Here is a 55,063-nt window from a genome sequence, read left to right on the forward strand (position 1 = left end):
CGAACAGGCTGCCGTACTGGGCATAATGGGTGCCGCCGAACTCGCTCTTCAGCTTGCCAGCCAGCTCCGCCACCTTCGCCGGATCCGGCTGGCCGGCCGGATTCAGCGCGGTTTCGATCAGTTGCTGGTAGACGATCGAGGCGCCCTGCGCCTGGTTGGTCTGGTACTTCTGCCAGGCCTGCCAGCCGAATACCACTGCCAGCGCGAGGATGCCGCCGGTGACCAGGGGCTTGCCGTTGCGCTGCCACCAGTCCTTGATCTGCGCCAGGTCTTCGTCTTCGGTACGCGATGTCACCCCAATCACTCCTATTCTTTATGTTCTCAAGCCTGTGCCAGACAGGCTGCCAGGTGCTCGGGCAGAGCATCCCAGGCAATGCTTTGTTGCTCGCCCTCGTCACGCAGGGGCTTGAAACCTACCACGCGATTGGCCACCTCGTCCTCCCCGAGGATCAGGGCAAAGCGCGCGCCGCTCTTGTCGGCCTTCTTGAACTGGCTCTTGAAGCTACCGGCGCCGGCGTTGACCAGCAGGCGTATGCCGGGAATGGCGCTGCGCAACTGTTCGGCCAGGGTCAGGGCGGCCAGCTCGGCCGGTTCGCCGAAGGCGCAGACGTAGAGGTCGGCCGGACGGTTCAGTTCGGCGGGGATCACCCCCAAGGTTTCCAGCAGCAGCACCAGGCGTTCCACGCCCATGGCGAAACCGACACCCGGGGTCGGCTTGCCGCCGAACTGGCTGACCAGCCCGTCGTAGCGGCCACCGCCGCAAACGGTGCCCTGGGCGCCAAGCTTGTCGGTGACCCACTCGAAAGCCGTGCGGCAGTAATAGTCCAGGCCGCGCACCAGCTTCTGGTTGATTTCGTAGCGAAGTCCGACAGCATCCAGGCGGGCCTTGAGACCCTCGAAGTGGGCGATCGATTCTTCGTCGAGATAGTCGTGCAGGGTCGGCGCGCCAACCAGCAACGCCTGGGTGCTCTCCACCTTGCTGTCGAGGATTCGCAGCGGATTGGTGGTCATGCGCCGCTGGCTGTCTTCGTCGAGTTGCTCGAAGCGCTCCTGCAGATAGGCCACCAGGGCCTCGCGATAGCGTGCGCGGGCCTCGCTGGAGCCGAGGGTGTTGAGCTGCAGGGTCACCGCGTCGGCCATGCCGAGCTTCTGCCACAGGCGCCAGGTGAGGATGATCAACTCGGCGTCGATGTCCGGACCGGGCAGGTTGAAGACTTCCACGCCGATCTGGTGGAACTGCCGGTAGCGACCTTTCTGCGGTTTCTCGTAACGGAACATCGGCCCGGTGTACCAGAGCTTCTGCACTTGACCACCGCCGCTCAGGCCGTGCTCCAGCACGGCGCGCACGCAACCGGCGGTACCTTCCGGACGCATGGTCAGGGATTCGCCGTTGCGGTCGAGGAAGGTGTACATCTCCTTGTCGACCACGTCGGTGCCTTCGCCGATGCCGCGGGCGAAGAGTTCGGTGAACTCGAGGATGGGCAGGCGGATCTCGCTGTAGCCGTAGCCGTCCAGCAGGCCGGCGAAGGTGCGTTCCAGATAGCGCCAGGCCGGAGTCTGCTCCGGCAGGATGTCGTTCATGCCACGAATGGCTTGCAGGGACTTGCTCACGTAGGGTCCTTAAACGGGTCAGCCGCGGACGATCAGGCTCGCATCGGCTTCGGCCTTCTCGGCCGCCTTCTGGCGGATCAGCCGTTCCAGCTCGTCCACCAGGTTGTCGTTGGTCAGTTTCTGCGACGGCTTGCCGTCGATATACACCAGGTTCGGAGTGCCGCCGGTGAGGCCGACATGGGCCTCCTTGGCTTCGCCCGGACCGTTGACGACGCAACCGATCACGGCCACGTCCATCGGTACCAGCAGGTCCTCCAGGCGCCCTTCCAGCTCGTTCATGGTCTTCACCACGTCGAAGTTCTGCCGCGAACAGCTCGGGCAGGCGATGAAGTTGATGCCACGGGAGCGCAGGTGCAGGGACTTGAGGATGTCGAAACCGACCTTGATCTCCTCGACCGGATCGGCAGCCAGGGAAATCCGGATGGTGTCGCCGATTCCCTCGGCCAGGAGCATGCCCAGCCCCACCGCCGACTTCACCGTGCCGGAGCGCAGGCCGCCGGCCTCGGTGATGCCCAGGTGCAGGGGCTGCTCGATCTGCCTGGCCAGCAGGCGATAGGCGGCGACGGCCATGAAGACGTCGGAGGCCTTGACGCTGACCTTGAAGTTCTGGAAGTCCAGCTTGTCGAGATGATCGACGTGGCGCATGGCCGATTCGAGCAGGGCTTCCGGGGTCGGTTCGCCGTATTTCTTCTGCAGGTCCTTTTCCAGCGAACCGGCATTGACGCCGATACGGATCGGGATGTTGCGCTCGCGCGCGGCGTCGACCACGGCCTTGACCCGGTCCTCGCGACCGATGTTGCCCGGATTGATGCGCAGGCAGTCCACTCCCAGCTCGGCGACGCGCAGGGCGATGCGATAGTCGAAGTGGATGTCGGCGACCAGCGGCACGTTGACCTGCTGCTTGATCTTGCCGAACGCCTCGGCGGCGTCCATGTCGGGGACGGAAACCCGCACGATGTCCGCGCCGGCATCTTCCAGGCGGCGGATCTGCGCGACGGTGGCAGCGACGTCGCAGGTCTCGGTGTTGGTCATGCTCTGCACGGCGATCGGCGCATCGCCGCCCACCGGGACGTTGCCGACCCAGATTTTCCGAGACTTGCGGCGAATGATCGGAGAAGCGCTATGAATGCTCATTGTCCTACCTTCAGACGGGCCGTTTCGCCGCGGACGAAGGGGGTCACGTCCACCGGCTGGCCGTTGTAGCTGACCTGGGCGCCGCGAGCGAAACCGAGGCGCAGCTCCAGCGGGGCCTTGCCGGCCAATTCCAGGCTGTCGCCCTTGCGCTTCAGCGCGCTGACCAGGACCTTGCCGTTGGCGTCGGTGACCTGGGTCCAGCAATCGGCGACGAACTGTACCTTGACCACCCCCTGGCCCTCGCCGGCCACCACGGGCGCGGCGGCAGGTTCGCTCGGCGCTGGCGGGGCGGCCGGACTGGCCGTCGTTGGAACGGCTGGAGCAGTACCGGGAGCGGGAGCGGGAGCCGTGCCGGCAGGCGCGGCGGTAACGGGCTGCTGGGGTGCGGCGGGGGTGCCCTGGGCCGGAGCGGCGAGAACCTGCGCGCCCTCGCTCGCCACCGGCGGCGCTCCCTCGGCCTGGGCAGCGACTTCCGGAGAAACCTCGGCGGGCGCTTGCTCGCCTTCCTTCTGCGCTTCGATCACCGCCTGGTCTTCAGGCTCGTCCAGGGTATGGATCTCGGTGGTGCCGTCGGCGCTTTCCACTTCGACATGCTCAAGGCTCAGACCGGCGGTTTCCGGCGTGCGCGCGGAATGCTCCTGCCACCAGAAGTAGCCGAAGCCGATCAGCAGGGCGAGCAGTAACAGACTGACGATACGCAGCACGTTGCGCGACAGGCGCACCGGCTCGGCGACCCGTCCCAGGCTCTGTACGGTGCTGCCGCTGGCATTGGTGCCGGTGAAATGGTCGAAGCTGTTGACCAGCTCGGCCTGGTCGAGGCCCATGAGCTTGGCGTAGGCGCGGATGTAACCGCGCGAGAAGGTGTGTCCCGGCAGCTTGTCGAACGCGCCGTTTTCCAGCTGACGCAGCGAATTCTCGGTCAGGTTCAGTTGCCCGGCCACCTGCGACAGCGACAGGCCCTTCTGCTCGCGCGCCTGGCGCAGGGTTTCCCCGGGGTTCTGACGGGAAGCGGTGGCTACGACTTCGGGCTGCGGCGCTTTCATCATTTTTCCGCCTGGAATTCCTGATATTCGGGAGAGCCTGGGTACAGGCGTTTCAACTGCAGGCCATAGCTGGCGGCCGTGTCGCGGTCTTCGAAGACCTTCGCGAGACGAATGCCCAGCAACAGACTGCGGGCGTTCTGCCCGCCGCCCTGGGCAAAGAGATCATAGTACTGGCGAGCCGGCACGTACTCGCGCTCCTTGTAGAGCAGGTCGGCCATCTCCAGCGCGACGCTGGGCTGGTTACGGTTCAGACGCAGGGATTTCTCGAAGTACTCCTTGGCCTGGGCCGGTTTCTTCATTTGCAGCGAAACCAGGCCGAGGTTCTCGAAGACCCGCGAGCGCTCGGGATAGAGGGTGTCCTGGCTGGCCTCCAGGAGACGCTGGTAGGCCTCCTCGTAGCGCTTCTGCTCGTAGAGGAAACCGCCGTAGTTGTTCAGTACCCGGGCATTGCGGCTATCGCTGGCGAGCGCCTTGCGGTACTCCTCGTCGGCCAGCTTGGGCTCCATCTCGGTCTGGAACACCACCGCCAGCGCGGCGTGCGCGTCGGCGCTGGAAGGGTCGATCTCGAGGGCCTTGCGCAGCGGCACCTTGGCCTGCTCGGTGTTCCCCCGCTGGAGATAGCCGAGGCCAAGCTGGATATAGGCGTCGCGCGCCTCGTCACGGCCCTTGTCGGTTTTCAGGGGATTCTGATCTCCGCTCGTCACGCAGCCTGTCAGCCCAACTGCCAACAGGAACACCAGCGCGGCGCGTACAGTCATCGGAACCCTCCTCTCACTCAATTTCGATTCGCCGCCGACTCGGACTCGGCCAGTTGGCGCACGGCAATATAACGTTCGCTCCGGCGGGTACGATCCATGACCTGACCAACCAGTTGGCCACAGGCCGCGTCGATGTCGTCGCCGCGGGTGGTACGCACGGTCACGTTGAAGCCGCCCTTGTGCAACATGTCCTGGAAACGCCGGATGGCATTGTTGCTCGGGCGCTCGTAGCCGGAGTGCGGGAATGGATTAAACGGAATCAGGTTGATCTTGCAAGGCGTGTCTTTCAGCAATGCGATCATCTGCTCAGCATGCTCGGGCTGATCGTTGACATCCTTGAGCAGGGTGTATTCGACGGTCAGCACGCGCTTCTCGCCGAGCCGGGAAATATACCGGCGGCAGGCATCCAGCAGCATGCCCAGCGGATATTTCTTGTTGATCGGCACCAGCTTGTTGCGCAACTCGTCGTTCGGTGCGTGCAGCGACAGGGCCAGGGACACGTCGATCACCTCGCCGAGCTTGTCGATCATCGGCACCACGCCGGAGGTGGACAGGGTCACCTTGCGCTTGGAAATACCGTAGCCGAGGTCGTCCATCATGATGTTCATGGCGGCGACCACGTTGTCGAAGTTCAGCAGCGGCTCGCCCATGCCCATCATCACGACATTGGTGATGGCGCGGTCGATCTTGGCCGGAACGGTACCGAACGACTTGTTGGCGATCCACACCTGGCCGATCACCTCGGCGGCGGTGAGGTCGCTGTTGAAACCCTGCTTGCCGGTGGAGCAGAAACTGCAATCCAGGGCGCAGCCCGCCTGGGAGGACACGCACAGGGTGCCGCGTCCGCCCTGGGGGATGTACACGGTCTCGACGCAACTGCCGGACGCCACCCGGACCACCCACTTGCGGGTGCCGTCGGCGGAAATATCCTGGCTGACGATCTCGGGACCGCGTATCTCGGCTGAGGCCTTGAGCTTTTCGCGCAAGGCCTTGCCGACGTTGGTCATGGCGTCGAAATCGTCGACGCCAAAGTGGTGAATCCACTTCATGACCTGGCCGGCCCGGAAACGCTTCTCGCCGATGGACTCGAAGAACTGTTCCAGCTGCGGCTGGGTCAGGCCCAGCAGGTTCACCTTGCCGGCGGTGGTCGTTGTCATGGTTTCACCCTCACCCACGCTCGATCAGCGAATGCGCTCGCAGACTTCGGTAGCCGCGAAGAAGTAGGCGATCTCGCGAGCGGCGGAAGCTTCGGAATCGGAACCGTGGACGGCGTTCTCGTCGATGGAGACGGCGAAGTCGGCGCGGATGGTACCGGCGTCGGCTTTCTTCGGATCGGTGGCGCCCATCAGCTCGCGGTTCTTGGCGATGGCGTCCTCGCCTTCCAGGACCTGGACTACAACCGGACCGGAAGTCATGAAGGAAACCAGGTCCTTGAAGAACGGACGCTCTTTGTGCTCGGCATAGAAGCCACCGGCTTCACGCTCGGACAGCTGAACCATTTTAGCGGCGACGACGCGCAGGCCGGCTTTCTCGAAGCGGGTCAGGATTTCGCCGATCACGTTCTTGGAAACGGCGTCCGGCTTGATGATGGACAGGGTGCGTTGCAGTGCCATTGGTAAAACTCCGAAACAAGGTTGTCTAGCATGGGCGGCCCCGCCAGCGGGGCGGGACGCCGTGATTCGTTCAGGACGCTGACGAAAACGGCCCGAAAGGGCCGGAATCAGCGTGGCTGCGCCTGGCATCGGGCCCGGCGCGCCTAGCCTGGAATGCGCCCGCGGGCGATTTCAGGCCTTACCTAAAATAAAACCCGCGAATTATACGCGGGTTCCCGGCAAATGCGTAGGGCGGGCCTATGGCTAGTCCCGTTCCTCGATCCAGGCGGCCTGGATGGCCTCCAGGACTTTCTCCCCGCTACGCTGAGGATCGTCGGAGAACTCTGGAAGTTCCACCACCCAGCGCCGCAGATCGACGAAGTTGACGTATCGCGGATCGACCTCCGGCTTGCTTTCGTCGAGCTGGATGGCGATTTCCAGCACATCGGTCCATTTCAGGCTCATTGCACGCTCCTCTACTACCGCCGGGCTCAGTGGCCTTCCGACACCTGGTTGATGGTGTACTTGGGAATCTCGACCACCAGGTCTTCGTCGGCCACCACTGCCTGGCAGGATAGCCGCGAATCGGGCTCCAGGCCCCAGGCCTTGTCCAGCATGTCGTCTTCGAGTTCGTCGGACGGCTCCATGGAGTCGAGGCCTTCGCGGACGATTACGTGGCAGGTCGTGCAGGCGCAGGATTTCTCACAGGCATGCTCGATCTCGATGCCATTGCGCAACGCGGCATCCAGGATGGTTTCGCCGGGCTTCGCCTCGAATACCGCCCCCTCGGGGCAGTGATCGGCATGGGGCAGAATCACGATCTGCGGCATCTTCGCTTATTCCTCGATTTCGTTGAGCCGGCGGCCGGAGAGCGCGGCCTTGACGGTCGCGTCCATCCGCCGTGCGGCGAAAGCGTCGGTCACCTGGGACAGGCGCTTGATCTGGTTCTCGATGGCCGCGGTGTCGCTACCACCGGCCAGTTCACGCAAAGTGTCCATCTGCGCCGCGATGGCCAGGCGCTCCTCTTCGTCCAGGAGCCGCTCGCCGTCGACGTCCAGCGCCGACTGCACGGCCTCCAGCAGCCGCTGCGCCTCGACCTGCTGTTCGCGCAGGGCGCGGGCAGCCTTGTCGTCGCCGGCGTAGTCGAAGGAGTCCTTGAGCATCCGCGCGATCTCGCCGTCGGTCAGCCCATAGGACGGCTTGACCTGGATGCTGGCCTCGACGCCGGAACTCAGTTCGCGTGCGGACACGCCGAGCAAGCCGTCGGCGTCGACCTGGAAGGTCACCCGGATTTTCGCCGCGCCCGCCACCATCGGCGGAATGCCGCGCAGCTCGAAGCGCGCCAGCGAACGACAATCCTTCACCAGCTCGCGCTCGCCCTGCAGCACGTGGATCATCATGGCCGTCTGGCCGTCCTTGTAGGTGGTGAACTCCTGGGCGCGCGCCACCGGGATGGTGGTATTGCGCGGAATCACCTTCTCCATCAGCCCGCCCATGGTTTCCAGGCCGAGCGACAGCGGAATGACGTCCAGCAGCAGCAATTCCTCGCCGCGCTTGTTGCCGGCCAGGGCATCGGCCTGGATGGCCGCGCCGATGGCGACCACCTGGTCCGGATCGATATCGGTCAGCGGCTCGCAGCCGAACAACTCGCCAACCGCCGTGCGCACACGGGGCACGCGGGTCGAGCCACCGACCATCACCACCGAGCGGATTTCTTCCAGATCGACACCGGAGTCGCGCACCGCTCGGCGGCAGGACTTCAGGCTGCGAGCGACGAACGGCTCGATCAACTCGTCGAGCGTCGCCCGGCTCAGCTCGCCGCTCCAGTCGCCGTAGGCGACCCGGACCGACGCCTCGTCGGTAAGACGCTCCTTGGCCGCACAGGCGATTTGCAGCAACTGCCGCTGGCTGCCCGGGTCCAGATCGGCAGAAAGGCCAGCCTGCTCGATCACCCAGCCAGCGATGGCATGGTCGAAGTCGTCGCCGCCCAGGGCCGTATCGCCGCCGGTGGCCAGGACTTCGAAGACACCGCGGGTCAGGCGCAGGATGGAAATGTCGAAGGTTCCGCCACCCAGGTCATAGATGGCCACCAGGCCTTCCGCGCCCTTGTCCAGGCCGTAGGCCACGGCGGCGGCGGTCGGCTCGTTGAGCAGGCGCAGGACGTTCAGTCCGGCCAGGCGCGCGGCATCCTTGGTAGCCTGGCGCTGGGCGTCGTCGAAATAGGCCGGCACAGTGATCACCGCACCCACCAGCTCGCCACCGAGGGTGGTTTCGGCGCGCTGGCGCAGCTCACGCAGGATGTCCGCCGAGACTTCCACAGGACTCTTCAACCCCTGTACGGTCTCGATGAAGGGCATGTGCGACTCGCCCTGGCGGAAGCGGTAGGGCAATTGCTCGCCCAGTTGCTTGACGTCCTCCAGGCCGCGCCCCATCAGGCGCTTGACCGAAATGACGGTATTGAAGGGATCCTCCGCGGCGGCCGCGCGGGCGCTCTCGCCCACTTCCGCCCGCTCGGCGTGATAACGCACCGCGGAAGGCAGGATCAGGCGTCCCTGCGCATCCGGCAAGGGCTCGGCGACGCCGCTACGCACCGCGGCGACCAGCGAATTGGTGGTACCCAGGTCGATCCCAACCGCCAGGCGACGCTCATGGGGCTTGGGACTCTGACCGGGCTCGGCGATCTGCAGTAGGGCCATGCTCTGTCTTAACTATGGGGTGCGGCCCGGGGGCCGCAGGGATTAATCGTCGAGTCGCTCTTCCAGCTGGCGCACTTCCTGCGCGAGCTTGTCGAGGAACTGCATGCGACGGACCAGGCGTTCGGCCTCTTCGCGGCGCTGCGCATCGTCCCAGCACGCGGCGAACTCACGCTCCAGCTCGGCCTGGGCGGCCTTGAGCCGACGCTTGAAGGTCGCCACGCCGGCCAGGTCGGCGCTGTCCTGCAACTCCTCCAGTTCCTCGCGCAGCTGCATCTGCTGCAGGAGAAACTCCGGATCCTGCACCGTAGCCTCCAAGGGCAACTCGTGACCACTCAGGGTCAACAGGTACAGGGCCCGGCGCGGAGCGCTCTTCAGGGTCTGGTAGGCCTCGTTCAGTTGCGCCGCGCGTTCCAGGGCGAGACGCTGCTCGCGCTCGGGAGCGTCGGCGAAACGGTCGGGATGGACGCTGCGCACCAACTCGCGATAGCGCTGGCCGAGCTCGTCGAGATCGACCAGGAAAGCCGGTTGCAGGTCGAACTGGGCGAAATGACAGGGTTTACCCACGCCGGCCTCAGACGTTGAAGCTTTCGCCGCAGCCGCATTCGCCACGAACGTTGGGATTGTTGAACTTGAAGCCTTCGTTGAGCCCTTCGCGAGTGAAGTCCAGCTCGGTGCCATCGAGATAGACCAGGCTTTTCGGGTCGATGATGACCTTCACGCCATGGCTCTCGAAGACCAGGTCCTCGGCCGCCAGTTCATCGACGAATTCGAGGACATAGGCAAGCCCGGAACAGCCAGTGGTGCGCACGCCAAGACGGATACCCTCGCCCTTGCCGCGCCCCTCGAGGGAGCGCTGCACGTGTTTGGCGGCGGCTTCGGTCATGCTGATGGCCATTGCAACTCCTTACTCGTCACGAGCGGCTTAGAGCAAACCCTTCTTCTGCTTGTAGTCGCGAACGGCGGCCTTGATGGCGTCTTCGGCGAGAACGGAGCAGTGGATCTTCACCGGCGGCAGGGCCAGCTCTTCGGCGATGGTGGTGTTCTTGATGGTTTCCGCCTCGTCCAGGGTCTTGCCCTTCATCCACTCGGTGGCGAGGGAGCTGGAGGCGATCGCGGAACCGCAACCGTAGGTCTTGAACTTGGCGTCTTCGATCACGCCCTGCTCGTTGACCTTGATCTGCAGGCGCATCACGTCGCCGCAGGCCGGCGCGCCGACCATGCCGGTGCCGACGTTGGGATCGGCAGCGTCGAGCTTGCCGACGTTGCGCGGGTTTTCGTAGTGGTCGATGACCTTTTCGCTATATGCCATGGCTAATCCTCACGTTTTTCCGGGGCACGAGGCGCTCAGTGCGCCTGCCATTCGACCTGGGACAGGTCGACGCCCTCTTTGTACATATCCCACAGCGGCGACAGTTCGCGCAGCTTGGAAACGGCCTCGACCACCTTCTTCGCGGCATAGTCGATCTCTTCCTCGGTGGTGAAGCGACCGAAGGTGAAGCGGATGGAGCTATGCGCCAGTTCGTCGTTGCGGCCCAGGGCGCGCAATACGTAGGACGGTTCCAGGGACGCCGAGGTACAGGCCGAACCGGAGGAGACCGCGAGGTCCTTGAGCGCCATGATCAGCGACTCGCCCTCGACGTAGTTGAAGCTGACGTTGAGGTTGTGCGGGACGCGGGAGGTCATGCTGCCGTTGATGTAGAGCTCTTCCAGGCCGTCGATCTGCGCGAAGAAGCGGTCGCGGAGCGCCAGCACGCGGGCGTTCTCCTGGGCCATTTCTTCCTTGGCGATGCGGAACGCCTCGCCCATGCCGACGATCTGGTGGGTGGCCAGGGTGCCGGAACGCATGCCGCGCTCATGGCCGCCACCGTGCATCTGACCCTCGATGCGGACGCGCGGCTTGCGCCGGACGTAGAGCGCGCCAATGCCTTTCGGGCCGTAGGTCTTGTGCGCGGAGAAGGACATCAGGTCGACCTTGAGCTTGTCCAGGTCGATCTCGACCTTGCCGGTCGACTGTGCGGCGTCGACGTGGAACAGCACGCCGCGGGAGCGGGTCAGCTCGCCGATGGCGGCGATGTCGTTGACGGTGCCGATCTCGTTGTTCACGTGCATGACCGAGACCAGGATGGTGTCGTCACGCAGCGCCGCCTCGACCAGAGCCGGAGTGATCAGACCATCTTCTCCCGGCTCCAGGTAGGTCACTTCGAAACCTTCGCGCTCCAGCTGGCGACAGGTGTCGAGGACCGCCTTGTGCTCGATCTTCGAGGTGATGATGTGCTTGCCCTTGCCCGAGTAGAAGTGCGCGACGCCCTTGATCGCCAGGTTGTCGGACTCGGTGGCGCCGGAGGTCCAGACGATCTCGCGGGGATCGGCGTTGACCAGTTCGGCCACCTGGCGACGGGCGTTCTCCACGGCTTCTTCGGCTTTCCAGCCGAACACGTGGGAACGCGAAGCCGGGTTGCCGAAGTTACCGTCCATCAGCAGGCATTCGCTCATTTTCTGGGCGACGCGGGGATCGACGGGAGTGGTCGCGGAGTAATCGAGGTAGATCGGCAATTTCATCAGGTAACTCCTACAGGCTGGCGCCCTGCTCAGTCGATGGCGGACGCTTCAATCTTGTCGAGACGAGGCGTCTTGCCTGAGCAACGGCGTTCGTCCTGGCGCAGCGCGACCTCCTGGACCTCCTGGCGGCTGACCAGATCGGCCAGGCTGATGCCGCTGAGGAACTCATGGATCTGCAAACTGAGGTCGCACCACAGGTGGTGGGTCAGACAGGTATCGCCGGAGTGGCAATCGCCCTGCCCCTGGCAGCGGGTCGCGTCGACGGATTCGTTGACCGCGTCGATCACCTGCGCCACATGGATGCCCGACATATGGCGGGACAGCTGGTAGCCGCCGCCCGGGCCGCGCACGCTGGTCACCAGGTTGCCACGGCGCAACTTGGCGAACAGCTGTTCGAGATAGGACAGGGAAATGCCTTGGCGTTCGGAGATATCGGCCAGCGAGACCGGACCTTGCTGAGCATGCAGCGCCAGGTCGAGCATGGCGGTTACGGCGTAGCGGCCTTTGGTGGTCAGACGCATGGGCTTTTCCCATCGGGATCATTCGGGGTTGACGCGGATTATGCTCTTATCCGAGTAATTAGGTCAACTATAAGACCGATCAAATTACTCAGGATTAGGCAAATTCAGGGCGCTACATGCTAGCAGAAAGCCGCCGGCCGCGCATTACGCGGCCGGATTGCCGTCCTCGTCCTTGACTCCGGCGAAATCTTCCTCGCGCAATACCGGCAGGTCCTTCGCGCAGTAGTCGCTACCCAGGGCGGTGAGCGCCTGGCACATGCCCTCGAGCCGGCCGTCGACGGCCTGCAGGTGATCGAGCAACTGACCAATGGCACGCGCCACCGGGTCCGGCATGTCCTGGCTGACCCCATAGGCATCGAAGCCGAGCTTCTCCGCCATCGCCTGGCGCTTGGCCTGCTGCTCGGAGTCCTCGCGCATGATGATCCGCCCGGGAATGCCGACCACGGTGGCACCCGGCGGGACTTCCTTGGTCACCACGGCGTTGGAGCCGACCTTGGCGCCCTCGCCGACGGTGAACGGGCCGAGCACCTTGGCACCGGCACCGACCACCACGTTGTTGCCGAGGGTGGGGTGGCGCTTGCCCTTGTTCCAGGTGGTACCGCCCAGGGTGACGCCCTGATAGAGGGTGACGTCGTCGCCGATCTCGGCGGTTTCGCCGATGACGATGCCCATGCCGTGGTCGATGAAGAAGCGCCGGCCGATCCTGGCCCCCGGGTGGATCTCGATGCCGGTCATCCAGCGGCCGAAATTGGACACCAGGCGCGCCAGCCACTTCCAGCCGGACGTCCACAAGCCGTGGGCCAGCCGATGCAGCCAGACGGCGTGCAGGCCCGGATAACAGGTGAGGACCTCGAGTGCGTTGCGAGCCGCCGGATCACGGTGGAATACGCTTTGGATATCTTCACGCACACGTTCGAACATCAGTCGTCACTCCGCTTGTAGGACAGGCCTCGGGCCACCTTCTGGGTTTCGGTCAGGATCCCGCGCAGGATATTCATTTCCAGCTTGCTGATCGCGCTGCGCCCATACAGGCGCCGCAACCGCGACATCAGGTGGCGCGGCTTCTCCGGATCGAGGAAGCCGATATCGATCAGCGTCCTCTCCAGATGCGCGTAATAGAGTTCCAGCTCGTCGGCCGTCACCAGCTCGGTGTTGAGCATCGAGGTGGACTCGAACTTTTCCATCTTGGTCGGCTTGCCCTGGGCCGCCAGCCACGCCATGCGCACCTCGTAGGTGAGCACCTGGACCGCGGCCGCCAGGTTCAGCGAGCCGAACTCGGGATCGGAGGGGATATGCACATGGAACTGGCAGCGCTGCAATTCTTCGTTGGTCAAACCCGCATATTCGCGCCCGAATACCAGGGCCACCTCGCCATTCGCCTCCAGGTGCTCCAGGCAGGTCGTCGCGCACTCGCGCGGATCCAGCAGCGGCCAGGGAATCCGCCGGTCGCGGGCGCTGGTGCCGAGCACCACGCTGCAGCCGCTCAGGGCCTCTTCCAGGGTGTCCACCACCCTTGCGGCGTCGAGGATGTCGGTGGCGCCGGAAGCCCGCGCCACCGCGTCGCCGTGGGGAAAGCTTTCCGGCTGCACCAGCACCAGTTGCGACAGGCCCATGTTCTTCATGGCACGGGCCGCCCCGCCGATGTTGCCGGGATGACTGGTGTTGACCAACACCACACGAATACGGTCGAGCAACGCCGATGCTCTCCAACGCCAAGTTACTGAAGGGTGTGAAATCCTACAGCAGAGGTCAGCTTTATACCATGCGGCCGACAGGTCGCCCTTCAAACGCCATCGGTTTCTGCTAGAATGGCCGGCTTTCTTTAACGACCCAGGTGACCTCTCCATGCAGCCTATGCTGAATATCGCCCTGCGCGCCGCTCGCAGCGCCGGTGAACTGATTTTCCGCTCCATCGAACGCCTGGATGTCATCTCGGTCAACGAGAAGGATGCCAAGGACTACGTGACCGAAGTCGATCGCGCCGCCGAGCAGACCATCGTCGCCGCGCTGCGCAAGGCCTATCCGACTCACGCGATCATGGGCGAGGAAGGCGGCTTCATCGAAGGCAGCGGCGAGGGTGCCGACTACCTCTGGGTGATCGATCCGCTGGACGGCACCACCAACTTCATCCATGGCGTACCGCACTTCGCCGTGAGCATCGCCTGCAAGTACAAGGGCCGCCTGGAGCACGCCGTGGTCCTCGACCCGGTGCGCCAGGAAGAATTCACCGCCAGCCGCGGCCGCGGCGCCGCCCTCAACGGTCGTCGCCTGCGCGTCAGCGGCCGCAAGAGCCTGGAAGGCGCCCTGCTCGGCACCGGGTTCCCGTTCCGCGACAACCAGATCGACAATCTCGACAACTACCTGAACATGTTCCGCAGCCTGGTCGGCCAGACCGCCGGCATCCGCCGCGCCGGCGCCGCCAGCCTGGACCTGGCCTACGTCGCCGCCGGACGCTACGACGCCTTCTGGGAATTCGGCCTGTCCGAATGGGACATGGCGGCAGGCGCCCTGCTGGTACAGGAAGCCGGCGGCCTGGTGAGCGACTTCACCGGCAGCCACGAATTCCTCGAGAAGGGTCACATCGTCGCCGGCAACACCAAATGCTTCAAGGCACTGCTGACCACCATCCAGCCGCACCTGCCGCCGTCGCTGAAGCGCTGATCCGCCGCTGACGAAGAACCCGGCCTGGCGCCGGGTTTTTCATCTCCATGAAAATGCACAAGGGCGCCCGCGGGCGCCCTTGTGCATCATTGCGACAGCCAGGCTCAGCGCAGCGTTTCGCCCTGGCTGAGGATCAGCCGGCCATTCTTGTCGACCGGGATCTGGCTGCCCGGATCGCGCTCCATGCGGATCTGCCCGGCCTTGCCGTCGAGCATGTACTTCACGTCATAGCCGACGACCTTCTCGCTGCTGTCGTGCACGGTGCTGCAGCGGGTTTCGGTGGTGGTGTAGGTGTCACGCTCCTGCATGCCTTCCTGCACCTTGTTGCCGGCGTAGCCGCCGCCGACGGCGCCGGCCACGGTGGCGATCTTCTTGCCGGTACCGCCGCCGATCTGGTTGCCCAGCAAGCCGCCGACCACCGCACCGATGGCGGTACCGGCGATCTGGTGCTGGTCCTTGACCGGACGCTGGCGGGTCACGGCCACGTCCTTGCAGACCTGGCGCGGCGTCTTGATGGTTTCCTTGACCGGCTGGACAGCGACGACCTCGGCGTAGTCGGGACCGCGATCCACCAGGCTATAGGTGGCTACCGCGCCACCTGCGGTCACGCCTACGGCACCCAGAACGGCCCCGACGAGCATCGACTTGTTCACATGTACCTCCTGGCTTTCATCCAATGCGGGCTATGTTCGCCCTTTGCCTTGCCTAGGACTGGGCAAAAACCACCAAGTTCCAGGCTCCCGACAAACGTTTCGTTGGCGCAGATACGAAAACTCCCGCCAAAAGCGGGAGTCCTCGAGTGACCGGCAGGCGCCGGAGTGCCGAACCAGAGCGCCTCAGGGGCGATCGTCGACGGTATCCTTGGCCTGCGGCGGGATCAGGTCCTCGCTGGTCAGGTTCAGCCAGATCAATACCACGTTGGCGATGTAGATCGACGAGTAGGTACCCGCCATTACACCGACGAACAGGGCGATGGAGAAACCGAACAGGTTGTCGCCGCCGAAGAACAGCAGCGCGGCGATAGCCAGCAGCGTGGAAACCGAGGTGGCGATGGTACGCAACAGGGTCTGGCTGGTGGAGATGTTCAGGTTCTCGACCAGATCGGCCTTGCGCAGCACGCGGAAGTTCTCGCGCACCCGGTCGAAGATCACGATGGTGTCGTTCAGCGAGTAACCGACCACCGCCAGCACAGCGGCGAGGACGGTCAGGTCGAAGGTCACCTGGAAGAACGACAGCACGCCCATCACGATGATCGCATCGTGCACCAGCGAGAGGATCGCACCGAGGGCGAACTTCCACTGGAAGCGGAAGCCGACGTACAGCAGGATGCCGCCCAGCGCCAGGAGCATGCCGAGGCCGCCCTGGTCGCGCAGTTCTTCACCCACCTGCGGGCCGACGTACTCGACCCGCTTCAGGTTCGCCGGGTTGCCGGCATCGGCCTGCTGCAAGGCGGTAGCGACCTTCTTGCCCAGTTCCGGGTCCTCGCTGGGCATCCGCACCAGCACGTCGCGGGCGTCGCCGAAGCTCTGCACCACGGCGTCCTCGTAGCCGGCGCCGACCAGTTGACCACGCACCTTGCCGAGATCGGCCGGTTGTTCGTAGGTCAGCTCGATCAGCGTACCGCCGGTGAAGTCGAGGCCGAAGTTGATGCCCTTGGTGAACCAGCTGCCCAGGGCGATGACGGTCAGGATCAGGGTGACGGCAAACGCGACGTTGCGGATGCCCATGAAGTTGATGGTACCGATCTTGATATTCATCTCAGTCCCCTTAGATCCACAGCTTCTTGAAGTCACGCCCGCCGAAGATCAGGTTGACCATTGCGCGGGTGACCATGATGGCCGTGAACATCGAGGTGATGATGCCGAGCGACATGGTCACGGCAAATCCTTTCACCGGGCCGGTGCCCATGGCGTAGAGGATGCCGCCGACCAGCAGCGAGGTCAGGTTGGCGTCGAGGATCGCGGTGAAGGCACGGTTGAAGCCTTCGTGGATCGCCCTCTGGACCGACATGCCATTGGCCAGTTCCTCGCGTATCCGCGAGAAGATCAGCACGTTGGCGTCCACCGCCATGCCCATGGTCAGCACGATACCGGCGATGCCCGGCAGGGTCAGGGTCGCGCCGAGGATCGACATCAGCGCCACCAGCATGACCATGTTGAAAGCCAGCGCAACGGTGGCGATCACGCCGAAGAAACGGTAGATGACGATGATGAACAGCGATACGAAGAGCATGCCCCAGAGCGACGCATCGATACCCTTGGCGATGTTGTCCGCCCCCAGGCTCGGGCCGATGGTGCGTTCTTCGGCGAAGTACATCGGCGCAGCCAGGCCGCCGGCACGCAGCAGCAGGGCCAGCTCGGAGGACTCGCCCGGGCCATCGAGGCCGGTGATACGGAACTGGTTGCCCAGCGGCGACTGGATGGTCGCCAGGCTGATGATCTGCTTCTCTTCCTTGAACGCCGGAACCGCGACCTCCTTCTCGACGCCATCGACCATCTGCTTGGTGTAGCGGGTCACCGGCTTCTGCTCGATGAACACCACCGCCATGCTGCGGCCGACGTTGTTGCGGGTGGCGCGGTTCATCAGCTCGCCGCCATGGCCATCCAGGCGGATGTTCACCTGCGGGCGGCCGTTCTCGTCGAAACTGGCGCTGGCGTCGGTGACCTGGTCGCCGGTGATGATCACCCCGCGCTCCAGCGGCACCGGCGGACGGCGCGGCTCGCGGAACTCGAAGGTCTCGGTGGCGGACTTGAGGGCGTCCGGCTCGGCGGCCAGGCGGAATTCGAGGTTGGCGGTCTTGCCGAGGATTCGCTTGGCTTCCGCGGTGTCCTGCACGCCCGGCAGCTCGACCACGATGCGATTGGCGCCCTGGCGCTGCACCAGCGGCTCGGATACGCCCAGCTCGTTGACCCGGTTGCGGACGGTGGTGAGGTTCTGCTTGATGGAGTATTCGCGGATTTCCGCCAGTTTGGCCTGGGTCAGGGCGACGCGCAGGACCTGCAGGCCGTTGCGCTCTTCGGGCACGACCTCGAAATCGCGGAAGTCCTTGGCGATCAGGCTGCGCGCCTTGTCCAGGGATTCGCTGTCGGTGAAACCGAGCTGGATCGCGCGATCCTGGATCGGCAGGCTGCGGTAGCGCACGCGCTCCTTGCGCAGCAGGCTCTTCACTTCGCTTTCATAGACCTTCAGGCGGGCATCGACCGCCTTGTCCATGTCCACTTCCAGCAGGAAGTGCACACCGCCGGACAGATCCAGGCCGAGCTTCATCGGGCTGCCGCCCAGCTTGCGCAGCCACTCGGGAGTGGTCTGGGCCAGGTTCAGCGCCACCACGTAGTCGTCGCCCAGGGTCCGGCGCACCACTTCCTTGGCGGGAAGCTGGTCGTCCTGCTTGACCAGGCGGATCAGGCCGCCCTTCTTCGACAGGCTGTCGGCCTTCACCGCGATACCGGCGTCGGTCAGCGCCTTGGCAGCGCGGTCGACATCGGCCTGGGTGACCTGCAGCGCCGTGCTGGCGCCGCTGATCTGCACCGCCGGGTCGTCCGGGTAGAGGTTGGGTGCGGAATAGATGAACCCGACGGCGAGGACCGCCAGGATCAGCAGATATTTCCACAGAGGATACTTGTTGAGCATGACACCGCCCGTTATGACGCGGGGCGCCTTGCGCGCCCCGTCATGTGTTTAGGTGAAAATCAGATCGCTTTCAGGGTGCCTTTCGGCAGGGTCGCGGCAATCGCGGCCTTCTGGAACTTCAGCTCGACGTTGTCGGAAACCTCGACGACGACGAAATCGTCGGCGACCTTGGTCACCTTGCCGGCGATACCGCCGGAAGTGACGACTTCGTCACCTTTTTGCAGGTTGCCCAGCAGGTTCTTGTGTTCCTTGGCGCGCTTGGCCTGGGGACGCCAGATCATCAGGTAGAAGATGACCAGGAAACCAACCAGGAAGACCCACTCGAAACCGGTGCCGGCCGGGCCAGCGGCTGCCGGAGCGGCTGCGTCGGCGTAGGCAGCGGGAATTAGAAAGCTCATGTAGCACTCCTGTCACAAAGCAATAGAGTTGGATAAAGGAAAGTCAGGCATCCAGCGGCGGCGTGGGAAGGCCGCGCTTGGCATAGAAGGCATCGACAAAGGCGGCCAATGTACCCTGTTGGATTGCCTCGCGCAAACCAGCCATAACCCGCTGATAATGCCGCAAGTTGTGGATGGTATTGAGCATGCTACCGAGCATTTCCCCGCACTTGTCCAAGTGGTGCAGATAGGCGCGGGAAAAATGTTTGCAGGTGTAACAGTCGCAGGTCGGGTCGAGCGTGGAGTCGTCGTGCTTGTGTACCGAGTTGCGGATCTTGATCACCCCGCTGTCGACGAACAGGTGGCCGTTGCGCGCATTGCGCGTCGGCATCACGCAGTCGAACATGTCCACGCCGCGGCGCACGCCTTCCACCAGGTCTTCCGGCTTGCCCACGCCCATCAGGTAGCGCGGCTTGTCGGCCGGCATCTGCGGCGGCAGGAAATCGAGCACGCGGATCATCTCTTCCTTCGGCTCGCCCACCGACAAACCACCGATGGCCAGGCCGTCGAAGCCGATCTCCTGCAAGCCATCCAGCGAGCGCAGGCGCAGGTCCTCGTGCATACCGCCCTGGACGATGCCGAACAGCGCCGACGGGCTATCGCCATGGGCGATCTTCGAGCGCTTGGCCCAGCGCAGCGACAGCTCCATGGAGCGCTTGGCGACGTCATGGTCGGCCGGGTACGGCGTGCATTCGTCGAAGATCATCACGATGTCCGAGCCCAGGGCGCGTTGCACCGCCATGGACTCCTCCGGCCCCATGAAGACCTTGGCGCCGTCCACCGGCGAGGCGAAGGTCACGCCCTCCTCCTTGATCTTGCGCATGGCTCCCAGGCTGAACACCTGGAAACCGCCGGAATCGGTGAGGATCGGGCCTTTCCACTGCATGAAGTCGTGCAGGTCGCCGTGGCGCTGGATCACCTCGGTGCCCGGGCGCAACCAGAGATGGAAGGTGTTGCCGAGGATGATCTGCGCGCCGATGTCCTCGATGTCGCGCGGCAACATGCCCTTCACCGTGCCGTAGGTGCCCACCGGCATGAAGGCCGGGGTCTCGACCACGCCGCGGGGGAAGGTCAGGCGGCCGCGACGGGCCTTGCCGTCGGTCGCCAGCAGCTCGAAGTTCATGAAGCTCATGGATCAGTCCTCGGGTCCGCGGGGCGCGGGATTGCGGGTGATGAACATGGCATCACCGTAACTGAAGAAGCGATAGCCCTGCGCCACCGCCGCGGCGTAGGCGGCCATGGTCTCCGGGTAGCCGGCGAAGGCCGAGACCAGCATCAGCAGGGTGGATTCGGGCAGGTGGAAGTTGGTGACCAGGGCATCGACCACATGGAACGGCCGGCCCGGGTAGATGAAGATGTCGGTGTCGCCGCTGAAGGGCTTCAGCTCACCGTCGCGTGCCGCGCTTTCCAGCGAGCGCACGCTGGTGGTGCCGACGGCGACTACCCGGCCGCCGCGGGCCCGGCAGACGGAAACCGCGTCCACCACGTCCTGGCCGACCTCCAGCCATTCGCGGTGCATCACATGGTCCTCGATACGCTCGACACGCACCGGCTGGAAGGTACCGGCGCCGACATGCAGGGTAACGAAGGCGGTATCCACCCCCTTCGCGCGGATCGCCTCGAGCAGCGCCTCATCGAAGTGCAGGCCGGCGGTCGGGGCCGCCACCGCACCGGCGCGCTGGGCGTAGACGGTCTGGTAGCGCTCGCGGTCGGCCGCATCGTCCGGTCGGTCGATATAGGGAGGCAACGGCATGTGCCCGACCCGCTCCAGCAAAGGCAGCACGGGTTCGGCGAACGCGAGTTCGAACAGGGCGTCGTGGCGTTGCAGCATCTCCGCGCTGCCACCGCCTTCGACGAGGATCCGCGTGCCGGGCTTGGGCGCCTTGCTGGCGCGTATGTGGGCAAGCACCCGGTGCTGGTCGAGCACGCGCTCGACCAGGACTTCCAGCTTGCCGCCGGATTCCTTCTGGCCGAACAGGCGCGCCGGGATTACCCGGGTATTGTTGAACACCATCAGGTCGCCCGGACGCAGGTAGTCCAGGAGATCGGCGAATTGTCTGTGGGCGAGGGTTCCCGTCGGGCCATCCAGCGCCAACAGGCGGCTTGCGCGGCGTTCAGGCAGGGGATGACGGGCGATCAGGGCCTCGGGCAAGTCGAAATGAAAATCGGCGACACGCATGGGGAGACTCTCGAAAGGCCGCGTAGCTTACCGGAAATGTGTTTTCCCCGCCACGAACCCGATTGACCAACGGTAGGCGCCTCCCTATACTGCGCCGCCATTGCCTCGGTGGCGGAATCGGTAGACGCGGCGGATTCAAAATCCGTTTCTGGCGACAGAGTGAGAGTTCGAGTCTCTCCCGAGGCACCATCCTGACTTCCCAAGCGTTTCCAGGGGAGCCCAGGACAGCAGGGAAACCGGCCTTCGCGCCGGTTTTTTGTTGTCCGCGATCTGGCTGATCCGGCCTGCAAATAAAAAAAGGCAGCGCTGGAGTCGAGACGCTGCCTTTTACCCGAGCTGCTGTCTTCCCAGCTCGGCGAAAAAAAATCTACCACAGCCGACGCCAAAAAGAAGCCCCGCGGATGCGGGCTTCTTGTCGCGCCAGGGGCGGTTTGCACCTGTTCGGTCTGCGAGTCTTTTGCTCATCCGTGACGAATAAGCTGGCAGCTCGCCCCTGGCGCGGGACTTTTAGCCGCTAGCCTCGGTCCGCCGGAAGTGCGACGACGGAAGCCCCCTGCCCTTCCTGCACAGTCAGGCTGGAAAGCAGACTCTCCAGCGGCATCGGCCGGCCGATCAGGTAGCCCTGCAGGTAATCCACCCCGCGGGCGGCCAGGTAGTCACGCTGCTCGGGGGTCTCCACGCCTTCGGCGACGATATCCAGGTCGAGCTTGGCGGACAGCTCGACGATGCTGTCGAGAATATGCCCGGAAAGAGTATCGATGCCGATGCGGGCGACGAAGCTCTGGTCGATCTTCAGGCAGTCCACCTGGAACTTGCGCAGGTAGGCCAGGCTGGAATGTCCAGTGCCGAAATCGTCGATAGCGATCTTCACTCCCAGGGCATGCAATTCGTCGAACAGACGGTCGGTGACTTCGCTCGACTCGATCAGCTCGCGCTCGGTCAGTTCCAGGACCAGGGTGATGTGCCCGGGCGGAAACGCCGCCAACAGCTCGCGACAGTCGTCCACCAAGGCCAGTTCGTGGCAATGGGTGGCACTGATGTTGAAACCGATGTGGAAGCCTGGCTCCAGCTTCCCGGCATGCCCGCCCAGGTCTTCCGCGACCTGGCGCATCAGCGCGCGCGTCATCGGTACGATCAGTCCCGAGCGCTCGGCGAAAGGTATGAACAGGTCGGGCCGGATCAGTCCCTCGCGCGGATGACGCCAGCGCATGAGCACCTCGACGCCTATCCAGCGTCCGCCCTGGCCGGGACTCAGCGGCTGGTAGTAGGGAATGAACTCGTTGGCCTCCAGGGCCCGGCGCAGTTCGCTGCTGGGCGAGGCGACCCGCCTGGATAGCCAGTAGCACAGAGTGCCGGCCAGCAGTCCGAAGAACAGTAGCAGGCCGAACATCGCCGGGTTCTGCGAGCGAATCGATCGCCACTCCTCACCCTCGGGGAAGCCCGACAGCACACGCAACGGATAACGCTGCGAAGCGAGCGATACGGCGGCGACCTCATAGGTAGGCGGCGCGTCGCGGTGGGTGCGGCCCTCGGCATCCAGCCAATTGGGACCGACCACCAGCACCTGGCGGCTACGTCGGTCGACGAGGTCCAGCACGTAGCTCAAGTAGCGCCCGTCGATCGCCGCCAATACCCCGCGCTTGCCGTCGAAGTCCCGCAGGACCAGCAGCGCGGCGTCCGGCGTGACTTGGTTGCCGGGCATCAGCAAGAGGCGTCCGTCGACATAGTTCTCGATCCGCACCGGCTCGTCGAAGCCGCCGAACAACGACGTGCAATAGATCGTATTGTCGCGCGTCAAATTGACCGAGCGTACGAACGGCATGATCGCCACTTGCTCGCGCAGCGCCAGTTCGGCCTCGGGACAGGGGCGCCCCGCCACCGGCATGACCTTGCGCGCCGCCAACGCAGCGTTGTCGAGCATCCGTTCGAACTGCCGCACCGCATTCCCGGCTGCCTGCTCGGACGTCTCCTGGAGGCTTCGCTCGGCCTGCCAGTAGAGGATGAGCAGCCCCAGGACGATCGGCATCACCCCGACCAGCACGGACAACGACAGCCGGAGCGCCTTTCTCCTAGCTCGCTTCACCGGAATCGGCATAGAAAAGACTCGTAATGATTGGGGTCTGCGCAAAGACTAGAACAGCCGGGGAAAAGCGTTGCCCGGGTGGGCGGCGCAAGCTGCGGATGGACGTATAATCCCCGGCTTTGCCCCGCACGGAACACGCCGATGCCGAAACACATGCTTTCTCCCCAGGGCGACTATGCCCCTGCCGGTCTGATCCGCCGCCTGGCGGCGATGTTCTATGACTTCCTGCTCTGCGTGGCGCTGATGATGGTGGTCACCCTGGTCTACCAGCAAGGCATCCTTCGACTGATCTACGGCAGCGACCATCTGCGCGAACTGGCCGACCGCGGCGCGCTGATCGGCGACCCGCTGCTCTCGACCTTGCTGGTGTTCGCCCTGTTCGGCTTCTTCGCCAAATTCTGGACCCACAACGGCCAGACCCTGGGCATGCAGGTCTGGGGACTGCGCGTGCAGAACCGCGACGGCAGCGCCATCAGCCTGCTCCAGGCGCTGCTGCGCTTCATGATCGCCATCGCCTCCTGGCTGTGCCTCGGCCTCGGCTTCCTCTGGATGCTCTGGGACAAGGACAAGCGTACGTGGCACGACCGCTATTCGGAGAGCCAGGTGGTCAGGCTGCCGAAGAACACTCACAAGAAGTGAGCGAAACAGGTCCGCAGAACGCGCTGTTTTGGCCTTTGTCGCGCCGGCGGCCAGGCTCCAGCCCGACGCGACAAGGAAGCACAAAGGCCACCCGTGGGTGGCCTTTTTTCATACCCGGCCTGCCGGGCCTGTCAGCCCGCCCGGCGTAGCAGCCAGACACCCGCCAGTGCGCAGATCGAGGCGGGGATCACCACCGCCAGCAGCGGCGGGAAGTCGAACACCAGGCTGGAGGGTCCGAGCAGGTCCTGGGCGATGCGGAAGACGAAGCCCACCAGCACGCCGGTGAAGATCCGCTGGCCCAGGGTCACCGAGCGCAACGGACCGAAGATGAAGGAAATCGCCATCAGCACCAGCGCGGCGGTCACCAGCGGTTGCAGGACCTTGGTCCAGAACGCCAGCCAGTAGCGGTTGTTGTTCAGGCCCTGGTCGGCGAGATAGTGGATGTACTGCCAGAGACCGCTGATAGACAGCGCCTCGGGCTCCATCACCACAGTGTTCAGCAGTTGCGGGCTGAGCTGGGCATCCCAGCGTTCGGTCGGTAGCTTGACCACCTCGGAACGCTTTTCCCTCGGATGCAGCAAGGTGGTGGTGACCTCTTCCAGTTGCCAGTGATCGGTCTCGAAGCGCGCGCGCTTGGCGAAACTGGCCGATTCCAGGCCACGCTGCTCGTCGAAGCGGTAGCGGGTCACGCCGTACAGCACGCCATTGGGCTGCACCGCGTTGATGTGGATGTACTCGCGCCCCTGGCGATGCCACAGACCGCGCTTGGAGCTTTGCGAATCGCCGCCGCCCTGGGCCAGGGCGCGGCCGCTCTGGGCGATGTTCTCGGTCCAGGGCGCGACGTACTCGCCAACCAGGATGCCGGCCAGCATCAGCACCAGCATCGGTTTCATCACCGCCCAGACGATCCGCGACAGGGATACCCCGGCCGCGCGCATGATGGTCAGTTCGCTGTTGCTGGCCAGGGTGCCGAGGCCGACCAGGCAGCCGATCAGCGCCGCCATCGGCAGCATGTCGTAGGCGCGCCGTGGCGCGGTGAGGAAGATGAAGCGCAGGGCGTCGCCGATGCCGTAGCTGGCGCTGATGTCGTTGAGTTCGTCGATGAAGGCGAACAGCAGCGCCAGGCCAAGGATCACCCCGAGCACCGCGAGGATCGCGACGAAGACGGTGACACCGATGTAACGATCGAGCTTAACCATGCGCCACCTCGCGACCGGCACGGGAGGACGCCAGCTTCAGGCGCAAGGGTTCCCAATAGAACAGAAGAAGACCGATCGCCAGGAATAGTCCGTGGACCCACCACAGGCCGATGGCCATGGGGATCTTGCCTTTGTCCAGTTGGCCACGGACAGCGATCAGCAGGGCCAGGTAGCCCATATAAAGGAGGATCGCCGGCAGCAGCTTGAGGAAGCGCCCCTGGCGTGGGTTGACCCGCGACAGCGGCACCGCCAGCAGGGTCACCACGAACACCAGCAGCGGTGTCGACAGGCGCCACTGCAATTCGGCCTGGTAGCGTGGGTTGTCGCTGCCGAACAGGTCGGCGGTGGGCACCGCGTCACGCTCGCTCACCTCGCTGCTGGCCTCGGGCTTGGGCAGCATCACGCCATAGGTGTCGTACTGGATCGCCCGGTAGTTGGCCTGCCCGGGATTGCCGTCGTAGCGGTAGCCGTTGTGCAGGATCAGGTAACGGCTGCCATCCGCCTGGATGTTCTGGGTGCCCTTCTCCGCCACCAGGATGGAGATGCCGCGTTCCTGGTTGCTGCTGTTGAGGTCCTTCTGCGAAATGAAGATGCCGGCCAGTTCGCCGCGATCCTTCGACAGTTCCTCGGTATAGGTCACCCGGGTACCGTCGCGCATTGCCTGGAAACGGCCCGGGACCAGGGTGTCGAACTCGGTCAGGGTATCCTGCTTGTTCAACAGCAGGGCGAACTGGTTGATGCCCTGGGGCGCCAGGAACAGGCTCAGCCAGGCCACCAGGATCGCCACCAGCAGCGCCGGGGCCATGGTATAGCCGAGCAGGCGCTTCTGGCTCATGCCGGTCGCCGAGAGCACGGTCATCTCGCTTTCCAGATAGAGTCGCCCGTAGGCCAGCAGGATGCCGAGGAACAGGCCAAGCGGCAGGATCAGCTGCAGGAAGCCGGGAATCCGGAACGCCATGATCAGGAACAGCGAACCGGGGTCGAGCAACCCCTGCGCCGCTTGCGCCAGGTACTTGATGAAACGGCCACTCATGATGATCACCAGCAGCACGGCGCTGACGGCGCTCATGGTGACCAGCACTTCACGGGACAAATAACGGAAAACGATCAATCCGGACACTCCTGGGTTGCCAGGCTCTGACGGGGCCCGTCGGCCCCGTCATCACGCGTTTCCGGCCATGGCGGCATGGCGCGGAGAAAATAGCCGGCATTATCCTGCGATTCGGCGGGCCTGTCACTGCGCAGGCCGAACCAAGAGCCCGATAGACCGTCGAGGCGAACGCTCGTTCAGCGCTTGCCGATTTATTCGACGACTGTCGCTGGCTGCTCGCCGCCCTCTCCGAGATGACGGACGAACCAGTCTGCCGCAGCCTGGCTGGTGGCGTCGAAATGCTCGATGTACGGCGTGAAATGGCCGCCGGCGAGCATCAGCAGCCGCTTGGGCGGCAACGCCCGCTGGTAGGCCTCCAGGCAAAGGTCCGTGGGCGTAAGCAGGTCCCGGTCGGCGACGATCATCAGCAGCGGCGTGGGGCTGATCCGCCCAATGTGAATGCCCGGCTCGTTCTCTCGCGCCAGCTCGGCGCTACGCAGGGTCACCCGGTTGCACCAGTTCGGTGCCAGCGCCGCGCTGTCGGTGAAGAACCGGTGGGCGTCCGCGCCGGCCATCGCGCAAGGCTCGTCGGGACTCGCGGCGACCGCCGGCAACAGCGCCGGCGGCAAGCCCTCGAAGCGCCGCTGGCGGTCCGCGTCGAAGCTTGCCAGCAATGCCGGCAACTGCTCGGCGCGGGTCCGGCGCAACGCCGAGGCATGGCCGCTGACGGTCGGCACCTGCGCCACCACGCATTTCACCCGCCGATCCAGTGCGGCCACTTCCAGCACATGTCCGCCGCTGTAGCTGGTTCCCCAGATGCCGATGCGGCTGGCGTCGACCCGGGCCTGGGCGCCCAACCAGGTGATCGCGTCGCGATAGCCGCGACGCTGCATCACCGGATCGATTTCCTGGCGCGGCTCGCCGTCGCTGTCGCCGAAGTTCGGATGATCGTAGAGGAGCACGACGAAGCCGGCGGCGGCGAATACCTCGGCGTAACGGTCCAGGTACTGCTCCTTCACCCCGGAAAAACCGTGCGTCATGACGATCGCCGGCCGCTCGGCACGCGCCTCCGGCAAATACAGCCAGCCGCGCAGGGCGACACCCTCGGAGCGGAATTCCACGTTCAGTCGTTGCATGCTTGCCTCCCGGGGCGGTCGTCTGGAAACGGGCCCAGCATAGGAATCCTGCCGCGTCGGCGCCGTCCGCCAACGGACGAAGGCTACGCCGAATCGGACAAGGCGAAGTAGCGGCTCGGCGTGCTCCCGGTCAGGCGTCGGAACATGGCACTGAATGCGCTGGGCGTCTGGTAGCCGAGATCCACGGCGATCCGCGCCACCGCTTCGCCAGCCGCCAGGCGTGGCAGGGCGGCGGCCAGGCGCACCTGGTGGCGCCAATGGACGAAGGTCACTCCCAGTTCGGAGAGAAACAGCCGTGCCAGGGTCCGCGAGGACGCCCCCACGTAGCGCGCCCACTCCTCCAGCCCGCGAGGGTCGGCCGGGTTCTCCAGCAGCGCCTGGCAGACTCTTCCCAGGCGTCGGTCCGCGGGGTCGGGCAAGGCCAGGGGCTGTTCCCGCGACCACTCCAGTTCGTCCAGCAGCACCGCCATCAACCGCCCCTCCCGGCCGCGCTCGTCGTACAACAACGGCAGGCCGGCGGCGCGCACGATCAACTCGCGCAACAATGGGCTGACCATCACTCCGCGCGGCACCCGGGGGAATTCCGGCGGGCAGGACTGCGGCCGGACATAGACGGTGTGCAAGCGGACCTCGCCGCGCGCCAGCATCGCGTGCGCCATCCCCGCCGGCATCCATACCGCGCGCTGCGGCGGGACCAGCCATAGCGTGCGACCGACATGCAGTTCGATCACGCCCGACAGGGCATGGATCAACTGCGCCCGCTCGTGCCGGTGCTCGGCGACCACGAAACCCGCCGGGAAGGTCTTGGCCATGACCCCGAGCGGCCGGCCGACTCGCTGGTAATCGCGTGGGTCGGTACTCCGGGCGGGATCCGCGACTGGTTTGCTGGCGGGCACGGTGCGACTCCTGCGGAACGAAACGTTCATTATAGGGACGCGGCATGGCCGCGGGTTCCCATGCGTACACAGTCGTGCCAGACACGCCGCAGTTGTGCGACCATGTGCGGCAACGGCCGGGAAGCACCGCCAACCCGGCTCCGGCGCTGTAGAACCTCGGTTGCCATCCTCGGCATGGAACGACCCCCGCCGCAACGACTAAGCTGTCGCTGCCTGCGTCACCGCCCCGGCGGCGACCGTCAGTCCTCGGGACGAATCGTGCTCGGAACAATCGCTTACCGCTAACGGATGCCGCCCCTTGCGCCATCCCGACTGTCTGTATTGGGGACCTCTTCCATGGAATTCCTTGTTAAAAGCGTACGCCCGGAAACCCTGAAAACCGCCACCCTGGTGCTCGCCGTAGGCGAAGGCCGCAAGCTCGGCGCCAGCGCCAAGGCGGTCGACGACGCCACCGGCGGCGCCATCAGCGCAGTGCTCAAGCGTGGCGACCTGGCCGGCAAGGTCGGCCAGACCCTGCTCCTGCAGAGCCTGCCCAATCTCAAGGCCGAGCGCGTGCTGCTGGTCGGCGCCGGCAAGGAGCGCGAACTGGGCGACCGCCAGTACCGCAAGCTGGCCTCCGCCGTGCTGTCGACCCTCAAGGGCCTGGCCGGCGCCGATGCCGCGCTGGCCCTCGGCGATCTCGCGGTGAAAGGCCGCGATGCCCACGCGAAGGCGCGTCTGCTGGTGGAAACCCTGGCCGATGGCCTGTACGTGTTCGATCGCTACAAGAGCCAGAAAGCCGAGCCGCTGAAACTGAAGAAGCTGACCCTGCTCGCCGACAAGGCCGACAGCGCCGCCGTCGAGCAAGGCAGCAAGGAAGCCCAGGCCATCGCCAATGGCATGGCCCTGACCCGTGATCTCGGCAACCTGCCGCCGAACGTCTGCCATCCGACGTTCCTCGGCGAGCAGGCCAAGGGCCTGGCCAAGGAGTTCAAGGGCCTGAAGGTCGAGGTCCTCGACGAGAAGAAACTGCGCGAGCTGGGCATGGGCTCGTTCCTCGCCGTCGCCCAGGGCAGCGACCAGCCGCCGCGGCTGATCGTCCTGCAATACAACGGCGCGAAGAAGGACCAGGCCCCGCACGTGCTGGTCGGCAAGGGCATCACCTTCGACACCGGCGGCATCAGCCTCAAGCCGGGCCTGGGCATGGACGAGATGAAGTTCGACATGTGCGGCGCCGCCAGCGTCTTCGGCACCTTCCGCGCGGTGCTCGAACTGCAGTTGCCGATCAACCTGGTCGGCCTGCTGGCCTGCGCCGAGAACATGCCCAGCGGCGGAGCCACCCGTCCGGGCGACATCGTCACCACCATGAGCGGGCAGACCGTCGAGATCCTCAACACCGACGCCGAAGGGCGCCTGGTGCTGTGCGATGCACTGACCTACGCCGAGCGCTTCAAGCCGCAGTCGGTGATCGACATCGCCACCCTCACCGGCGCCTGCATCGTCGCCCTGGGCAGCAACACCTCGGGCCTTATGGGCAACAACGAAGCGCTGGTCAGGCAACTGCTCAAGGCCGGCGAGTTCGCCGACGACCGCGCCTGGCAATTGCCGCTGTTCGACGAATACCAGGAACAGCTGGACAGCCCGTTCGCCGACATCGCCAACATCGGCGGGCCGAAGGCCGGCACCATCACCGCCGGCTGCTTCCTCTCGCGCTTCGCCAAGAAATACCACTGGGCGCACCTGGACATCGCCGGCACCGCCTGGATCAGCGGCGGCAAGGACAAAGGCGCCACCGGCCGCCCGGTTCCGTTGTTGACCCAGTACCTGCTGGAACGGGCCAAGTGACCCGGGTCGATTTCTACGTGATCCCCAGCGCCGATCCGTCGGCGCGCCTGCAGGTCGCCTGCCGCCTGGCCGAGAAGGCCTGGCGGCAGGGCATGCAGGTCTACCTGCATTGCGCCGACGAGGCGCAGCGCAGCGAGTTGGACGGCCGCCTGTGGAGCTTCCGCGGCGAGGCCTTCATTCCTCACAGCCTGGCCGAGGAAGACGCCGAGGCGCCCGTCGCCCTGGGCCTGGGCGAGCCCCCGGGGAACCATCGCGACCTGCTGATCAACCTGACCCTCGAGGCCCCCGGCTTCGTCCCGAACTTTTCGCGGGTGGCCGAACTGGTGGTCGAGGAGCCGGCGATCCGCCAGGCGGCACGGGATAAATTCCGCTTCTACCGGGAGCAGGGCTATCCTCTACAGGACCATCGCCTGCCGCGTATCTGAAGTGCACGACCATGGACAGCCACAAACCGACACAACCCCCGGAGCAGTTGCTCGATGACCTGGAGTCGATCCACGACCTGCTCTACGAACGGAACGAGCCGCCCTTGCTGACCGAATCCTTCGAGCCGGACAACATTCCCCTGCTCTCCGACGTCGTCTCCCCCGGTACCGCCCCGCGCGCGCCAGAGCCGCAGACCGCGGCAGCCACCACGGCAGGGCTGGCGCCCGCCGAACAGGAGCGCCTGGACGACGAGTTGCGAGCGTCCGCCGAACTGATCCTGCAGGAAGTCATCGACGACTTCGCCCCGCAGATCGAAGCCGAACTGCGCCGCCGCCTGCAAGCCCGCCTGGGTCGCCTGCTCGGCCAACGCAACGGCTGATCCGGACGCGGCGGGCGCCCGCCGCGGCCCGCGGCCTTACCCCCGGGCCGCCATCCCCGCTATACTCCCGGACTTTCTTCGCATTTTCCCCAGCCATATTCAGCTTTGGTCCCCTTTCGCATGGACAAGACTTACCAGCCGCACGCCATCGAGACTTCCTGGTACGAGACCTGGGAGTCCAACGACTACTTCGCTCCGAGCGGCGAAGGCCAGCCCTACACCATCATGATCCCGCCGCCGAACGTGACCGGCAGCCTGCACATGGGCCATGGCTTCAACAACGCGATCATGGACGCGCTGATCCGCTACCGCCGCATGCAGGGCCGCAACACCCTGTGGCAGCCGGGCACCGATCACGCCGGCATCGCCACCCAGATGGTGGTCGAGCGCCAGCTCGGCGCCCAGGGCGTGAGCCGCCACGACCTCGGCCGGGAGAAGTTCCTGGAGAAGGTCTGGGAATGGAAGGAACAGTCCGGCGGCAACATCACCCGGCAGATTCGTCGCCTGGGCTCCTCGGTGGACTGGTCGCGCGAGCGCTTCACCATGGACGACGGCCTCTCCGAAGCGGTCAAGGAAGCCTTCGTGCGCCTGCATGAAGACGGCCTGATCTACCGCGGCAAACGCCTGGTGAACTGGGACACCAAGCTGCACACCGCGATTTCCGACCTGGAAGTGGAAAACCACGACGAGAAGGGCCACCTCTGGCACCTGCGCTACCCGCTGGTGAACGGCGCGAAGACCAGCGAAGGCCTGGATTACCTGGTGGTCGCCACCACCCGTCCGGAAACCCTGCTGGGCGACGCCGCGGTCGCGGTGCACCCGGAAGACGAGCGCTACGCCAAGCTGATCGGCCAGTTCGCCGAACTGCCGATCGTCGGCCGGCACATCCCGATCATCGCCGACGAGTACGTCGACCGCGAATTCGGCACCGGCTGCGTGAAGATCACCCCGGCCCACGACTTCAACGACTACGAAGTGGGCAAGCGCCACGACCTGCCGCTGATCAACATCTTCGACAAGAACGCCGCGGTGCTGGCCCAGGCCCAGGTGTTCCACCTCGACGGCAGCGTCAACCCGAACCTCGACCCCAGCCTGCCGCAGAGCTACGCCGGCATGGACCGCTTCGCCGCGCGCAAGGCCATCGTCGCCGAGTTCGAGGCCATGGGCTTGCTCGAGAAGGTCGACGACCACGCGCTGAAAGTACCGAAGGGCGACCGCTCCGGCACCGTCATCGAGCCCTGGCTGACCGACCAGTGGTACGTCAGCACCAAGCCGCTGGCCGAAGACGCCATCGCCGCCGTGGAAGACGGCCGTATCCAGTTCGTGCCCAAGCAGTACGAGAACATGTACTTCTCCTGGATGCGCGACATCCAGGACTGGTGCATCAGCCGCCAGCTCTGGTGGGGCCACCGCATCCCGGCCTGGTACGACGAGGCCGGCAACGTCTACGTCGGCCGCGACGAGGTCGAGGTGCGCACCAAGCACAAGCTCGGCAACGAGGCCGAGTTGCGCCAGGACGAAGACGTTCTCGACACCTGGTTCAGCTCCGGCCTGTGGACCTTCTCCACCCTCGGCTGGCCGCAGCAGACCGAGTTCCTCAAGACCTTCCACCCCACCGACGTACTGGTCACCGGCTTCGACATCATCTTCTTCTGGGTCGCGCGGATGATCATGCTCACCATGCACCTGGTGAAGAACCCCGACGGCACCCCGCAGATCCCGTTCAAGACCGTCTATGTCCACGGCCTGGTGCGCGACGGCCAGGGCCAGAAGATGTCCAAGTCCAAGGGCAACGTACTCGACCCGCTGGACATCGTCGACGGCATCGACCTCGATACCCTGCTGCAAAAGCGCACCAGCGGCATGATGCAGCCGAAGCTGGCGGAGAAGATCGCCAAGCAGACCCGCGCCGAATTCCCCGAAGGCATCGCCAGCTACGGCACCGACGCCCTGCGCTTCACCTTCTGCTCGCTGGCCTCCACCGGCCGCGACATCAAGTTCGACATGGGCCGCGTCGAAGGCTTCCGCAACTTCTGCAACAAGATCTGGAACGCCGCCAACTTCGTCATCGAGAACACCGATGGCCAGGACACCGGGGTCAACGGCGAGCCGGTCGAGCTGTCCTCGGTCGACCGCTGGATCATCTCCCAGTTGCAGCGCACCGAGCAGGAAGTCACCCGCCAGCTCGACGCCTTCCGCTTCGATCTGGCCGCCCAGGCCCTCTATGAGTTCATCTGGGACGAGTACTGCGCCTGGTACCTGGAGCTGGTCAAGCCGGTGCTGTGGGACGAGAACGCCCCCATCGAGCGCCAGCGCGGCACTCGTCGCACCCTGATCCGCGTGCTGGAGACGGCCCTGCGCCTGGCGCACCCGTTCATGCCGTTCATCACCGAGGAAATCTGGCAACGCATCAAGGGCCAGGCCGGCAAGGAAGGCCCGACCCTGATGCTGCAACCCTGGCCGGTGGCCGACGAAGGCAGGATCGACGCCGCCGCCGAAGGCGACATCGAATGGGTCAAGGCGCTGATGCTCGGCGTGCGGCAGATCCGCGGCGAGATGAACATCTCCATGGCCAAGCGCATCGACATCATCCTCAGGAACGCCTCGCCCAGCGACCACCGCCGCCTGGCCGACAACGAGCCGCTGCTGATGAAACTGGCCAAGCTGGAAAGCATCCGCGTGCTGGAAGCCGGCGAGGAAGCGCCGATGTCCGCCACCGCCCTGGTCGGCGACATGGAAGTATTGGTGCCGATGGCCGGCCTGATCGACAAGAGCGCCGAACTGGGGCGCCTGGACAAGGAGATCCAGCGCCTGGAAGGCGAGGTCAAGCGCGTCGGCGGCAAGCTGTCCAACGAAGGCTTCGTCGCCAAGGCCCCGGCCGACGTGATCGAGAAGGAACGCGCCAAGCTAGCCGAGGCCGAACAGGCCCTGGCCAAGCTGGCCGAGCAACGGCAGAAGATCGCCGCGCTCTAAGCACTCTCGCCAAGGTACGGGGCTGCGGCCTCGTACCTTTCTCCCCTCAGGCGCCGCTGTCTATCTGCGCCGAAGTGATCTGGCATACCGCGTTCACCGTGGCGCTGGCCGAATAGGCGATCTCCGGCAGTTTGTTCTGTGTGGCCTGGGCGCTCAGCATCAGCGACAGCATGGCCTTGCCGGCATCGGTATTCATCGGCGGCAGGCGCATCAGGCCAAAGCCGCAATCCGCCGCTCCCGGCTTGCTGACGATGAAGCCCCAGCCTCCACCCGGAGAATTCGCGTCCACCATAAAGCCCACACGCATGATGGTGACGTTGTTGACTTTTTTATCGATGGCGTGGGCTGACATTGATGTGAATAGCAGCCATAGCAATACAACCACTCTCTTGCCCATATAACCTCCTAAATGCCATTTTTCAACGATATACAAAGCATTTCTTCACCACCCCACAAAAAAAATCAGTACTCTGGCCATAGAAACCGTCTTAAATCTAGAAACAGAAAACACCAACAAAAAATTTCAAACCAGCCATAACAAAAAAAACACAACAACACTCGCTGCAAAAACTTCAAAACCCGCTCTATCAACCAACTAAAGCAACTATGCTTTTAGAAAAACCAATATCCAAGTAGTTACCCACCTATTTTTCTCAATACTGAAAAAGCTTTATGCCTGTTTTTTTGATTGGCGCTCCGCCCCTCAACCACCCCCTTCAAGCGTGCTAGTAGTAGATCACTGGCTTCTGCTCCTCCTTGCTCTATCCAAGAAAGTGCCAAACCAATCCAGTAGTCAGACTCACTAGCTAGTCCCGCCAAAACAACATTTAAGTAACAAAATCCCCCCCCAAGCTTTTCCCTAACCTCTTCGTAAGGTTTCTCCAATAAAACCAGAACCCTCCAAAAACTCTCTTCCTCCTGGAGAAAAAAAACCTGATCCCCCACGGACAAATACCACAACCCTTCTGAATTACACCGTAGCGCCATATCACCTTTAATATAATATTCAAAATCAGCCATCACATCCCTCTCCGGTGCTCAACCTTCACGTCATACTTCCTGACTGAACCAAAAAAACTTATGCTTTTTCTGACCGACCTCCCCATAACCTTCCAGCCCCTCATTGACAAAGAACCCTAGCTTGGCCCTTAAAGCCTGAAAAACTTTCAGAAGAATCTTATCAATAGGTTGGAACAGACCTAATAACCGCAAGACTCGATAAATCTAAAAATGGCCAGCCACAAGCCCCACATATACCTCCTGGGCTTTATAGCCAACTTCCAAATCAACAGCCATCACCGTCTCCGAATACATCTGTGGAGGGCAATAATCATGCTCTTCAATATAATGAAGTATCAACGAAGGAGATGCAAAATATGCTCCTTTCTCAACTCCAGGAATCCATATTTCAGAAAAACCCAAACCAACATCTCCCACGAACAAATCCCGACATCCAGCGACTACACACTCATGTGCACTCATTACTCTATTAACGTGGAAATCAACCGCCCCCTCCGACATAATTATCAACTTCAATTTATCAAGCAATCCAGAACTTACCCGCCCCCCTGGAGTACTGCTGCCCTCTTCCTAACCAACCTATGTTTCTTACACTACCTAACGGCCTCAAAAGAAAATACGAATAAAAAGACATGTCTGGGAAATACATAAATCACCTACCTCGCAAATGTTGTACAAGCAGCCCACTGCACGCATCCCATCCCAAGCTGTAATAGTTTTTCCAAGGGGGTACTGAACTCAACAGTCGTTGAGTTTCCATCGATATGCAATGCTGGACCTCTAGCAGCTGGAGCACTTAGAGTATAGTTAGGAATCTCAGCACGCGGCAAATAAGTAGCCATGCCTTCAATATCACCTGCAAGTCTCGGATTAATTTTTGCAGCCTGCGCCAAACCAGCCCAATCACCCAATTCAATAAATCGACCGGTTTCATCCAGAATATTAATTCCAGGCCTTGGAAGAGTTATGTACGTCCCATCAGGCACCCCAAAATCCCCGCTACCGAAAACATATTTACCGTGCCCTGCGAACGCTTTCCCACTACCCCCAGAAAGTATACCAGCAGCATATTTATGGCCACCACGCCCTCCTAGACCGCGCTCCGCTCCCGAGACGGCCCCGAACATAAAGTCAAAACCTACAGAAACTATTGCGCGCCCGACAGGAAGAAAGACACTGCCAACATCAAACAAGCCACCGCCAGCACTGATCGATATTTTTATAAGATATTAACTCACTAAACCCTTCACCCCAAATAGCTTGAGAAGCCCAGTTATTCGAAAGATATTGAACACCTCCGGCAACTGGATTGACCCATGACATAGACGGAGAAAAGGATAGCCCTCCTTTTAAAATGCCCAGGCTAAATTCGAAGCCACTTTCCGGACCATTCCCCATCCACAAGTTGCTCAAGAACAACCAACTATTATCAATAACTGGCGAGTACCAACTTTTGGACGAAGAAATCTCCTCCAACGCATACCCTGTCGGATCCACACTGGCGATCGGATTATTCCAGCCATAGGAGTAACGGTTGTAGGCCTGCGCCGCTATAGACACGGAAGTTTGCCGAACGCCAGCCAGCGGCGGTCGCGTCCCCGACCATGAGACAGATCGCCACGGCGACGATCCACGCACTCCAACGCCCCACCATGCATCCCCCAGAGCCCACCCCCATGGCAGGCACGCAGACCGGGCGCAAAGGCAGGCGGTGCGGTACGCGTCCTTGCAACTCGGGAGACGTGTACCACAAGGCCATCAATTGGCCACATATCTTTGGTTGGGCTCGAAACCGATGACCTTCTGTTCGGAGGCCACGCGGGCCCTCATCGAATTTTCGCAAAGGCAGGCACTCCCCCTTGCCCCCCCAGCGGTAATCCCACCGCAAGAAAAAACATCAAACCTGCTGACGACTTGCGCGAAAAATGCGATGTTTCGGCCACGCTGTACCCGCACCGCCCAATCAGAACAATTTGCTACAGCGCGCCAATACAATCAGGAGATCGCCGCATGATGCAGGCCTATAAGAATAAATGGTTGCCCCTCAGTGCCCTGGCCCTTGGCATGGCCCTGTCCTTCGGCGCCAACGCCGAAGAGCAGAAGTCGGTGGCCGTGACTGCCATCGTCGAGCACCCGGCGCTGGACGCCGCTCGCGACGGGGTCAAGGAGGCCCTCCAGGAGGCCGGCTACGAAGACGGCAAGAACCTCAAGTGGCAGTACCAGAGCGCCCAGGGCAACACCGGCACCGCCGCGCAGATCGCCCGCAAGTTCATCGGCGACAAGCCCGACGTGATCGTCGGCATCGCCACTCCGTCGGCCCAGGCGCTGGTGGCCGCGACCAAGAGCATCCCGATCGTCTTCAGCACCGTCACCGACCCGGTCGGCGCGCACCTGACGCCGAGCTGGGAAGCCTCCGGCACCAACGTCACCGGGGTTTCCGACATGCTCGCGCTGGACAAGCAGATCGAGCTGATCAAGAAAGTGGTGCCGGGCGCCAAGCGCATCGGCATGGTCTACAACCCGGGCGAAGCCAACTCCGTGGTGGTGGTCAAGGAGCTGAAGGAACTGCTGCCGAAGATGGGCCTGAGCCTGGTCGAAGCCTCGGCACCGCGTTCGGTGGACGTCAGCTCGGCGGCGCGCAGCCTGGTCGGCAAGGTCGACGCGATCTACACCAACACCGACAACAACGTGGTGTCCGCCTACGAGGCGCTGGTCAAGGTCGGCAACGACGCGAAGATCCCGCTGATCGCCTCCGACACCGACAGCGTCAAGCGCGGCGCCATCGCCGCCCTCGGCATCAACTACAAGGAGATGGGCAAGCAGACCGGCCGCATGGTGGTGCGCATCCTCAAGGGCGAGAAGCCGGGCGAGATCAAGCCGGAGACCAGCGACAACCTGCAGCTGTTCGTCAATCCCGGGGCCGCGCAGAAGCAAGGCGTGACCCTGTCCGACGAACTGCTCAAGTCGGCCGCGGAAGTCATCAAGTAAAAAAAGCGGCCGCCGGCCGCGGGCGTTCCGCCCGTGGCCGGACGGCACGATAATCCTGCCTTCACGCACTCGGTTACGAAGTCATGTCTCTGTTTTCCCTGTTCGGTGCCCTGGAGATCGGCCTGATCTTCAGCCTCGTGGCACTCGGCGTGTTCATCTCCTTCCGCCTGCTGCGCTTCCCCGACCTCACGGTGGACGGCAGCTTCCCGCTCGGCGGCGCGGTCTGCGCGACCCTCATCGCCCTTGGCTGGGACCCGTACAGCGCGACCCTGGCGGCCACCGCCGCCGGTGCACTGGCCGGGCTGGCCACCGGCCTGCTCAACGTCAAGCTGAAGATCATGGACCTGCTCGCCAGCATCCTGATGATGATCGCGCTCTACTCGATCAACCTGCGCATCATGGGCAAGCCCAACGTACCGCTGATCGCCGAGCCGACATTGTTCACCCTGCTGCAGCCGGAATGGCTCAGCGACTACGTGTTCCGGCCGCTGCTGCTGGTGTTCATCGTGATCGCCGCGAAGCTGCTGCTGGACTGGTTCTTCACCACCCAGAAAGGCCTGGCGATCCGCGCCACCGGCTCCAACCCGCGGATGGCCCGTGCCCAGGGGGTCAACACCGGCGGCATGATCCTGCTCGGCATGGCCATCTCCAACGCGCTGGTGGCGTTGGCCGGCGCGCTGTTCGCGCAGACCCAGGGCGGCGCCGATATCTCCATGGGTATCGGCACCATCGTCATCGGCCTGGCCGCGGTGATCGTCGGCGAGAGCATCCTGCCCTCGCGCCGGCTGATCCTGGCGACCCTCGCGGTGATCCTCGGTGCCATCGTCTACCGCTTCTTCATCGCCCTGGCGCTGAACAGCGATTTCATCGGCTTGCAGGCCCAGGACCTGAACCTGGTCACCGCGGTGCTGGTCACCGTCGCCCTGGTGATTCCGATGATGAAGAAACGCCTGCTCGGCAAGAAGGGAGCCTGACCATGCTCAGCGCGAAGAACCTGAAGATCACCTTCAACCCCGGCACCCCCATCGAGACCCGCGCCCTGCGCGGCCTGTCGCTGGACATCCCGGCCGGCCAGTTCGTCACCGTGATCGGCTCCAACGGCGCCGGCAAGTCGACCTTCCTCAACGCAGTCTCCGGCGACCTGCCGATCGACAGCGGGCAGATCCTGATCGACGACGAAGACGTCACCCGCAAGCCGGTCTGGGCCCGCGCCAACCGCGTCGCGCGAGTGTTCCAGGACCCCATGGCGGGTACCTGCGAGGACCTCACCATCGAGGAGAACATGGCCCTGGCGCAGCGTCGCGGTGCCGGTCGCGGTCTCGGCAGGGCGGTGCAGGCATCGATGCGCGACGGTTTCCGGGAAAGCCTGGCGACCCTCGGCCTCGGCCTGGAGAACCGCCTCGGCGACCGCATCGGCCTGCTCTCCGGCGGCCAGCGCCAGGCCGTCAGCCTGCTGATGGCGGCGCTGCAGCCGTCGCGCATCCTGTTGCTCGACGAACACACCGCGGCGCTCGACCCGCGCACCGCCGACTTCGTCCTGCATCTCACCGCACGGATCGTCGCCGAGAAGAAACTCACCACCATGATGGTCACCCACAGCATGCGCCAGGCGCTGGACGTGGGCGAGCGCACGGTGATGCTGCACCAGGGCCAGGTGGTGCTGGACGTCTCCGGCGAGCAACGCAAGGGCCTCGACGTACCGGACCTGCTGGCGATGTTCGAGAAGGTACGCGGCGAGAAGCTCGCCGACGACGCCCTCCTCCTCGGCTGACAGGGCCGCGGTGCCTCTCCGCTGCGAAGCGGGGAGGCACCGTCGACCTGCAGCAGATCAAGGCGCGATCCGCGTCCGTCTGCCACACTCGCAGGCATCCTCCCGCTCAGATGCCCGCATGAACCTCGAACTGCTCTGGGTGGTCGGCCTGCTCGCCACCACCGTCGCCCTCTTCATCCACAACCGCCTGCGCCTGGACGTGATCGCCCTGCTGGTGATCATGGCCTTCAGCGTCAGCGGAACCCTTACCCTCAACGAAGCCCTGGCCGGCTTCAGCGATCCCAGCGTGATACTGATCGCCGCGCTGTTCGTGATCGGCGAAGGCCTGGTGCGTACCGGGGTAGCCTACCAGGTCGGCGACTGGCTGATCGCCCGCGCCGGCAGCAGCGAAGCGCGCCTGCTGGTACTGCTGATGCTGGCGGTGGCCGGGTTGGGCTCGGTGATGAGTTCCACCGGGGTGGTGGCGATCTTCATCCCGGTGGTCCTGAGCATCGCCGCCAAGCTGAAGATCCCTCCGGGCCGGCTGATGATGCCGCTGGCCTTCGCCGGACTGATCAGTGGCATGATGACCCTGGTCGCCACGCCACCGAACATGGTGGTCAACAGCGAGCTGGCGCGCGAGGGTCATGCCGGCTTCGGCTTCTTCGCCTTCACCCCGATAGGCCTGATGGTGCTCGCCATCGGCGTGGCCTACATGCTGCTCACGCGCAACTGGCTGAACGCCGCCAGCCCGGCGGAAGTCGGCGCGCCGAAGGCACGGCGGACCCTGCGCGACCTGATCCGCGACTATCGCCTGGCCGGCCGCGAACGGCGCCTGCAGGTCCAGCTCGGCTCGCCGTTGATCGGCAGCACCCTGGAAGAACTGCAACTGCGCACCCGCCTGGGCGCCAACGTGGTCGGCCTGGAGCGGGTGCGCAAGTTCCACAGCGAGGTGGTCAAGGTCGGCGGCAGCACCGAGCTGAAGGCGGGCGACGTGTTGCTGCTGGACGTCTTCGCCCCTCCGGAGGACATGGACCGGCGCTGCGCCGAGCTGAACCTGGTGCGCCTGCCGTTCCGCGCCAGCTACTTCATCGACCAGTCGCGGGAGGTCGGCATGGCCGAGGTGACTCTGCCGCCGGACTCCACCCTGCTCGGCAAGAGCGTCCTGGAACTGGGCTTCCGTTCGCAGTACGGGCTCAACGTGGTCGGCCTGCGTCGCGACCACGAAGCGCTCACCGACGGCATGCTGGAAGAGAAGCTGCGCCTGGGCGATACCCTGCTGGTGATCGGCGCCTGGAAGGCGATCCGCCAGTTGCAGGGACGCAACCGCGATTTCCTGGTGCTCAGCCTGCCGGCGGAGATCGACGAGGTGGCGCCGGCCCTGAGCAAGGCGCCGCACGCCCTGCTCAGCCTGGCCGTGATGGTGGCGCTGATGGTCAGCGGGGTGGTGCCCAACGTGGTCGCGGCACTGGTCGGCTGCCTGTTGATGGGCCTGTTCCGTTGCATCGACATGGACGGCGCCTACCGCGCCATCCATTGGCAAAGCCTGGTCCTGATCGTCGGCATGCTGCCCTTCGCCCTGGCCCTGCAGAAGACCGGCGGTATCGACCTGGTGGTCTCGCTGCTGGTCGACGCCCTCGGCGACGCCGGCCCGCGCGTGCTGCTGGCCAGCCTGTTCCTGCTCACCGCGGCCATCGGCCTGTTCATCTCCAACACCGCTACCGCGGTGCTGATGGCGCCGATCGCCATCGCCACCGCCAAGCAGATCGGCGCCTCGCCCTACCCCTTCGCCATGGTGGTGGCGGTGGCGGCCTCGGCAGCCTTCATGACGCCGATTTCCTCGCCGGTGAACACCCTGGTGCTGGGCCCTGGCCAATACCGCTTCGGAGACTTCGTCCGGATCGGCGTGCCATTTACCCTGCTGGTGATGTTCGTCTGCGTGCTGGTGATTCCGTGGCTGTTTCCATTGTGACCGGGCCAGGAGCGCGCCGCTCGGCAGAAACACTGGCCAGCCTCCGGCGGATGTGAATAATGCCCGCCTCGCCGTCACGGAAACCGAGAACATGCCCCGCCCGACCAGCCCGCATCCCGACGCCGAGCGCAAGAGCGCCAGCCCGCTGCACCCGCGCAATCGCCACCTGGGACGCTACGACTTTCCGCGCCTGATCGCCGGCAGCCCGGAACTGGAGCGCTTCGTCATCCTCAATCCGTACGGCAGGCAGAGCATCGACTTCGCCGATCCGGCGGCGGTGAAAGCCTTCAACCGCGCGCTGCTGCAACAGTTCTACGACGTACGCGAGTGGGATATACCCGATGGTTACCTGTGCCCGCCCATTCCCGGTCGCGCCGACTACCTGCACTACCTGGCCGACCTGCTCGGCGCCAGCCACGATGGCCTGATTCCACGCGGTCCCGGCCTGCGTGCGCTGGACGTCGGAACCGGAGCCAACTGCATCTACCCGCTGCTCGGCCACCACGAATACGGCTGGCGCTTCGTCGGCGCCGACATCGACCCGCAATCGCTGGCCTCGGCCGCTGCGATCCTCGCCGCCAACCCACGCTTCGCCGCTGCCATCGAGTTGCGCCGGCAGCCTGATCGCAGGCAGATATTCCAAGGCCTGATCGGCGTCGATGAGCGCTTCGACATGACCCTCTGCAACCCGCCCTTCCACGCCTCGCTGGACGAAGCCACGCGCGGCAGCCGGCGCAAGTGGAAGAACCTCGGCAAGCTCGACCCGACCCGTACCCTGCCGCTACTGAACTTTGGCGGCCAGGGCGCCGAGCTGTACTGCGAGGGCGGCGAAGCGGCCTTCCTGGCCGGCATGGCCGAGGAAAGCCGGGCGTTCGCCACGCAGGTGTTCTGGTTCACCACCCTGGTATCCAAGGCGAGCAACCTGCCGAACCTCCAGGAGCGCCTGAAGACGTTGGGCGCCAGCGATATCCGCGTGGTGGACATGGCCCAGGGACAGAAGCAGAGCCGCTTCGTCGCCTGGACCTACCTCGACAAGAAGCAGCGCCGGGCCTGGCGCAAGGAGCGTTGGACAGCAGCCCTCCTGGAACCACTGGGCGAATAGCCAGCACGCCTCTCCACCCGGATCCGCTGCCGAGCCAAGAATCGGACACCCCAAGGTGTCCGTTCGTGACGTCCTTCTTTTACGACCGGTCAGGCCAGATCAAGGCCACGCATCCTCAGGCGTACATCCTGTTCCTGGACCTCGCCTGAACGTTCCGGTTTGCTTGCCAGGTCGAGAGCATCGAGCAGTCCCTGGCTATGGCCACTCTGCTCCCCCAGGGCCGCCTCTTCGAGAACCCGGCGGGTCACTCCCTGCTCATCGCTGGCGCTCAGCAGCACGCGCATGTCGGTTTCTTTGTTATAGAGAATCTCTTTTTCATTCTTGTAGTTCGATATCCCGCTGACATCGATTCCGGACCTGCCGAACACGGTGGATATCGTGCCCTGCCCGAAGCTCCTCGCGACACCGGGGTTCAGGGAGGTGGAGAGATAGCCGTCGTCGTGGCCAACCTTGCCCTCTTCCACTGCGTTGAAGGCATCCCCGCCACGGGTGCCACGGAAAGTCTTCACTACCTGTTCAGCCTGTCCGCTCTTCTCGAAGGCCGCGGACATACCTTGGTCGATCAGCTTTTGTCCCGCATCCAGCTCCTGCCCCTGACGCAGAGCGCGATTCAGGTCCGCGTAGTGAATGCCGGTGTAGAGACCAAGCGCCATCACTTCGGCGTCACTGTGGATGCCACCAGGCTGTCTGCCCAGGTACTTTTCCGCATCCGCCCCGAACCGCTTCACCAGGCCATCCGCCAGCGCCTTGTCGGCCGATACTCTGCTGACCTCGCTCTCTACCGCTTGGCGCAACAGTGCGACCTCGCTCATTACCTGATGCAACTGGTCGGTGATTTCGCGCCGCAGTTCCGGGCTTGCGTCGAGCACCAGTTGACTCGCGGCACCGCCGGTGGTGCCCCACTGCTGCAGCGCGATCCCGCCGATGCTCCGTTCGAGCAGGCGGCCAGCCTGGATACGGGACTCCTCGACCTGGCTGCCGGCACGAATGCCGGCCAAGGCGGTGCTCAGCGAACGCAGCGCCCCATCTCCGCTGGCCAGGCGGGAGTGCTCCCGGGCCAGTCCTTCCGGTGTCAGGGTCGCCAGCTCGCTCGCCTTGTCGAGTCCCTTCAAGGTCATGGGCAATGCCTGCTGCAGCACCATCTGCTTGAACACGACGGCCGAGGACATGACCGCAGGCTGCGCGTCCTGACTGGGCTGCGGGCCGGTGCGGGCGTGGGAGCCCAACAGCTTGCCCAGCCAGTCCATGATCGCCACGAAGGGACGCACGAGTGCCGCACCCAGGCGAGCGAGCAGCCCCTCCCCCTTCGGCGCGTCCTGGCGCTGGGCCAACTGCTGCGCTTCACTGGGGGTGGCGACCTGGCGGGCCTCAATCTGTCCCAAACGCCCACTGGCGGCCTGGTGCAATTCGACGGCGAAAGACGGACTCTGCTGAAGCGATTGAATATGCATGATGGTTGCCTTCTCCTGATGTTTCTCCGCCAGTCTAGGAACGGGAAACCCCATCGCCTATCAGGATTGGCCGCCGTTTTTTCACTGGAATCGGCAGCGGCAAAACCTAAAAAAAGAGAACCACGATTAACAGTCTCTCCGGGCTGGCACTGCTCTAATGGCCGCCTCCAGTGACTCGGAACACGCCATGAATCCACTCTACCGCGCCGCCATCCACCAGCTTTTTCTCGCTCTCGATCTCCCGACGCCCAATGACGAGGAGAGCGTACTCAGCCTGCAGCTGGGCCCGCATCTCTGCCATCTGGCAGAACATCCGACCGATCACCTGTTGATGTTCACCCGCCTGGAAGGACAAGGAGACGCTACGGCCAGCGAGCAGAACCTGTTCAGCCAGGACCCTTGCAAGCCGATCCTGGGCCGCGACCCCGAAAGCGGCGAACGGCTGCTCTGGAACCGCCAGCCCTTGCAGTTGCTGGACAGGGCCCAGATCCACCATCAACTCGAACAACTGGTCGCCGCCGCCGAAGAGCTACGCTGAGCCCAGTCGGGCGAAAGGAGCCGATGCCGCAGGTTCTGCTTTCCTCGAAGCCCCCGGGGCTTAACTCCATTGACCATGCCGAGCCAGCCGGAGCACCTGCCCTCGAGGCAGCCGGCTGCCACTGCCCGGGGGCAGTTCCAACTGCGTCAGCCCATGCAGCGCGTGCGAACAGAGGGGAGCCGAGGGACCGGGTGGCAGGAGCGAGATGCGACTTCGCGCTATCGACGGGCGTCCGGCTCGCTCCACTGTCGCCGTCCTCGCGTCCTGCTCCTCGTACCGGCAGTCCCCATCAGTTCCAGCGGACGTTGAGCACGAAGAAGTTCGCCAGCACCCAGACCACCAGCAGCAGGTGGGTCAGTTGCAATCCCTCCTGGCGGATCCAGTAGCCGAACCAGAGCCCGCCCAGCAGCATGCCGAAGAGCAAGCCGAGGGCCGCGCTCAGGACCAGGCTGAGCCAGGGCCGGGCCGCCTCCAGGCCGGCGCCGAACAGCAGTTCGCAACAACCGGTCCGGGCCGTGACGACGGCAGCGACCTACAGCGAACTGAGGCCGGGCGCAGGCGGAATCGAGCCGTTCGAGGGGCGCCAGCCTGGCGCCTCGCGGGCTCAGACCGACGGCGTCTCGAGGAACACCGGCAACCCCTCCGCATAATCCGAATAGCTTGCCAGTTCCGGGTATTCGCTGGCGGCGACCCGCTCCGCGACCACCAGTTGGCTGAAGCGCCAGGCCACCGCGACGGTCACCCCGACCAGCTCGATGCCACCGTCGCGTGCCAGCGGCTCCTGGCGCAGCGCTGCCTCCAGCCAGTCGTAGGCCGCCAGCAACTGCCCCTCCACCCGCTCCAGCCAGGGGCCGTGGCGGCGTTCCTCGGGACGCAGGTTCAGTTCGTAGTAGATCTGCACGGATTTCTCGCAGGCCACCAGCGCCGCGCCGATCAGACTCAACGCCCGTGCACGGGCCTGCGGCCGTTGCGGCAGCAGACTGCGTTCGCGGCCGGCCAGGCACTCCAGGTAATCGAGGATCAGGCTGGAGTCCATCAGCACGGTGCCATCGTCCAGCACCAGCGTGGGCGCCTTGACCATCGGGTTGAACAGGCTGAACGCCTGGAAATTGCGGAACACCGACAGCGGCCGGTGCTCGTAGGGCAGGTCCAGCAGGCGCAGGGCGATGGCGACCCGGCGCACAAAAGGCGAATCCAGCATACCGATCAGTTGCATCGCGGCATCCTTTGTCGATGATTAAGCGCCGCTAAGAGGGCGACGCCTGGGAAAATCACTCTAGTCGTTGCACAACGCGAAAAATATCGAGATAAATTCAGCGAATCCTTTAGAAAAACTTACATGAGCGACCTCCCTCCCCTCACCGCCCTGCGCAGCTTCGAAGCGGTCGCCCGGCTCGGCAGCATCAGCCAGGCCGCCAGCGAGCTGCACGTCACCCACTCAGCGATCAGCCAGCAGATCAAGCTGCTGGAAAACCTCCTCGGCCTGGCCCTGTTCGTCCGCGAGGGGCGCGGCCTGCGCCTGAGCGAGAACGGCCGGTTCTACGCCCTGCAGGTACGCGCCTCTCTGGGCGAGATCGCCGACGCCACGCGGGTGGTGCGGGCGCGTCCACGGGAGGGTGAGCTGGTGGTCACGGTGATGCCGTCCTTCGGCCTGAACTGGCTGCTGCCGCGCCTGCCGCGCTTTCGCGAGCGCCATCCGCACTGTCGCGTGCGGCTGGTCGCCAGTCTTGACGTGCAGAACCTGCGCCAGGGCCTGGCCGACCTCGGCGTACGCATCGGCAAGGGCGACTGGGAAGGGGTCGGTCGGGAACGCCTGTTCGACGACGAGTTGCTGATGGTCGCCGCGCCCGACTTCAACGGCGGCCGCCTGCCGCGCACGCCGAGCGAGATCGTCGCCTGCCCTACACTGCGCTCCACCGAATCCTGGGCGCTCTGGTGCCAGCGCGCCGGCGTGGCGGAACCGCAGCACGGACTGCTGATCAATGACTCGAACCTGCTGCTGGAAGCCGTGCGCCTGGGCCAGGGCATCGCCCTGGAGCGTCGCAGCCTGGTCGCCGGCGCCCTCGCCGAGGGCCGCCTGGTGCAACTGGGCGACATCCGCGTGCCCTACCCCTATCCCTACTGGCTGGTCTGGCCGCAGCGCGAGCCGCCGAGCGACCGCCACCAGGCCTTCGCCGACTGGCTGCGCGAGGAGGCCCGGCGCTACCAGGCCGAGCAACCGCCGCTCAGCGAATGAAGTTGCGGCTGATCTCGCGGAAGCGGTCGCTGCCGGCGCGTCCCATCCATTCGAAGGCGACCATCTCCCGCGACACGATCATCGCCCCGGCCTGGCGCATCCGCTCCACGGCCAGCGCCTTGTCGCTCGGCCGCCGCGAGCCGATCGCCTCCTCCACGACGAACACTTCGCGACCACGGCCAAGCAGGTCGAGCACGGTCTGCAGCACGCAGACGTGCGCCTCGCTGCCGCAAACCACGAACTGCCGGCGGTCGCCGCCGGGCGCGCGCAGCAGGGCGCCGTCGGCGGCGGCCGAGAAGTCCAGCTTCTCGAGGATCTGCGTGGGCTCCAGCTCATCGCGCAGGGCCGCCACCGTCGGCCCCAGGCCCTTGCTGTACTGCTCGCTGGCCAGCACCGGCACGTCCAGTGCGCGGGCCACGCGCAACAACCACTGGCTGTACTCGACCAGCGCCGGACCGTCGTCGATGGCCGGCAGCAGGCGTTCCTGGATATCGACCACCAGCAGGGTCGAGGTTGCGGCGCGGATCAGCATGGCGTCCTCCTTCGGTTCGACGTCTCGGTTCGTCTGGCTTAGGCTTGCACGGCACGGGCGCCATGGACAGCGCGTCCTCCCACAACCCTAGCAGGAGCCTGCGATGAATATCAGCCTGCATTTCGAATCGCGCCTGCAGGCCAGCCCCGAACAGCTCTGGCGGTGGATCACCTCGGTGGACGGGATACTCCGCGAGATACGCCCGTTGCTGAGCATGAGCGTACCGCCCGGTATCCGCAGCCTCGAAGACCTGGAGGTAGTGCCCCGGCGCCCGCTGTTCCGCAGCCACATGCGCCTGTTCGGCTTGCTGCCGCTGGGCACTTCGCAACTGACCCTGCTGGAGTTGACGCCCGGCCGCGGCTTCATCGAACAGTCGCCGATGACCGGCATGCGCCTCTGGCGCCACGAGCGACGCATCCTGCCGACACCGGGCGAGGCCGGGGAATGCCTGCTGGTCGACCAGTTGACCGTGCGCCCGCTATTCGCCGCCGGACTGGTACGCTGGTTCCTCACCCGCATCTTCCGGCATCGCCACCGGGTGCTCTGCCGGCAGTTCCGCACGGACCGCCGGTGACCCTCGGCTACGCTGAGGAGTGCGCCCGCCCGCATCCGTCATACCCTTCTGGAGAGCAGCACAAGGACCGCTCATGAATCGCATCAAGCACCTGCTCAAGGACCTCGCCATCCTGATCCGCGCCAACCTCTGGCTGATCCCGGTGATCGCCGCCCTGGTCGCCGCGGTGTTCTATTTCGTCGCCCCGCCGCCGCCGATGAGCGCGACCATGGCCACCGGCGCCGAGGGCGGCGGCTACGCCGTGTTCGCCGGCAAGCTCCGGGAAAAGCTCAAGGAGCAGGGCTTCGAACTGAAGCTGGTGCCCAGCGCCGGCTCGCGCGACAACCTGGAGCGCCTGCTCGGCACCGGCGAGGTCGACATCGCCCTGGTCCAGAGCGGCCAGGAGCGCCAGCTCGAAGCCGGGCAGGCGCGCCAGTTGCAGACCCTCGGCGCGGTCTACCAGGAACCGCTCTGGCTGTTCCACCGCAGCAACGTGCACATCGACCAGCTCAGCGACCTGCTGCACCTGCGCCTGGCCATCGGCAGCGACGGCAGCGGCACCCGCGCCGCCACCGAGGCGATCCTGCAGGCTAACGACATCGCCCCGGGACACTATCCGATCACCTGGGAAGCCCGCGGCGGCAACGCGGTGGTCGACGACCTGCTGGCCGGCAAGCTGGACGCGGCGTTCATCGTTGGCCCGGCGGAGAACCCGGCGATCCAGAAATTGGCCGACAACGACCAGCTTCGCCTGGTCAACTTCCGCCGCAGCGCCGCCTACGAGGCGCGCCTGCCGTTCCTCAAGCGGGTCGAGGTCGGCGAGGGCCTGCTCAACCTGCCGCGCAACGTGCCGGAACGAAACATCAGCACCCTGTCGCCGGTGGCCACCCTGGTGATCAACGAACGCTTCCACCCGGCGCTGATCCCGCTGGTGCTGGAAGCCGCGCGCGAGGTGATGAAGGACGGCAGCCTGCTCGACAAGCCCGGCGCCTTCCCCAGCGCCGAGCCGCGCACCCTGCGCCTGCACGAGGACGCCGAGCGCTACTACAAGAGCGGCCTGCCGCTGCTGCAGCGCTACCTGCCTTTCCGCATCGCCTCCCTGGCGGACCGCTACATCATCCTGCTGATCCCGTTCATCGCCATCCTCATCCCGCTGATGAAGTCCATCGGCCCGCTGTATCGCTGGCGCATCCGCGCGCGCATCTACCGCTGGTACCGCTACATCCGCGACATCGACCGCAAGCTCGACAGCGGTACCGACGCCGAGCAACTGAGAAGCGAGATCGAGCGGCTGGAGAAACTGGAGAGCGAGCTGAACACCGTGGAGGTGCCGCTCTCCTACTACCACGAGCTGTACGAGCTGCACCTGCACCTGAACTTCGTGATCAAGCGCCTGCACGGTCTGCAGGAACGCCAGGCGACGCAGGCAGAAGCCGGCAACCTCGGGTAAACTGGCCGATCCGCGGGCGCGCCAGCGGCGTGTCCCGCAGCGTCGCGGAAACCTGCGCGGCGCCGCCGATTACCTGAAAGGTCGAACCTGACATGCCGATCCATCACGCCATCGTCCACCTGATCGAGAAGAAGCCCGGCGGCACCCCGGCCGTGCTCCACGCGCGCGACGCCGAGCTGGGCGACTCCCAGGCCATCGAGAACCTGCTGGCCGACCTCAACGAAAGCTACAACGCCAAGAACAAGGCCTGGGGCTTCTTCCAGGGCGAGTCCGGGGCCTACCCGTTCAGCGGCTGGCTCGGTGAGTACCTGGAGGGCGATCGCGACTTCGTCGGCTTCAGCCGCGAAGCGGTCGAACACCTGCAGAAGCTGATGGAGGAGTCCAATCTCTCCACCGGCGGCCACATCCTGTTCGCCCACTACCAGCAAGGCATGACCGACTACCTGGCGATCGCCCTGCTGCACCACAGCGAAGGCGTGGCGGTGAACGAGTCGCTGGAGGTCACCCCGTCGCGCCACCTGGACCTCGGCCAGTTGCACCTGGCCGCGCGGATCAATATCTCCGAATGGCGCAACAACAAGCAGTCGAAGCAGTACATCTCGTTCATCAAGGGCAAGGGCGGGAAGAAGGTCTCCGACTATTTCCGCGACTTCATCGGCTGCCAGGAAGGGGTGGATTCGCCGAGCGAGACGCGCACCCTGCTGAAAGCCTTCAGCGATTTCGTGGAAAGCGAGGACATGGCCGAGGAACAGGCCCGCGAGAAGACCGAGACGCTGGTCGACTACGCCACCTCCCAGGCGCGCATCGGCGAGCCGATGACCCTCGACGCGCTTTCGGAACTGATGGACGACCAGCAACCGCGGGCGTTCTACGACTACATCCGTAACAAGGACTACGGCCTGTCGCCGGAAATCCCGGCGGACAAGCGCACCCTCAACCAGTTCCGCCGCTTCACCGGCCGCGCCGAAGGCCTGTCGATCAGCTTCGAGGCGCACCTGCTGGGCTCCAAGGTGGAATACGACGAAGAGCGCGACATGCTGATCATCCGCCAGTTGCCGACCCAGTTGAAGGACCAGCTCAAGCGGCGCAAGGACTGACCCGCGCCGCCCCGGAGCGCCGCCGGCGCTCCCTTTCCCTCCTCAGCCGCAGGCCCAGTCGAAGCGCATGTCGCGGAAATCGAGCTGGGCGTTGCCGCCGCCGAAGTTGTAGCCGCCCAGGTATTCCTCGAACTCTACGTAGAAGGGACTCATCTCCGGCACGCCCTGCACCGGACGCATGGTGCCGCCGATATGGTTCGGCAGGTGCCCTTCCACCCAGGGATGCTCGCGGTAGTTGTCGCGCTCGATCTTGCCGTCCAGCCAGTAGTGCGGCAGCTGGTAGCCGCCGTCGCCGTATTCGCTGGGCACCACCCCGGCGTTGGGGTCTTGCGCCCGCGCCGTCCAGCGCAGCGGGTAGCGTTGCTGGTGGCCGGCCGCCGGGCGGCCACCGAGGGCGCGCAGCAGGTAGTAGTCGTCCTCCGCCCAGTCCGGCACGAAGCTGGCCGCCGAACCAGCCTCCAGCCACTGCGGCGGCTCGGTCTGCGCCAACAGCGGGTTACCCGCCGGCAGCGCCGGCGGCTGGCAGGGCGCGCCGCTGAATTCAGCGGCGTCGAGCAGGATCAACGCATAGGCGCCGCCGAGGATGTCCTCCATCCGATGCAGACGCGGATGGCTATTGCGCCCGGCCTCCCAGAACGGCCGCAGTTCCGCTTCGGCCGGCGGTTGCGCGGGCGGATCGATGAGCATCTCGCGAATGCCGTCGACGCTGGTCGGTCCACCGTCGTTCTGGTCCGGGGCGAGGGAGAAGAAGCTCAGCGCGACGATCTCCGGGCCATGCACCCGGTAGTCCTCCGGCAGCAGCAGGGTGAAGCCGTGCATCAGCGGATAGCCGGTGTCCGGATCCAGCGGCCACTGCTCCGGACGGATGCCCGGCGGCAGGCCGAAGCACCAGCCGTGGTTGGCTTCGCCGGCGTGCGCGGCGTCGTTGACGATTTCGATGTCGTAGGCGTTCATGGCCACTCCCTGGTCGGTTTTTCCTGTTCCCGGCCACGCCGGCCGGGTGTCGCAGTGTAAAACGGAGTCCCCGGCAGGCGAAGGACTTTCAGCCCAGGCCCACGCCGAGCGCGGTACCCAACCCATAGGTGAAGGCCGCGGCAAGGGTACCGACCAGCACCTGGCGCAACGCCGAGAACGCCAGCGGCCGCCCGGTGAAACGGGCGGTGACCGCGCCGCTGAACAGCAGCGCAAGCAGGCTGGACAGCAGGCTTGCGACCAGCGCCGCGGCACCGTCGAGGAACAGGAACGGCGCCACCGGCACCAGGGCGCCAAGGGAAAACAGCAGGAACGACGTGCCCGCCGCGTTCCACGGGTTGCCGCCCAACTCCGTCGGATCGATGCCGAGGGCCTCGCGGGACAAGGTGTCCAGCGCGCCACGACCGTCGTTCATCAGTTGCAGGGCCACGCGCCGGGCGGACACCTCGCTCAGCCCCTTGGCAGTGAAGATATCGATCAGTTCCTGGGTCTCGGTGTTCGGGCAGAGCCTGAGCAGGCGTTCTTCCTCGGCGATGCGCTTGCTCGCCATCTCGCGGGCGTTGGTCACCGACAGCCACTCGCCGAGGGCCATCGAACAGGCCCCGGACACCAGTCCGGCCATCCCGGTGAGGACGATGGACGAATGCGCCATGCTCGCACCCGCCACGCCCATCACCAGGCACAGGTTCGACACCAGGCCATCGTTGGCACCGAGCACCGCGGCGCGCAGCTTGGTGCCGGCGTCGCGGTCCGGCCTCGCCTCGGGCAACGCGCACTGCGGCGGATCGGCGTCCGGCCGCAGCGGCGGGGTCTCCGCCGGCATGCCTCAACGCGCCTCGATGCGAAAGCCCAGGCGCGGGAAATGCACATGCACGGTACCCGCCCGCGGGTCTTCGCGGCGCAGGATGAGTTCCTCGCTGCCGGCGAAGAGCAGTTCGCCCTGTACCGCGTCGACACCGTAGTCGGTGGCGGCGATGGCGACCGCCTGGCCGGGCAGGAAACCGTTGGGGTCGCTGAAGGATTCGTCCGGCAATGCCGCGGGCTGGCTGCCGCGAGCCACCTCCAGGGCTTCCTCCGCACTCATCTCGGCTGGCGCGCCATGGCCGAAGCCGAGCACCCGTCCCAACCAGGCCTGCACCTGCGGGTAATCGTCGACCAGCGGCGCGGTGACCGGCGTGCCCTTGAGGAACCACAGGCAGTGCGCCACGGCGAAGTCGGCGACGGACGCTTCGCCGAACAGGAAATCGCCGTCCTCGCGCGACAACTGGCGCTCCAGTCGCGCCATGAATGCCGGCCACTGGTGGCGCGCCTGTTCCAGCGGCAGGCGGCCGGCGCTGCCGCCGCTGAATAGCTGGCTGCGATCGGCCATGAAGGCCTTGAGGAATTCCGGCGGCAGCTTGCCGAAACGCACGGCGATGGACTCCGGGGCGAACGCCAGGCTTACCGCGTGCTGGAACAGCACCGCATCGGCCCACTGGGCGAAGCTCGCGGCGACCATCTCCTGGCCTTCGGGAAACAGCGCCGGAACCGCCTTTTCCTGCTCCAGGCGACGGGCGATCAACGCGGTATCGCAATACACATCGGCGCCGACCTGCAACACCGGGGTCTTCCGATAGCCGCCGGTCAGCGCCACCAGGTCCGGCTTGGGCATCACCGGCGGAATCATCACCGAACGCCAGGACAGTTGCTTGAAACCGAGCAGCAGGCGCGCCTTCTCGGCAAAGGGCGAAGTGGGATAGTGATGCAGGATCAGCTCTGACATGGGCGCCTCCGGGCGGATGTGAGGCACCAGCTTAGCGCGGCTGGGAAAACACGCCTATGACAATCCGGGACATGAAGGGCGCCCCATCGCCTGGCCCGATGGGCCTGGCGATGGGCGCGCTCAATCCAGCCGGCACCCCTGGCGGGTGATGGTCATCCGCCGGTACGCCGCACGCGGCGCCTCGCGCGCCTCCAGGGCGGCGAGGAACTCCCGGGGTCGGTCCAGCGGCAGGCCGGTGAGGAAGGCGCTATCCAGCTCCCACCAGCGTGAGGCGAGCAGGCCCTCGATGATCTCCGGCGGATGCCGGTAGCGGATCACCTGCGCCGGAGTCCCGGCGACGATGGCATAGGGCGGCACGTCGCGAGTGACCACGGCGCGCGTGGCGATGATCGCCCCAGTCCCGACCTTGACACCTTCCATCACCATCGCGCTGTGCCCGATCCAGACGTCGTGGCCGATTTCCGCGTAGCTCAGCGCCGGCTCGTAGCGCAGCGCGGTGCCGGTGTGCTGGAAGGGGTGGCTGCTCACCCAGTCGCTGGGATGGGTGTGCTTTTCCTGGCCGATGAAGCAGTCCGAGCCGATCGAGCAGAAACGCCCGATGGACGCCACCAGGGACAGGTCGGTGCCGCTGCGCACATAGCTGTAGGCGCCGATCTCCAGCCTCGGCGGGACGATGCGCAGGTGGCCGAGTTCGACCCGCTCCTCGAGCACCAGCGTGGTGCGCTTGCCGACACTGGCCGGGCCGCCGGCCAGCTTGCAGCCGCGGCGGCGGATCCAGCGTTTCCACCAATGATTCTTCAGGTAACCCACGAATACCCCATGACCGCAGATGAACGTCCTAGATTGCCGGCTCGCCGACCTCGCGCAACACCGGTACGCCGACCAACAGGCGCTCCTTGGCGCGCTTGCTCAGGGCCTTGATCGCCCGCTCGCGGCGCAGGGCGTCGCCCTTGCTGGCGCAGGCCTCGACGTAGACCAGCGCGCGGGCGGGGCTGGAATGGAAGAACCGCGCGCCCTTGCCGCTGCAATGAGTGTCGAAGCGGCGCAGCGGATCGTCGCTGATGCCGCAGTACAACGCGCCGTTTTCCGCCCTCACCAGGTAGACCGACCAACACTTCCCGATCGCCGCCGTAGCGGCCGTCGCCTCACTCACTCCAGACCCGCTCCCGCATCCGCTCGCAATACGCCACCAGGCGCGGATAGCCTCGCGCCACATGGCTGAGTGGGGTATCCAGGGTCGCCTCGATGAGGTTGGCGAGGATACCGTAAGCGGCGGCATCGGCGCTGCACGGATGTTCGCCGCCGTAGTACGGGACCTGGCCAAGCAGGCCGTCGAGGGCATCGAGGTCGTCGCGGGCGAAGGCCAGCAGTTCGTCCCTGCCGTGGACCCCGAGCCCCTGCGCCCTGAGGGTAGCGCGGACCTTGCGGCGCATGGCCCAGGCCACCGCGTCGCGCACGCCGAATGGCAGCGAGCCGAAGAACACCGGCTTGAGCACGCGCCAGCTGTCCTCGTCGAACCAGCGGAAATACAGCATCAGGTAGTACAGGTGTTCGTCGCACAGGCGCGTGATCGCCCGTGCCCAGCCCTTGCCCCGGGCATCCAGGCCGGCGTCGAGTGTGACCCCGTAGCGCTCGCCGAGGGTACGGATGACGATCTCGCTGTCACCGATCGCCTCGCCCTCGATACGCACGTAGGGCAGCTTGCCCTTGGGCGCCTTGCGCGGGTCGCTGACGACCTTCACCTGATACTCCAGGCCGGCCAGGCGCAACCAGGTTTCCAGTTTCAGGCAGTAGGGACTGGCATTGGGTACGTTGAATGCGGCGGGGAACTGGAAGAGCGTGATCATCGCGGCGTCCTGCGGGTTGTCCGCGGCGAGCTTAGGAGATTATCCGCGCTTCGGCCACCGACAGCCTCAGCCGGCCGCCGGATGGGCAGCCTGGTAGGCGGCCAGGCCCTTGCGCGCCTGCCCGCGGATCGCCCGCTGCACCGGCGGCGCCCAGCCCAGCAGCAGGCCCTTGGCGCCAAGCGCCTGGCGGCTCCAGCGCCACAGGTCGAACTGGTCGCGATGCTCGACGATCAAACCGCCGGCGAAGCGGAAACGGGCCTCGATGCGATTCTCCACCCTGCGCCCGGTCTGGGTGAACAGGTAGTGGGCCACCCATTGCGCACGCCC

The 55,063-nt window shown here is 64.9% G+C and carries 59 protein-coding genes, 1 tRNA gene and 1 pseudogene (2 of these 61 cut by a window edge); 17 read left to right on the forward strand and 44 right to left on the reverse strand.

The annotated features are described in order from the left end of the window. The 17 genes from HMPREF1224_RS21660 to trmJ all read right to left on the reverse strand — a co-directional run. Positions 1–295, reverse strand: partial view of a YfgM family protein gene (locus HMPREF1224_RS21660; protein ID WP_003106650.1) — the beginning only. Its footprint begins 350 nt before the window's first position; only the first 295 of its 645 coding nucleotides appear in the window; its start codon is at positions 293–295; its stop codon lies off the left edge, out of view. Between the two features lie 26 nt (positions 296–321). Then, positions 322–1,611: a histidine--tRNA ligase gene (gene hisS, locus HMPREF1224_RS21665; protein ID WP_003092797.1), complete on the reverse strand. Its 1,290-nt coding sequence runs from the start codon at positions 1,609–1,611 to the stop codon at positions 322–324. Positions 1,612–1,629: 18 nt separating this feature from the next. Then, positions 1,630–2,745: a flavodoxin-dependent (E)-4-hydroxy-3-methylbut-2-enyl-diphosphate synthase gene (ispG, locus tag HMPREF1224_RS21670; protein WP_010793386.1), complete on the reverse strand. Its 1,116-nt coding sequence runs from the start codon at positions 2,743–2,745 to the stop codon at positions 1,630–1,632. After that, entirely contained in the window at positions 2,742–3,791 is a 1,050-nt protein-coding gene (locus HMPREF1224_RS21675) for a RodZ domain-containing protein (protein WP_010793387.1), read from the reverse strand. Before HMPREF1224_RS21675 ends, ispG begins: the two co-directional genes overlap by 4 nt. Beyond that, the gene (gene pilF / locus HMPREF1224_RS21680) at positions 3,788–4,546 is read right to left on the reverse strand and encodes a type 4a pilus biogenesis protein PilF (RefSeq protein ID WP_003092804.1); all 759 of its coding nucleotides are present in this window, start codon (positions 4,544–4,546) and stop codon (positions 3,788–3,790) included. Before pilF ends, HMPREF1224_RS21675 begins: the two co-directional genes overlap by 4 nt. 17 nt (positions 4,547–4,563) lie before the next feature. After that, positions 4,564–5,703, reverse strand: coding sequence for a dual-specificity RNA methyltransferase RlmN (rlmN, locus tag HMPREF1224_RS21685; protein WP_003092809.1), 1,140 nt, complete (start codon positions 5,701–5,703; stop codon positions 4,564–4,566). A 24-nt stretch (positions 5,704–5,727) separates the two neighbouring features. Then, complete coding sequence (ndk, locus tag HMPREF1224_RS21690) at positions 5,728–6,159, reverse strand: nucleoside-diphosphate kinase (protein WP_003092811.1); 432 nt, start codon at positions 6,157–6,159, stop codon at positions 5,728–5,730. A 243-nt stretch (positions 6,160–6,402) separates the two neighbouring features. After that, on the reverse strand, positions 6,403–6,603 hold the full coding sequence (gene iscX / locus HMPREF1224_RS21695; protein WP_003092814.1) for a Fe-S cluster assembly protein IscX: 201 nt from the start codon (positions 6,601–6,603) through the stop codon (positions 6,403–6,405). 26 nt (positions 6,604–6,629) lie between these two features. Continuing rightward, positions 6,630–6,968: an ISC system 2Fe-2S type ferredoxin gene (gene fdx, locus HMPREF1224_RS21700; RefSeq protein ID WP_003092818.1), complete on the reverse strand. Its 339-nt coding sequence runs from the start codon at positions 6,966–6,968 to the stop codon at positions 6,630–6,632. Between the two features lie 6 nt (positions 6,969–6,974). Continuing rightward, positions 6,975–8,834: a Fe-S protein assembly chaperone HscA gene (hscA, locus tag HMPREF1224_RS21705; protein ID WP_003100622.1), complete on the reverse strand. Its 1,860-nt coding sequence runs from the start codon at positions 8,832–8,834 to the stop codon at positions 6,975–6,977. A 42-nt stretch (positions 8,835–8,876) separates the two neighbouring features. After that, positions 8,877–9,398, reverse strand: a complete 522-nt coding sequence (gene hscB, locus HMPREF1224_RS21710; protein WP_003092824.1) for a co-chaperone HscB — start codon at positions 9,396–9,398, stop codon at positions 8,877–8,879. Between the two features lie 7 nt (positions 9,399–9,405). Further along, positions 9,406–9,729 carry an iron-sulfur cluster assembly protein IscA gene (gene iscA, locus HMPREF1224_RS21715; protein ID WP_003100617.1) on the reverse strand — a complete coding sequence of 108 codons (324 nt, stop codon included), beginning with the start codon at positions 9,727–9,729 and terminating at the stop codon, positions 9,406–9,408. Positions 9,730–9,756: 27 nt separating this feature from the next. Then, positions 9,757–10,143, reverse strand: a complete 387-nt coding sequence (gene iscU / locus HMPREF1224_RS21720) for a Fe-S cluster assembly scaffold IscU (RefSeq protein WP_003092829.1) — start codon at positions 10,141–10,143, stop codon at positions 9,757–9,759. 35 nt (positions 10,144–10,178) lie between these two features. Next, positions 10,179–11,393 (reverse strand): IscS subfamily cysteine desulfurase, encoded by a 1,215-nt coding sequence (locus HMPREF1224_RS21725; protein WP_003092832.1) that lies wholly within the window; start codon positions 11,391–11,393, stop codon positions 10,179–10,181. 29 nt (positions 11,394–11,422) lie between these two features. Then, complete coding sequence (gene iscR, locus HMPREF1224_RS21730; RefSeq protein ID WP_003092836.1) at positions 11,423–11,914, reverse strand: Fe-S cluster assembly transcriptional regulator IscR; 492 nt, start codon at positions 11,912–11,914, stop codon at positions 11,423–11,425. A 144-nt stretch (positions 11,915–12,058) separates the two neighbouring features. Further along, on the reverse strand, positions 12,059–12,835 hold the full coding sequence (cysE, locus tag HMPREF1224_RS21735; RefSeq protein WP_003100615.1) for a serine O-acetyltransferase: 777 nt from the start codon (positions 12,833–12,835) through the stop codon (positions 12,059–12,061). Then, positions 12,835–13,608 (reverse strand): tRNA (cytosine(32)/uridine(32)-2'-O)-methyltransferase TrmJ, encoded by a 774-nt coding sequence (gene trmJ, locus HMPREF1224_RS21740; RefSeq protein ID WP_003092842.1) that lies wholly within the window; start codon positions 13,606–13,608, stop codon positions 12,835–12,837. The genes cysE and trmJ overlap by 1 nt, the downstream gene beginning before the upstream one ends. 151 nt (positions 13,609–13,759) lie before the next feature. Between trmJ and suhB the strand changes: the two genes are divergently transcribed. Then, positions 13,760–14,575 carry a type III secretion system regulator SuhB gene (gene suhB / locus HMPREF1224_RS21745; protein WP_003092845.1) on the forward strand — a complete coding sequence of 272 codons (816 nt, stop codon included), beginning with the start codon at positions 13,760–13,762 and terminating at the stop codon, positions 14,573–14,575. 104 nt (positions 14,576–14,679) lie between these two features. On the opposite strand, the gene HMPREF1224_RS21750 is transcribed toward suhB, so the two are convergent. The 6 genes from HMPREF1224_RS21750 to queA all read right to left on the reverse strand — a co-directional run bounded on the left by HMPREF1224_RS21750 (position 14,680) and on the right by queA (position 20,821). Then, positions 14,680–15,228, reverse strand: a complete 549-nt coding sequence (locus tag HMPREF1224_RS21750) for a glycine zipper 2TM domain-containing protein (RefSeq protein WP_003092848.1) — start codon at positions 15,226–15,228, stop codon at positions 14,680–14,682. 183 nt (positions 15,229–15,411) lie between these two features. Beyond that, a complete protein-coding gene (gene secF, locus HMPREF1224_RS21755) occupies positions 15,412–16,332 on the reverse strand; it encodes a protein translocase subunit SecF (protein ID WP_003100612.1) in 921 nt (306 codons plus the stop codon). A 10-nt stretch (positions 16,333–16,342) separates the two neighbouring features. Further along, positions 16,343–18,205 (reverse strand): protein translocase subunit SecD, encoded by a 1,863-nt coding sequence (gene secD / locus HMPREF1224_RS21760; RefSeq protein ID WP_003100609.1) that lies wholly within the window; start codon positions 18,203–18,205, stop codon positions 16,343–16,345. A gap of 59 nt (positions 18,206–18,264) precedes the next feature. Next, the gene (gene yajC / locus HMPREF1224_RS21765) at positions 18,265–18,603 is read right to left on the reverse strand and encodes a preprotein translocase subunit YajC (RefSeq protein WP_003092856.1); all 339 of its coding nucleotides are present in this window, start codon (positions 18,601–18,603) and stop codon (positions 18,265–18,267) included. Between the two features lie 43 nt (positions 18,604–18,646). Beyond that, positions 18,647–19,765, reverse strand: coding sequence for a tRNA guanosine(34) transglycosylase Tgt (gene tgt / locus HMPREF1224_RS21770; protein WP_003100607.1), 1,119 nt, complete (start codon positions 19,763–19,765; stop codon positions 18,647–18,649). A gap of 12 nt (positions 19,766–19,777) precedes the next feature. Next, a complete protein-coding gene (queA, locus tag HMPREF1224_RS21775; RefSeq protein ID WP_003113798.1) occupies positions 19,778–20,821 on the reverse strand; it encodes a tRNA preQ1(34) S-adenosylmethionine ribosyltransferase-isomerase QueA in 1,044 nt (347 codons plus the stop codon). Between the two features lie 102 nt (positions 20,822–20,923). Between queA and HMPREF1224_RS21780 the strand changes: the two genes are divergently transcribed. Next, a tRNA-Leu gene (locus HMPREF1224_RS21780) sits at positions 20,924–21,010 on the forward strand. A 325-nt stretch (positions 21,011–21,335) separates the two neighbouring features. Here the strand turns inward: HMPREF1224_RS21780 and HMPREF1224_RS21785 are convergent. Then, positions 21,336–22,916, reverse strand: coding sequence for an EAL domain-containing protein (locus HMPREF1224_RS21785; protein ID WP_003119288.1), 1,581 nt, complete (start codon positions 22,914–22,916; stop codon positions 21,336–21,338). A gap of 129 nt (positions 22,917–23,045) precedes the next feature. Here HMPREF1224_RS21785 and HMPREF1224_RS21790 point away from each other — a divergent pair, with 129 nt between their 5' ends. Beyond that, a complete protein-coding gene (locus HMPREF1224_RS21790) occupies positions 23,046–23,543 on the forward strand; it encodes an RDD family protein (RefSeq protein ID WP_003100603.1) in 498 nt (165 codons plus the stop codon). A gap of 131 nt (positions 23,544–23,674) precedes the next feature. Here the strand turns inward: HMPREF1224_RS21790 and lptG are convergent, their stop codons facing one another. The 4 genes from lptG to HMPREF1224_RS21810 all read right to left on the reverse strand — a co-directional run bounded on the left by lptG (position 23,675) and on the right by HMPREF1224_RS21810 (position 27,864). Beyond that, positions 23,675–24,742, reverse strand: a complete 1,068-nt coding sequence (gene lptG, locus HMPREF1224_RS21795) for an LPS export ABC transporter permease LptG (RefSeq protein WP_003092863.1) — start codon at positions 24,740–24,742, stop codon at positions 23,675–23,677. After that, positions 24,735–25,853, reverse strand: a complete 1,119-nt coding sequence (gene lptF, locus HMPREF1224_RS21800; RefSeq protein WP_003092864.1) for an LPS export ABC transporter permease LptF — start codon at positions 25,851–25,853, stop codon at positions 24,735–24,737. Before lptF ends, lptG begins: the two co-directional genes overlap by 8 nt. A gap of 191 nt (positions 25,854–26,044) precedes the next feature. Further along, positions 26,045–26,968, reverse strand: a complete 924-nt coding sequence (locus HMPREF1224_RS21805; protein WP_003115256.1) for an alpha/beta hydrolase — start codon at positions 26,966–26,968, stop codon at positions 26,045–26,047. A gap of 83 nt (positions 26,969–27,051) precedes the next feature. Continuing rightward, positions 27,052–27,864 (reverse strand): AraC family transcriptional regulator, encoded by an 813-nt coding sequence (locus HMPREF1224_RS21810; RefSeq protein ID WP_003100594.1) that lies wholly within the window; start codon positions 27,862–27,864, stop codon positions 27,052–27,054. Between the two features lie 336 nt (positions 27,865–28,200). On the opposite strand from HMPREF1224_RS21810, the gene HMPREF1224_RS21815 reads away from it, so the two are divergent. From HMPREF1224_RS21815 to HMPREF1224_RS21830, 4 genes are all read left to right on the forward strand, one after another. Next, a complete protein-coding gene (locus HMPREF1224_RS21815) occupies positions 28,201–29,688 on the forward strand; it encodes a leucyl aminopeptidase (RefSeq protein WP_003092867.1) in 1,488 nt (495 codons plus the stop codon). Beyond that, entirely contained in the window at positions 29,685–30,113 is a 429-nt protein-coding gene (gene holC / locus HMPREF1224_RS21820; protein WP_003100593.1) for a DNA polymerase III subunit chi, read from the forward strand. Before HMPREF1224_RS21815 ends, holC begins: the two co-directional genes overlap by 4 nt. 11 nt (positions 30,114–30,124) lie before the next feature. Continuing rightward, the gene (locus HMPREF1224_RS21825; RefSeq protein ID WP_003100590.1) at positions 30,125–30,493 is read left to right on the forward strand and encodes a hypothetical protein; all 369 of its coding nucleotides are present in this window, start codon (positions 30,125–30,127) and stop codon (positions 30,491–30,493) included. Positions 30,494–30,613: 120 nt separating this feature from the next. Further along, positions 30,614–33,466 carry a valine--tRNA ligase gene (locus HMPREF1224_RS21830; RefSeq protein WP_010793388.1) on the forward strand — a complete coding sequence of 951 codons (2,853 nt, stop codon included), beginning with the start codon at positions 30,614–30,616 and terminating at the stop codon, positions 33,464–33,466. A gap of 46 nt (positions 33,467–33,512) precedes the next feature. Here HMPREF1224_RS21830 and HMPREF1224_RS21835 read toward each other — a convergent pair whose 3' ends face one another. From HMPREF1224_RS21835 to HMPREF1224_RS45375, 5 genes are all read right to left on the reverse strand, one after another. Beyond that, positions 33,513–33,863 (reverse strand): hypothetical protein, encoded by a 351-nt coding sequence (locus HMPREF1224_RS21835; protein ID WP_003143111.1) that lies wholly within the window; start codon positions 33,861–33,863, stop codon positions 33,513–33,515. Between the two features lie 239 nt (positions 33,864–34,102). Continuing rightward, positions 34,103–34,486, reverse strand: coding sequence for a hypothetical protein (locus HMPREF1224_RS45360; protein WP_123823007.1), 384 nt, complete (start codon positions 34,484–34,486; stop codon positions 34,103–34,105). 204 nt (positions 34,487–34,690) lie between these two features. After that, positions 34,691–34,903: a DUF7919 family protein gene (locus HMPREF1224_RS45365; RefSeq protein ID WP_153570271.1), complete on the reverse strand. Its 213-nt coding sequence runs from the start codon at positions 34,901–34,903 to the stop codon at positions 34,691–34,693. Positions 34,904–35,142: 239 nt separating this feature from the next. Continuing rightward, complete coding sequence (locus HMPREF1224_RS45370; RefSeq protein WP_123823008.1) at positions 35,143–35,679, reverse strand: putative adhesin; 537 nt, start codon at positions 35,677–35,679, stop codon at positions 35,143–35,145. Beyond that, a complete protein-coding gene (locus tag HMPREF1224_RS45375; protein WP_153274574.1) occupies positions 35,672–36,046 on the reverse strand; it encodes a hypothetical protein in 375 nt (124 codons plus the stop codon). The genes HMPREF1224_RS45370 and HMPREF1224_RS45375 overlap by 8 nt, the downstream gene beginning before the upstream one ends. 450 nt (positions 36,047–36,496) lie before the next feature. Here HMPREF1224_RS45375 and HMPREF1224_RS21840 point away from each other — a divergent pair, with 450 nt between their 5' ends. The 5 genes from HMPREF1224_RS21840 to rlmF all read left to right on the forward strand — a co-directional run bounded on the left by HMPREF1224_RS21840 (position 36,497) and on the right by rlmF (position 42,298). Continuing rightward, positions 36,497–37,474, forward strand: a complete 978-nt coding sequence (locus HMPREF1224_RS21840) for an ABC transporter substrate-binding protein (RefSeq protein WP_003092876.1) — start codon at positions 36,497–36,499, stop codon at positions 37,472–37,474. Between the two features lie 83 nt (positions 37,475–37,557). Further along, the gene (locus tag HMPREF1224_RS21845) at positions 37,558–38,448 is read left to right on the forward strand and encodes an ABC transporter permease (RefSeq protein WP_003092881.1); all 891 of its coding nucleotides are present in this window, start codon (positions 37,558–37,560) and stop codon (positions 38,446–38,448) included. Between the two features lie 2 nt (positions 38,449–38,450). Continuing rightward, positions 38,451–39,245 carry an ABC transporter ATP-binding protein gene (locus tag HMPREF1224_RS21850; protein ID WP_003092883.1) on the forward strand — a complete coding sequence of 265 codons (795 nt, stop codon included), beginning with the start codon at positions 38,451–38,453 and terminating at the stop codon, positions 39,243–39,245. A gap of 118 nt (positions 39,246–39,363) precedes the next feature. Then, complete coding sequence (locus HMPREF1224_RS21855; RefSeq protein ID WP_003100585.1) at positions 39,364–41,196, forward strand: SLC13 family permease; 1,833 nt, start codon at positions 39,364–39,366, stop codon at positions 41,194–41,196. Between the two features lie 91 nt (positions 41,197–41,287). Beyond that, positions 41,288–42,298 carry a 23S rRNA (adenine(1618)-N(6))-methyltransferase RlmF gene (rlmF, locus tag HMPREF1224_RS21860; protein ID WP_003092887.1) on the forward strand — a complete coding sequence of 337 codons (1,011 nt, stop codon included), beginning with the start codon at positions 41,288–41,290 and terminating at the stop codon, positions 42,296–42,298. Between the two features lie 89 nt (positions 42,299–42,387). Here rlmF and exoS read toward each other — a convergent pair whose 3' ends face one another. Continuing rightward, positions 42,388–43,749 (reverse strand): T3SS effector bifunctional cytotoxin exoenzyme S, encoded by a 1,362-nt coding sequence (gene exoS / locus HMPREF1224_RS21865; protein ID WP_003113791.1) that lies wholly within the window; start codon positions 43,747–43,749, stop codon positions 42,388–42,390. Positions 43,750–43,936: 187 nt separating this feature from the next. Between exoS and HMPREF1224_RS21870 the strand changes: the two genes are divergently transcribed. Continuing rightward, positions 43,937–44,287, forward strand: coding sequence for a CesT family type III secretion system chaperone (locus tag HMPREF1224_RS21870; protein WP_010793389.1), 351 nt, complete (start codon positions 43,937–43,939; stop codon positions 44,285–44,287). Between the two features lie 289 nt (positions 44,288–44,576). Here HMPREF1224_RS21870 and HMPREF1224_RS46185 read toward each other — a convergent pair. Together HMPREF1224_RS46185 and HMPREF1224_RS21875 are read right to left on the reverse strand one after the other, a co-directional pair. Further along, positions 44,577–44,816 (reverse strand): annotated as a pseudogene (locus tag HMPREF1224_RS46185) (DUF2165 family protein); the annotation flags it as partial. Positions 44,817–44,891: 75 nt separating this feature from the next. After that, positions 44,892–45,503, reverse strand: coding sequence for a glutathione S-transferase (locus HMPREF1224_RS21875; RefSeq protein ID WP_003119282.1), 612 nt, complete (start codon positions 45,501–45,503; stop codon positions 44,892–44,894). A gap of 123 nt (positions 45,504–45,626) precedes the next feature. On the opposite strand from HMPREF1224_RS21875, the gene HMPREF1224_RS21880 reads away from it, so the two are divergent. Next, positions 45,627–46,523 carry a LysR substrate-binding domain-containing protein gene (locus tag HMPREF1224_RS21880; RefSeq protein ID WP_003100573.1) on the forward strand — a complete coding sequence of 299 codons (897 nt, stop codon included), beginning with the start codon at positions 45,627–45,629 and terminating at the stop codon, positions 46,521–46,523. Here the strand turns inward: HMPREF1224_RS21880 and HMPREF1224_RS21885 are convergent. Next, on the reverse strand, positions 46,513–47,055 hold the full coding sequence (locus HMPREF1224_RS21885; RefSeq protein ID WP_010793390.1) for a hydrolase: 543 nt from the start codon (positions 47,053–47,055) through the stop codon (positions 46,513–46,515). The genes HMPREF1224_RS21880 and HMPREF1224_RS21885 overlap by 11 nt on opposite strands. Positions 47,056–47,158: 103 nt before the next feature. Between HMPREF1224_RS21885 and HMPREF1224_RS21890 the strand changes: the two genes are divergently transcribed. The 3 genes from HMPREF1224_RS21890 to yejK all read left to right on the forward strand — a co-directional run bounded on the left by HMPREF1224_RS21890 (position 47,159) and on the right by yejK (position 50,155). Then, positions 47,159–47,629: an SRPBCC family protein gene (locus HMPREF1224_RS21890; RefSeq protein WP_003119281.1), complete on the forward strand. Its 471-nt coding sequence runs from the start codon at positions 47,159–47,161 to the stop codon at positions 47,627–47,629. 73 nt (positions 47,630–47,702) lie between these two features. Continuing rightward, the gene (locus HMPREF1224_RS21895; protein ID WP_003111143.1) at positions 47,703–49,058 is read left to right on the forward strand and encodes a TAXI family TRAP transporter solute-binding subunit; all 1,356 of its coding nucleotides are present in this window, start codon (positions 47,703–47,705) and stop codon (positions 49,056–49,058) included. A 92-nt stretch (positions 49,059–49,150) separates the two neighbouring features. Further along, positions 49,151–50,155, forward strand: coding sequence for a nucleoid-associated protein YejK (gene yejK / locus HMPREF1224_RS21900; protein ID WP_010793391.1), 1,005 nt, complete (start codon positions 49,151–49,153; stop codon positions 50,153–50,155). A 42-nt stretch (positions 50,156–50,197) separates the two neighbouring features. Here the strand turns inward: yejK and HMPREF1224_RS21905 are convergent, their stop codons facing one another. From HMPREF1224_RS21905 to HMPREF1224_RS21935, 7 genes are all read right to left on the reverse strand, one after another. Continuing rightward, positions 50,198–51,109 carry a hypothetical protein gene (locus tag HMPREF1224_RS21905; protein WP_003119277.1) on the reverse strand — a complete coding sequence of 304 codons (912 nt, stop codon included), beginning with the start codon at positions 51,107–51,109 and terminating at the stop codon, positions 50,198–50,200. Positions 51,110–51,197: 88 nt separating this feature from the next. Further along, positions 51,198–51,950: a VIT1/CCC1 transporter family protein gene (locus HMPREF1224_RS21910; protein ID WP_003105033.1), complete on the reverse strand. Its 753-nt coding sequence runs from the start codon at positions 51,948–51,950 to the stop codon at positions 51,198–51,200. Between the two features lie 3 nt (positions 51,951–51,953). After that, positions 51,954–52,889, reverse strand: a complete 936-nt coding sequence (locus HMPREF1224_RS21915; RefSeq protein ID WP_003092916.1) for a glutathione S-transferase family protein — start codon at positions 52,887–52,889, stop codon at positions 51,954–51,956. 120 nt (positions 52,890–53,009) lie between these two features. Then, a complete protein-coding gene (locus tag HMPREF1224_RS21920) occupies positions 53,010–53,699 on the reverse strand; it encodes a CatB-related O-acetyltransferase (RefSeq protein ID WP_003105028.1) in 690 nt (229 codons plus the stop codon). Between the two features lie 28 nt (positions 53,700–53,727). Next, entirely contained in the window at positions 53,728–54,042 is a 315-nt protein-coding gene (locus tag HMPREF1224_RS21925; RefSeq protein ID WP_003119275.1) for a GIY-YIG nuclease family protein, read from the reverse strand. Then, on the reverse strand, positions 54,035–54,736 hold the full coding sequence (locus HMPREF1224_RS21930) for a glutathione S-transferase C-terminal domain-containing protein (RefSeq protein WP_003092922.1): 702 nt from the start codon (positions 54,734–54,736) through the stop codon (positions 54,035–54,037). The genes HMPREF1224_RS21925 and HMPREF1224_RS21930 overlap by 8 nt, the downstream gene beginning before the upstream one ends. Before the next feature lie 66 nt (positions 54,737–54,802). After that, positions 54,803–55,063 carry the 3' portion of a nuclear transport factor 2 family protein gene (locus HMPREF1224_RS21935; RefSeq protein ID WP_003118297.1) on the reverse strand. It continues 222 nt past the right edge of the window, so the window shows 261 of its 483 coding nt (coding positions 223–483); its start codon lies beyond the right edge, outside the window; its stop codon occupies positions 54,803–54,805.

Source organism: Pseudomonas sp. P179, from assembly GCF_000478485.2.
GTDB lineage: Bacteria > Pseudomonadota > Gammaproteobacteria > Pseudomonadales > Pseudomonadaceae > Pseudomonas > Pseudomonas aeruginosa.

Coding starts and splice junctions, on each gene's coding strand:
- ispG (WP_010793386.1), bottom strand. CDS start 2,745: ATGAGCATTCATAGCGCTTCTCCGATCATTCGCCGCAAGTCTCGGAAA.
- HMPREF1224_RS21675 (WP_010793387.1), bottom strand. CDS start 3,791: ATGATGAAAGCGCCGCAGCCCGAAGTCGTAGCCACCGCTTCCCGTCAG.
- pilF (WP_003092804.1), bottom strand. CDS start 4,546: ATGACTGTACGCGCCGCGCTGGTGTTCCTGTTGGCAGTTGGGCTGACA.
- rlmN (WP_003092809.1), bottom strand. CDS start 5,703: ATGACAACGACCACCGCCGGCAAGGTGAACCTGCTGGGCCTGACCCAG.
- ndk (WP_003092811.1), bottom strand. CDS start 6,159: ATGGCACTGCAACGCACCCTGTCCATCATCAAGCCGGACGCCGTTTCC.
- iscX (WP_003092814.1), bottom strand. CDS start 6,603: ATGAGCCTGAAATGGACCGATGTGCTGGAAATCGCCATCCAGCTCGAC.
- fdx (WP_003092818.1), bottom strand. CDS start 6,968: ATGCCGCAGATCGTGATTCTGCCCCATGCCGATCACTGCCCCGAGGGG.
- hscA (WP_003100622.1), bottom strand. CDS start 8,834: ATGGCCCTACTGCAGATCGCCGAGCCCGGTCAGAGTCCCAAGCCCCAT.
- iscA (WP_003100617.1), bottom strand. CDS start 9,729: ATGGCCATCAGCATGACCGAAGCCGCCGCCAAACACGTGCAGCGCTCC.
- iscU (WP_003092829.1), bottom strand. CDS start 10,143: ATGGCATATAGCGAAAAGGTCATCGACCACTACGAAAACCCGCGCAAC.
- HMPREF1224_RS21725 (WP_003092832.1), bottom strand. CDS start 11,393: ATGAAATTGCCGATCTACCTCGATTACTCCGCGACCACTCCCGTCGAT.
- iscR (WP_003092836.1), bottom strand. CDS start 11,914: ATGCGTCTGACCACCAAAGGCCGCTACGCCGTAACCGCCATGCTCGAC.
- cysE (WP_003100615.1), bottom strand. CDS start 12,835: ATGTTCGAACGTGTGCGTGAAGATATCCAAAGCGTATTCCACCGTGAT.
- suhB (WP_003092845.1), top strand. CDS start 13,760: ATGCAGCCTATGCTGAATATCGCCCTGCGCGCCGCTCGCAGCGCCGGT.
- secF (WP_003100612.1), bottom strand. CDS start 16,332: ATGAATATCAAGATCGGTACCATCAACTTCATGGGCATCCGCAACGTC.
- secD (WP_003100609.1), bottom strand. CDS start 18,205: ATGCTCAACAAGTATCCTCTGTGGAAATATCTGCTGATCCTGGCGGTC.
- yajC (WP_003092856.1), bottom strand. CDS start 18,603: ATGAGCTTTCTAATTCCCGCTGCCTACGCCGACGCAGCCGCTCCGGCA.
- tgt (WP_003100607.1), bottom strand. CDS start 19,765: ATGAACTTCGAGCTGCTGGCGACCGACGGCAAGGCCCGTCGCGGCCGC.
- queA (WP_003113798.1), bottom strand. CDS start 20,821: ATGCGTGTCGCCGATTTTCATTTCGACTTGCCCGAGGCCCTGATCGCC.
- HMPREF1224_RS21785 (WP_003119288.1), bottom strand. CDS start 22,916: ATGCCGATTCCGGTGAAGCGAGCTAGGAGAAAGGCGCTCCGGCTGTCG.
- HMPREF1224_RS21790 (WP_003100603.1), top strand. CDS start 23,046: ATGCCGAAACACATGCTTTCTCCCCAGGGCGACTATGCCCCTGCCGGT.
- lptG (WP_003092863.1), bottom strand. CDS start 24,742: ATGGTTAAGCTCGATCGTTACATCGGTGTCACCGTCTTCGTCGCGATC.
- HMPREF1224_RS21805 (WP_003115256.1), bottom strand. CDS start 26,968: ATGCAACGACTGAACGTGGAATTCCGCTCCGAGGGTGTCGCCCTGCGC.
- HMPREF1224_RS21815 (WP_003092867.1), top strand. CDS start 28,201: ATGGAATTCCTTGTTAAAAGCGTACGCCCGGAAACCCTGAAAACCGCC.
- HMPREF1224_RS21825 (WP_003100590.1), top strand. CDS start 30,125: ATGGACAGCCACAAACCGACACAACCCCCGGAGCAGTTGCTCGATGAC.
- HMPREF1224_RS21830 (WP_010793388.1), top strand. CDS start 30,614: ATGGACAAGACTTACCAGCCGCACGCCATCGAGACTTCCTGGTACGAG.
- HMPREF1224_RS21835 (WP_003143111.1), bottom strand. CDS start 33,863: ATGGGCAAGAGAGTGGTTGTATTGCTATGGCTGCTATTCACATCAATG.
- HMPREF1224_RS45360 (WP_123823007.1), bottom strand. CDS start 34,486: ATGGCTGATTTTGAATATTATATTAAAGGTGATATGGCGCTACGGTGT.
- HMPREF1224_RS21840 (WP_003092876.1), top strand. CDS start 36,497: ATGATGCAGGCCTATAAGAATAAATGGTTGCCCCTCAGTGCCCTGGCC.
- HMPREF1224_RS21845 (WP_003092881.1), top strand. CDS start 37,558: ATGTCTCTGTTTTCCCTGTTCGGTGCCCTGGAGATCGGCCTGATCTTC.
- HMPREF1224_RS21850 (WP_003092883.1), top strand. CDS start 38,451: ATGCTCAGCGCGAAGAACCTGAAGATCACCTTCAACCCCGGCACCCCC.
- HMPREF1224_RS21855 (WP_003100585.1), top strand. CDS start 39,364: ATGAACCTCGAACTGCTCTGGGTGGTCGGCCTGCTCGCCACCACCGTC.
- rlmF (WP_003092887.1), top strand. CDS start 41,288: ATGCCCCGCCCGACCAGCCCGCATCCCGACGCCGAGCGCAAGAGCGCC.
- exoS (WP_003113791.1), bottom strand. CDS start 43,749: ATGCATATTCAATCGCTTCAGCAGAGTCCGTCTTTCGCCGTCGAATTG.
- HMPREF1224_RS21870 (WP_010793389.1), top strand. CDS start 43,937: ATGAATCCACTCTACCGCGCCGCCATCCACCAGCTTTTTCTCGCTCTC.
- HMPREF1224_RS21875 (WP_003119282.1), bottom strand. CDS start 45,503: ATGCAACTGATCGGTATGCTGGATTCGCCTTTTGTGCGCCGGGTCGCC.
- HMPREF1224_RS21880 (WP_003100573.1), top strand. CDS start 45,627: ATGAGCGACCTCCCTCCCCTCACCGCCCTGCGCAGCTTCGAAGCGGTC.
- HMPREF1224_RS21885 (WP_010793390.1), bottom strand. CDS start 47,055: ATGCTGATCCGCGCCGCAACCTCGACCCTGCTGGTGGTCGATATCCAG.
- HMPREF1224_RS21890 (WP_003119281.1), top strand. CDS start 47,159: ATGAATATCAGCCTGCATTTCGAATCGCGCCTGCAGGCCAGCCCCGAA.
- HMPREF1224_RS21895 (WP_003111143.1), top strand. CDS start 47,703: ATGAATCGCATCAAGCACCTGCTCAAGGACCTCGCCATCCTGATCCGC.
- yejK (WP_010793391.1), top strand. CDS start 49,151: ATGCCGATCCATCACGCCATCGTCCACCTGATCGAGAAGAAGCCCGGC.
- HMPREF1224_RS21905 (WP_003119277.1), bottom strand. CDS start 51,109: ATGAACGCCTACGACATCGAAATCGTCAACGACGCCGCGCACGCCGGC.
- HMPREF1224_RS21910 (WP_003105033.1), bottom strand. CDS start 51,950: ATGCCGGCGGAGACCCCGCCGCTGCGGCCGGACGCCGATCCGCCGCAG.
- HMPREF1224_RS21915 (WP_003092916.1), bottom strand. CDS start 52,889: ATGTCAGAGCTGATCCTGCATCACTATCCCACTTCGCCCTTTGCCGAG.
- HMPREF1224_RS21930 (WP_003092922.1), bottom strand. CDS start 54,736: ATGATCACGCTCTTCCAGTTCCCCGCCGCATTCAACGTACCCAATGCC.